49 protein-coding genes and 2 pseudogenes (2 of these 51 running past the window's edge) are annotated in these 56,460 nt (G+C 68.9%); 31 read left to right on the forward strand and 20 right to left on the reverse strand.

The features are described 5' to 3' along the window. The 6 genes from HV826_RS09105 to HV826_RS38040 all read left to right on the forward strand — a co-directional run. Positions 1-1,988, forward strand: partial view of a DUF6079 family protein gene (locus HV826_RS09105; protein WP_176416606.1) — the 3' portion only. It extends 1,633 nt beyond the left edge of the window; only the last 1,988 of its 3,621 coding nucleotides appear in the window; its start codon lies beyond the left edge, outside the window; it ends in the stop codon at positions 1,986-1,988. Further along, positions 1,985-4,570: a BREX-2 system phosphatase PglZ gene (gene pglZ / locus HV826_RS09110; protein WP_176416607.1), complete on the forward strand. Its 2,586-nt coding sequence runs from the start codon at positions 1,985-1,987 to the stop codon at positions 4,568-4,570. Before HV826_RS09105 ends, pglZ begins: the two co-directional genes overlap by 4 nt. Continuing rightward, positions 4,570-5,946 carry a BREX system ATP-binding protein BrxD gene (gene brxD / locus HV826_RS09115; protein WP_176416608.1) on the forward strand — a complete coding sequence of 459 codons (1,377 nt, stop codon included), beginning with the start codon at positions 4,570-4,572 and terminating at the stop codon, positions 5,944-5,946. Before pglZ ends, brxD begins: the two co-directional genes overlap by 1 nt. Before the next feature lie 2 nt (positions 5,947-5,948). Next, a complete protein-coding gene (locus HV826_RS09120) occupies positions 5,949-8,711 on the forward strand; it encodes a DEAD/DEAH box helicase (protein ID WP_176416609.1) in 2,763 nt (920 codons plus the stop codon). A gap of 497 nt (positions 8,712-9,208) precedes the next feature. Then, the gene (locus tag HV826_RS09125; RefSeq protein WP_176416610.1) at positions 9,209-10,564 is read left to right on the forward strand and encodes an IS1182 family transposase; all 1,356 of its coding nucleotides are present in this window, start codon (positions 9,209-9,211) and stop codon (positions 10,562-10,564) included. A 136-nt stretch (positions 10,565-10,700) separates the two neighbouring features. Next, a complete protein-coding gene (locus HV826_RS38040) occupies positions 10,701-10,946 on the forward strand; it encodes an IS3 family transposase (RefSeq protein WP_368670882.1) in 246 nt (81 codons plus the stop codon). Positions 10,947-10,952: 6 nt separating this feature from the next. Here HV826_RS38040 and HV826_RS09130 read toward each other — a convergent pair. Beyond that, positions 10,953-12,539: pseudogene (locus HV826_RS09130) on the reverse strand (IS3 family transposase). Positions 12,540-12,740: 201 nt separating this feature from the next. Here HV826_RS09130 and HV826_RS09140 point away from each other — a divergent pair. Beyond that, complete coding sequence (locus HV826_RS09140; RefSeq protein WP_176416613.1) at positions 12,741-12,920, forward strand: hypothetical protein; 180 nt, start codon at positions 12,741-12,743, stop codon at positions 12,918-12,920. 250 nt (positions 12,921-13,170) lie between these two features. Here the strand turns inward: HV826_RS09140 and HV826_RS09145 are convergent, their stop codons facing one another. From HV826_RS09145 to HV826_RS09155, 3 genes are read right to left on the reverse strand one after another with little or no spacing between them, the layout of a single operon-like run. Then, positions 13,171-14,244, reverse strand: coding sequence for a hypothetical protein (locus HV826_RS09145; protein ID WP_176416614.1), 1,074 nt, complete (start codon positions 14,242-14,244; stop codon positions 13,171-13,173). Beyond that, positions 14,244-18,653: a hypothetical protein gene (locus HV826_RS09150; protein WP_176416615.1), complete on the reverse strand. Its 4,410-nt coding sequence runs from the start codon at positions 18,651-18,653 to the stop codon at positions 14,244-14,246. The genes HV826_RS09145 and HV826_RS09150 overlap by 1 nt, the downstream gene beginning before the upstream one ends. Then, on the reverse strand, positions 18,653-19,033 hold the full coding sequence (locus tag HV826_RS09155) for a hypothetical protein (RefSeq protein ID WP_176416616.1): 381 nt from the start codon (positions 19,031-19,033) through the stop codon (positions 18,653-18,655). The genes HV826_RS09150 and HV826_RS09155 overlap by 1 nt, the downstream gene beginning before the upstream one ends. 137 nt (positions 19,034-19,170) lie before the next feature. Between HV826_RS09155 and HV826_RS38245 the strand changes: the two are divergent. After that, positions 19,171-20,759, forward strand: a pseudogene (locus tag HV826_RS38245) (IS3 family transposase). A 6-nt stretch (positions 20,760-20,765) separates the two neighbouring features. On the opposite strand, the gene HV826_RS09170 reads toward HV826_RS38245, so the two are convergent. The 3 genes from HV826_RS09170 to HV826_RS09180 all read right to left on the reverse strand — a co-directional run bounded on the left by HV826_RS09170 (position 20,766) and on the right by HV826_RS09180 (position 23,452). Next, positions 20,766-21,239, reverse strand: coding sequence for an AAA family ATPase (locus HV826_RS09170; RefSeq protein ID WP_255207919.1), 474 nt, complete (start codon positions 21,237-21,239; stop codon positions 20,766-20,768). A 351-nt stretch (positions 21,240-21,590) separates the two neighbouring features. Then, positions 21,591-22,400 (reverse strand): metallophosphoesterase, encoded by an 810-nt coding sequence (locus HV826_RS09175; protein ID WP_176416619.1) that lies wholly within the window; start codon positions 22,398-22,400, stop codon positions 21,591-21,593. Positions 22,401-22,501: 101 nt separating this feature from the next. After that, the gene (locus HV826_RS09180) at positions 22,502-23,452 is read right to left on the reverse strand and encodes an alpha/beta hydrolase (RefSeq protein ID WP_176416620.1); all 951 of its coding nucleotides are present in this window, start codon (positions 23,450-23,452) and stop codon (positions 22,502-22,504) included. A 167-nt stretch (positions 23,453-23,619) separates the two neighbouring features. Here HV826_RS09180 and HV826_RS09185 point away from each other — a divergent pair, with 167 nt between their 5' ends. The 3 genes from HV826_RS09185 to HV826_RS09195 all read left to right on the forward strand — a co-directional run bounded on the left by HV826_RS09185 (position 23,620) and on the right by HV826_RS09195 (position 25,553). After that, complete coding sequence (locus HV826_RS09185) at positions 23,620-24,513, forward strand: oxygenase MpaB family protein (protein WP_176416621.1); 894 nt, start codon at positions 23,620-23,622, stop codon at positions 24,511-24,513. A 138-nt stretch (positions 24,514-24,651) separates the two neighbouring features. Then, positions 24,652-25,041 (forward strand): hypothetical protein, encoded by a 390-nt coding sequence (locus HV826_RS09190; protein WP_176416622.1) that lies wholly within the window; start codon positions 24,652-24,654, stop codon positions 25,039-25,041. Positions 25,042-25,229: 188 nt separating this feature from the next. After that, positions 25,230-25,553, forward strand: coding sequence for a hypothetical protein (locus HV826_RS09195; protein ID WP_176416623.1), 324 nt, complete (start codon positions 25,230-25,232; stop codon positions 25,551-25,553). Between the two features lie 31 nt (positions 25,554-25,584). Here the strand turns inward: HV826_RS09195 and HV826_RS09200 are convergent, their stop codons facing one another. Further along, positions 25,585-25,836: a S9 family peptidase gene (locus tag HV826_RS09200; protein WP_255207917.1), complete on the reverse strand. Its 252-nt coding sequence runs from the start codon at positions 25,834-25,836 to the stop codon at positions 25,585-25,587. Between the two features lie 368 nt (positions 25,837-26,204). Here HV826_RS09200 and HV826_RS09205 point away from each other — a divergent pair, with 368 nt between their 5' ends. The 7 genes from HV826_RS09205 (at position 26,205) to HV826_RS09230 (ending at position 32,154) form a co-directional block, all read left to right on the forward strand. Then, positions 26,205-27,191, forward strand: a complete 987-nt coding sequence (locus tag HV826_RS09205) for a siderophore ABC transporter substrate-binding protein (RefSeq protein ID WP_176416624.1) — start codon at positions 26,205-26,207, stop codon at positions 27,189-27,191. A gap of 9 nt (positions 27,192-27,200) precedes the next feature. Next, positions 27,201-28,163 carry an iron chelate uptake ABC transporter family permease subunit gene (locus HV826_RS09210; protein ID WP_176416625.1) on the forward strand — a complete coding sequence of 321 codons (963 nt, stop codon included), beginning with the start codon at positions 27,201-27,203 and terminating at the stop codon, positions 28,161-28,163. After that, complete coding sequence (locus HV826_RS09215) at positions 28,153-29,121, forward strand: iron chelate uptake ABC transporter family permease subunit (protein WP_176416626.1); 969 nt, start codon at positions 28,153-28,155, stop codon at positions 29,119-29,121. The genes HV826_RS09210 and HV826_RS09215 overlap by 11 nt, the downstream gene beginning before the upstream one ends. Beyond that, the gene (locus HV826_RS09220) at positions 29,118-29,876 is read left to right on the forward strand and encodes an ABC transporter ATP-binding protein (RefSeq protein ID WP_176416627.1); all 759 of its coding nucleotides are present in this window, start codon (positions 29,118-29,120) and stop codon (positions 29,874-29,876) included. Before HV826_RS09215 ends, HV826_RS09220 begins: the two co-directional genes overlap by 4 nt. A 143-nt stretch (positions 29,877-30,019) precedes the next feature. Next, positions 30,020-30,103 carry a cittilin family RiPP precursor gene (locus HV826_RS38045; RefSeq protein ID WP_225888965.1) on the forward strand — a complete coding sequence of 28 codons (84 nt, stop codon included), beginning with the start codon at positions 30,020-30,022 and terminating at the stop codon, positions 30,101-30,103. Between the two features lie 118 nt (positions 30,104-30,221). Beyond that, positions 30,222-31,574, forward strand: coding sequence for a cytochrome P450 (locus HV826_RS09225; RefSeq protein WP_176416628.1), 1,353 nt, complete (start codon positions 30,222-30,224; stop codon positions 31,572-31,574). Beyond that, positions 31,558-32,154, forward strand: coding sequence for a class I SAM-dependent methyltransferase (locus HV826_RS09230; protein WP_176416629.1), 597 nt, complete (start codon positions 31,558-31,560; stop codon positions 32,152-32,154). The genes HV826_RS09225 and HV826_RS09230 overlap by 17 nt, the downstream gene beginning before the upstream one ends. Positions 32,155-32,269: 115 nt before the next feature. Here HV826_RS09230 and HV826_RS09235 read toward each other — a convergent pair whose 3' ends face one another. Then, positions 32,270-33,157, reverse strand: a complete 888-nt coding sequence (locus HV826_RS09235) for a LysR substrate-binding domain-containing protein (RefSeq protein ID WP_255217120.1) — start codon at positions 33,155-33,157, stop codon at positions 32,270-32,272. 130 nt (positions 33,158-33,287) lie between these two features. Between HV826_RS09235 and HV826_RS09240 the strand changes: the two genes are divergently transcribed. Next, on the forward strand, positions 33,288-33,995 hold the full coding sequence (locus tag HV826_RS09240) for a glutathione S-transferase family protein (RefSeq protein WP_176416630.1): 708 nt from the start codon (positions 33,288-33,290) through the stop codon (positions 33,993-33,995). Positions 33,996-34,035: 40 nt separating this feature from the next. Here HV826_RS09240 and HV826_RS09245 read toward each other — a convergent pair whose 3' ends face one another. Further along, positions 34,036-35,271: an RNA polymerase sigma factor gene (locus tag HV826_RS09245; protein ID WP_176416631.1), complete on the reverse strand. Its 1,236-nt coding sequence runs from the start codon at positions 35,269-35,271 to the stop codon at positions 34,036-34,038. Between the two features lie 18 nt (positions 35,272-35,289). After that, on the reverse strand, positions 35,290-35,652 hold the full coding sequence (locus tag HV826_RS09250) for a YciI family protein (RefSeq protein WP_176416632.1): 363 nt from the start codon (positions 35,650-35,652) through the stop codon (positions 35,290-35,292). A gap of 142 nt (positions 35,653-35,794) precedes the next feature. Between HV826_RS09250 and HV826_RS09255 the strand changes: the two genes are divergently transcribed. From HV826_RS09255 to HV826_RS09275, 5 genes are all read left to right on the forward strand, one after another. Beyond that, positions 35,795-36,667 carry an ABC transporter ATP-binding protein gene (locus tag HV826_RS09255; RefSeq protein WP_176416633.1) on the forward strand — a complete coding sequence of 291 codons (873 nt, stop codon included), beginning with the start codon at positions 35,795-35,797 and terminating at the stop codon, positions 36,665-36,667. After that, positions 36,657-40,241, forward strand: coding sequence for a M1 family metallopeptidase (locus HV826_RS09260; protein WP_176416634.1), 3,585 nt, complete (start codon positions 36,657-36,659; stop codon positions 40,239-40,241). Before HV826_RS09255 ends, HV826_RS09260 begins: the two co-directional genes overlap by 11 nt. A gap of 157 nt (positions 40,242-40,398) precedes the next feature. Next, positions 40,399-41,208, forward strand: coding sequence for a M57 family metalloprotease (locus tag HV826_RS09265; protein ID WP_217917281.1), 810 nt, complete (start codon positions 40,399-40,401; stop codon positions 41,206-41,208). A 244-nt stretch (positions 41,209-41,452) separates the two neighbouring features. Next, positions 41,453-42,424 (forward strand): aldo/keto reductase, encoded by a 972-nt coding sequence (locus tag HV826_RS09270; protein WP_176416636.1) that lies wholly within the window; start codon positions 41,453-41,455, stop codon positions 42,422-42,424. 143 nt (positions 42,425-42,567) lie between these two features. Then, positions 42,568-42,945, forward strand: a complete 378-nt coding sequence (locus HV826_RS09275) for a hypothetical protein (RefSeq protein ID WP_176416637.1) — start codon at positions 42,568-42,570, stop codon at positions 42,943-42,945. Positions 42,946-43,023: 78 nt separating this feature from the next. Here the strand turns inward: HV826_RS09275 and HV826_RS09280 are convergent, their stop codons facing one another. From HV826_RS09280 to HV826_RS09290, 3 genes are all read right to left on the reverse strand, one after another. Then, complete coding sequence (locus HV826_RS09280) at positions 43,024-43,566, reverse strand: SRPBCC family protein (protein WP_255207915.1); 543 nt, start codon at positions 43,564-43,566, stop codon at positions 43,024-43,026. A 40-nt stretch (positions 43,567-43,606) separates the two neighbouring features. Continuing rightward, positions 43,607-44,095 carry an SRPBCC family protein gene (locus HV826_RS09285; protein WP_176416639.1) on the reverse strand — a complete coding sequence of 163 codons (489 nt, stop codon included), beginning with the start codon at positions 44,093-44,095 and terminating at the stop codon, positions 43,607-43,609. Positions 44,096-44,301: 206 nt separating this feature from the next. Further along, on the reverse strand, positions 44,302-44,859 hold the full coding sequence (locus HV826_RS09290) for a hypothetical protein (RefSeq protein WP_255207914.1): 558 nt from the start codon (positions 44,857-44,859) through the stop codon (positions 44,302-44,304). A 267-nt stretch (positions 44,860-45,126) separates the two neighbouring features. On the opposite strand from HV826_RS09290, the gene HV826_RS09295 reads away from it, so the two are divergent. From HV826_RS09295 to HV826_RS09305, 3 genes are all read left to right on the forward strand, one after another. Next, positions 45,127-45,330, forward strand: coding sequence for a cold-shock protein (locus tag HV826_RS09295; protein WP_002635980.1), 204 nt, complete (start codon positions 45,127-45,129; stop codon positions 45,328-45,330). Between the two features lie 94 nt (positions 45,331-45,424). After that, complete coding sequence (locus HV826_RS09300; RefSeq protein WP_176416640.1) at positions 45,425-45,991, forward strand: DUF99 family protein; 567 nt, start codon at positions 45,425-45,427, stop codon at positions 45,989-45,991. 199 nt (positions 45,992-46,190) lie between these two features. Then, on the forward strand, positions 46,191-46,619 hold the full coding sequence (locus HV826_RS09305) for a hypothetical protein (RefSeq protein WP_176416641.1): 429 nt from the start codon (positions 46,191-46,193) through the stop codon (positions 46,617-46,619). A 54-nt stretch (positions 46,620-46,673) separates the two neighbouring features. Here the strand turns inward: HV826_RS09305 and HV826_RS09310 are convergent, their stop codons facing one another. After that, the gene (locus HV826_RS09310; RefSeq protein ID WP_176416642.1) at positions 46,674-47,231 is read right to left on the reverse strand and encodes a DUF2378 family protein; all 558 of its coding nucleotides are present in this window, start codon (positions 47,229-47,231) and stop codon (positions 46,674-46,676) included. 55 nt (positions 47,232-47,286) lie between these two features. Here HV826_RS09310 and HV826_RS09315 point away from each other — a divergent pair, with 55 nt between their 5' ends. Continuing rightward, positions 47,287-48,039 (forward strand): hypothetical protein, encoded by a 753-nt coding sequence (locus HV826_RS09315; RefSeq protein ID WP_176416643.1) that lies wholly within the window; start codon positions 47,287-47,289, stop codon positions 48,037-48,039. 22 nt (positions 48,040-48,061) lie between these two features. On the opposite strand, the gene HV826_RS09320 is transcribed toward HV826_RS09315, so the two are convergent. From HV826_RS09320 to HV826_RS09335, 4 genes are all read right to left on the reverse strand, one after another. After that, on the reverse strand, positions 48,062-51,181 hold the full coding sequence (locus tag HV826_RS09320) for an efflux RND transporter permease subunit (protein WP_176416644.1): 3,120 nt from the start codon (positions 51,179-51,181) through the stop codon (positions 48,062-48,064). Between the two features lie 12 nt (positions 51,182-51,193). Further along, a complete protein-coding gene (locus HV826_RS09325) occupies positions 51,194-52,303 on the reverse strand; it encodes an efflux RND transporter periplasmic adaptor subunit (protein ID WP_176416645.1) in 1,110 nt (369 codons plus the stop codon). Beyond that, positions 52,300-53,073 carry a TetR/AcrR family transcriptional regulator gene (locus tag HV826_RS09330; protein WP_176416646.1) on the reverse strand — a complete coding sequence of 258 codons (774 nt, stop codon included), beginning with the start codon at positions 53,071-53,073 and terminating at the stop codon, positions 52,300-52,302. The genes HV826_RS09325 and HV826_RS09330 overlap by 4 nt, the downstream gene beginning before the upstream one ends. 101 nt (positions 53,074-53,174) lie before the next feature. Continuing rightward, positions 53,175-53,852, reverse strand: coding sequence for a DUF2293 domain-containing protein (locus tag HV826_RS09335; RefSeq protein ID WP_176416647.1), 678 nt, complete (start codon positions 53,850-53,852; stop codon positions 53,175-53,177). Between the two features lie 119 nt (positions 53,853-53,971). Between HV826_RS09335 and rnz the strand changes: the two genes are divergently transcribed. After that, positions 53,972-54,895: a ribonuclease Z gene (gene rnz / locus HV826_RS09340; RefSeq protein ID WP_176416648.1), complete on the forward strand. Its 924-nt coding sequence runs from the start codon at positions 53,972-53,974 to the stop codon at positions 54,893-54,895. 2 nt (positions 54,896-54,897) lie between these two features. On the opposite strand, the gene HV826_RS09345 is transcribed toward rnz, so the two are convergent. After that, the gene (locus tag HV826_RS09345; protein WP_176411131.1) at positions 54,898-55,422 is read right to left on the reverse strand and encodes a hypothetical protein; all 525 of its coding nucleotides are present in this window, start codon (positions 55,420-55,422) and stop codon (positions 54,898-54,900) included. A gap of 201 nt (positions 55,423-55,623) precedes the next feature. Between HV826_RS09345 and HV826_RS09350 the strand changes: the two genes are divergently transcribed. Together HV826_RS09350 and HV826_RS09355 are read left to right on the forward strand one after the other, a co-directional pair. Then, positions 55,624-56,397: a rhomboid family intramembrane serine protease gene (locus tag HV826_RS09350; RefSeq protein ID WP_176416649.1), complete on the forward strand. Its 774-nt coding sequence runs from the start codon at positions 55,624-55,626 to the stop codon at positions 56,395-56,397. A 29-nt stretch (positions 56,398-56,426) separates the two neighbouring features. Next, a protein-coding gene (locus tag HV826_RS09355) for an amidohydrolase (RefSeq protein WP_176416650.1) crosses the window boundary here: on the forward strand, positions 56,427-56,460 show its beginning. The gene runs 1,769 nt beyond the window's last position; only the first 34 of its 1,803 coding nucleotides appear in the window; its start codon is at positions 56,427-56,429; the stop codon falls past the right edge of the window.

Genomic DNA, 56,460 nt, shown 5'->3' on the forward strand with positions numbered 1-56,460 from the left:
CCGACTTGCTCGCGCTCTCGCAGCGCGTGCCGGACCTCCAGGTGGCGGGAAACGGCAAGACCGCGCTTGTTCGCTACGTGCTCGGGCGCGTGAGCCTCGGTGAGATCCTCGGGCGCGCGCGCTCGAAGGTCGACAACCCGGCCCAGCGCTTCAAGGTGTTCTGGGGCGCGCTCCGCAACGTGCTCGGCGTCGCCAACACCAAGGGCTTCGAGGACGGCGGCAAGAACGAAGGCGACTGGGATCTGTCGTGGCGGCGCACCAAGCGGCGCGGGCAGATCAAGCTCGGTAACGTGCGCGAGATGTCCTACGACGACTTCGCGCCGCCCGACAGGGCGTTCAAGATCCTCGTCGACTACCCGTGGGATGAGCCCGGACACACGGTCGATGAGGACCGTCTGCGCGCGACCAACGTGCGCAAGAAGCAGGGCCTCGTCTACACGGTCTGCTGGCTGCCGCGTCACATGAGCCCGACCGAGCTCGGCGTACTGACCGAGCTCGCGGCCGTGCGCTACCTGCTGTCCGACGCCGGGCAGGAAGATCTGCTCGAGATGCTCGGGCCGCAGGACAAGAGCAAGGTGCTCGACCAGGCGGGCATCCGACAGAAGACGCTCGAAGGCCAGCTCAATGACCTCTTAAAAGAGGTCTACATCCGCCACGGCGAGTTCTTCGCGCTCATCTCGGACGTCGATTCGAACCGCCCGCGCGAGACGCTCGCGGAGAACCTCGAACACATTGCGGCGCTGCTGATGGACCGCCGCTACCCGCAGCACCCGACCTTCCTCGCCGAGCCAAAGAAGCAGGACCTCGAGCTGCTCCTCGACTGGATGGTGAAGGCGGGCGAAGACGGCACCTCGGTCGCCTACGACGAGAACGTCGGCAAGGTGCTCAAGACGCTGGGCCAGCCGCTGGAGCTGACCAACCTCGGGCAGACCAAGGCGTCGCTGCGCCTCGACTCCCGCTACATCAAAGACGTCCTCCAGAAGGCCGACCAGGACTCGGTGTCGTGGACACCCATCGCCGACCACCTGCGCGAGACCTACGGCTTCCAGCCGCTGCTCGTCGACCTGTTCCTCGGCTTCCTCTGCCAGCGTGATCACCGCGCGCTCGAGGACGTCAGCGGCGAGCCTATCGACGTGCGCATCGGCATGTCGCAGACGACGCGCATCCGCTTGCAGCGCGGCAAGCTGGTGAGCGCCGCCGACTGGCACCGCCTGCGAGACCTCGGCAACCAGCTCTTCGAGATCCCGCGCCCCGCAGCGACGCGCTCGCTGCAGGCGCAGGACCGCTTCACGACGGAGCTGCGCGCCAAGGGCCAGCAGAAGCGCACCGTGCTTCAGGGGCTGTACTCGCACCTCGTGAAGCTCGGCGTCGACAAGAGCGACCGCCTCACGGAGCTGTCGACCGCGAACACACGGCTCGGCCCACTCGCGCAGAGCACGACCGACACGCACAAGGTGCTGAGCGAGCTGCTCACTGCGTGGCCGGACGATGCGTCGGACGCGCTGCGCACCATCGTGCAGCAGGCCGACGTCATCCGCGACGCGCTCGCCGAGCTGAACGAGCACGGGCGCACGAACCTCACGGCGGGCGTGAACCACCCGGTCGTCGGCACCGAGGTGCGCGGGCACCTGGGCGCGCTCGATGGTCGGCTCGCGGCCGCGCAGGCCGAGCAGCCGCTGACGAAGGACTGGATCGCGACCTGGAACAAGAAGGCGCAGGAGCTGATCAAGCGCCTTATCGAGCAGCCGCAGCTCCTTCAGCCGCCGGTCGGTGGCGGCGGGATTCAGCCGCCGGTCGCCGGTGGCGCTGCGCAGCCGCCCGTAGCTGGCCCCGAGGTCACGCCGCGCACCGTGCTGCTCAAGAGGCGCCTGAACCCCACCGACGCCGACGCCATCTCCGACTTCCTCGCCGAGGTCCGCAAGGCGCTGACCGAGCAGGGGCCGAAGCCGATCAGCGTCGTGCTCGCGCGCACGGAGGAGATCGAGTGAGCGCAGCCCAGCTCCTCCTTCGTCGTCTCCTCGATCAAGCTGGCGGTGCCAGCGAGACGGGCTACGTGCTCGTGATCGACGGCGAGGGACTCGAGAACCTGCCGGACCAGATGCCCACGCCGAAGGGCTCCTACGGCGTGCATCGCATCGGCTCCGAGCTCGGTCTGCGGCACCTCCTGTGGAAGGCCAAGGGCGCGCCGCTCATCGCCGTGATGCCCGAGGACGTGGCGAAGCGAATCCAGAACGCGCCGGACCTCCTGCGCCGCGCGCGCAACCAGCGCGTCCACGCGCTGAGCGTGAACGACGTCCTCGAGGTCGTGCTCGGCGTGCGCGTCGTTGGCGCCGACGCCCCGTACATGCAGCAGCTCGCGCTGGAGAACGTGGACCGCCTCGGCTTCGCGATGAGCCACCGCACGCTGCCCACAGTCGTGGATCGGCGGCTGCTCACGGAGTTGCTCGTCGACGTGAGCGTCGGTGACCAGGTGCGCACCAAGAGCTCGGCGCAGCTCCTCGCCACGTGGGTGCAAGAGCCTCCTCGCTGGTCGCCGAACATCAGCCAGCTCGTGCGCGACGCGATGCCGACGATGCACGGCGACGAAGGCCGCCTGCTCGCGTGGGCGCTCGCCGAGCCCGACACGCGCTTGCGCGACCTCGTCGTCTACGGCGCGGTGCTCACGGTCGAAGCCCCCGAGCTGCCCAAGCCCGCCTGGGGGCCGCTGTGGAAGGCGGCGACCGAGGCGCCCATCGAGATGGACCGCCGCATCCTTCGGCGCACCATCGCGCGCGTCGCCGAAGAGGCGCTCGGGCTGCTCGGAGACGCGGGCGGCGACCTGCTCGCCGGTGCCGATCGCGTGGGGCGCGAGAGCCTCACGCCGTCGCAGCTCCAGACCAGCCGCGTGCTGCCGCTCGCCTTCTCTGACAAGGGCCACGCGCTCGCGCAGAAGGCCGCGAACGGCAAGGCGATCAGCGCCGCCGACATCTCGTGGCTCGCGAGCCACCGCGCCGCGCGCATGAACCGTGGCGACCTCGCGGTACTCGAAGCGATGGCGCGCATCTCGCGCTACCTCGATCAGCCCTTCAGCCCGAAGGCCGACCTGCTCGAACAGGTGCACGACTACCAGCGGGGCGGTGCGTTCGTCGACCTCGCGATCATGCAGCTTCGCCGCGCGTTGGCCTCCAGCGTCCACTTCCACGCCGAGGCGAAGAAGCTGCTCGACGTTTGCCGCGAGCGACGAGACCGCGAGAACCGCCACTTCGCCGAGACGCTGGCGGGCGGCTACGAGGCCGCGCTGCACCGCGAAGGGCTCACGCCACTACATCGCCTGTGGAAGCGCGCCGTCGCGCCCGTCTGGCAGAGCGAGCCCGCCGCGCGGCTCTTCTTCGTGGTGCTCGACGGCTGCAGCTACCCGGTGTTCCTCGAACTGCTGTACGCGCTGTCGCAAGACTCAAGCTTCCCGCTCGGCATCAAGCCCGACACGAGCGGCCTCGTCGCGGGCATGCCGGCGCTCTCGCCGCTGCCCACCGTGACGAGCCACGCGCGCGGAGCCATCTTCCTCGGCGAGCTGCCGAACGATCCGCTCGTCGCCGAGACGGTGTTCCGCGACCAGGACGAGGCGAAGACCGACAAGGCGCGCTTCAACCAGAACGCCGCCCTTGGCGCGCGGACGCGCAAGCTGTTCCTCAAGGGCGACCTGACCGACGGCGGGCAAGCACTGCTCTCGGCGCTGGGCGACGAGAGCGTGTCGGTCGTGGGGGTCGTCTTCAACGCGGTCGACGACCAGATCGGCTCGGCGAACACCGGCGCCACCGTCAAGATCTCGCCGGAGGACATCACGGCCTTCAAGCCCGCGCTGCGCGTGGCGCTCAAGGCGGGCCGCCGCGTGCTCGTCACCGCCGACCACGGCCACAGCCCCTACATCGACAAGTCGCTGCGCGCCGGCAACGGCAAGACGCCGAGGTACACCGCGCTCGGCAAGCACGACGCCGTGCCCGAGGGCTTCATCGAGATCGACATCGCTGGCCTCGGTGGACCGGCCGAGCGGCGCGCGTTCGCGTGGCGTTCGGGCGCGTACCTCGGAGGCCCGCAGGTCGGCTTCCACGGAGGAGCGGGGCTCGAAGAGGTCGTCGTGCCGCTCGCCTGGATCGAGCGCGACGGGCTCTACGCCGACGAGCCCGCGTGGTGGTACGGGCGCGGCGCGCTCGCCGAGGCGGCGCCCGTGACCACGCCGGTGCTGCCTCCCATCGTCACGCCCCTGCCGTCCGACGAGGTGCCGGCCAAGCCGAGGGCGCAGCTCTCGCTGTTCAACCCCGCCGACAAGGCCGACTCCTTGCCGCTGCCCGCCGCGCTCATCGCCAAGCTGAGCGTCGACGAGAAGGCGATCCTCGTGCTGCTGCGCGAGACCGGCTCGGCGCGCGCCAGCGAGCTCGCCGAGAACCTGAAGAAGAACCCCGGCCGCTTGAATGGCCTCATGGTCTCGCTGCGCCGGACGCTTCACGCCGCAGGCCACGTCCTCTTCAGCGATGAGAGGTTGCCCAGTGGAGAGACCATGTACCGCTATCAAGCCAAGAAGGAGGGGCGCTGATGGCCGTCGTCCCTGAGTCCGCAGCCATCGTAAACGCGCTCCGCTCGGGCCTCGTGCCGAACGCCGGGCTCGAACACTTCGCCACGGGGCTCGACGGGCTCGTGGGTGCGGTGAACGAGGACCTCGACTTCGTCGCGCAGGGCAAGGGGCTTTCGAAGTGGATTCGCGGCGAGTACGGCACCGGCAAGACCTTCGCCGCGCGCTACCTGTGTGCGAAGGCGCGCTCGCGCATGTTCGCGTCGAGCGAGGTGCAGATCTCGATCAACGACACGCCGCTGCACCACCTCGAAACGGTCTACCGCCGCCTCATCGAGAAGCTCGAGACGGCCGCCGACGGCCCCAACGCGTTCCAGGCCATCGTCGAGGGCTGGCTGTACCAAGTGGGCGACGAGGTCACGCGGCTGCGCGGCATCAACGAGGACGACCCGGGCTTCGCCGACGCGACGGAGCAGCGGCTCGAAGACAAGCTTGCGGACCTTTCGAAGCGCAACGCGGCCTTCGCGCAGGTGCTCCGCGCCTACCACCGGGTCACGCACGAGGGTGACTTCGCCACCGCGCAGGGGCTCTTGGCGTGGCTCGCGGGCCAGCCGCACACCGACCGCAGCGTGCTCAAGACGGCGGGCACCAAGGGCAAGATCGACGGCCAGGCGTCGCTGACGTTCCTCTCCGGCCTGCTGCAGCTCCTCCGTCAGTCGGGCTACGCGGGGCTCGTCGTCGTGCTCGACGAGGTCGAGACGGTGCAGCGCATGAACGCGCAGACGCGGGAGAAGTCGCTCAACGCCCTCCGGCAACTGATGGACATGCTGGCGAAGGAGGAGCTGCCCGGGCTCTACCTCGTCATCACCGGCACCCGTGATTTCTTCGAGGGCTACAAGGGGCTCAAGGCGCTCGCGCCGCTCTACCAGCGCGTGCAGGTGAACTTCAGCGACGACACGCGCTTCGACAACCTCAAGGCCCCGCAGGTGCGGCTCACGCCCTTCACCGATGACCGGCTGCTCACGGTGGGCACGCGCATCCGAGATCTCTACCCGGCGAAGAACCCCGAGCGCCTCGCTACGCGCGTCGACCATGCGTTCCTGAGCGGACTCGTCGGCCAGGTCACGGCGGGCTTCGGGGGCAAGGTCGCCCTCGCGCCACGCCTCTTCCTGCGCGAGCTGATCGACGTGCTCGACCGCGTCGACATCCACGAGGCGTACGATCCGCGCGAGCACTACAAGCTCGAGCTCGACGACGGCAAGCTCACGCCCGAGGAGCTTGCGGCCAAGCACGGTCGGCCCGTCGAGGAACCCGCCGAAGAGGAAGCAGCGGAGGAGAGCGACACGAACAACGCCTCGGAGGCCGCGCCGGCGCTGAAGCGGAAACGGCTGGACGGATAGCAATGGCCGGTCTCGAGCGCCTTCATCCGCACCTGCAGCACGCGATCATCCACGATCTGGGTTGGCGCTCGCTTCGTCCTGTCCAGGAGCTGTCGATCGACGCGATCCTCGACGGCTGCAACGCGGTGGTGCTCGCCCCGACGGCGGGAGGAAAGACCGAGGCGTCCATCTTCCCGGTGCTGTCGCGCATCCTGACCGAAGAGCTGAAGCCGGTCTCGGTGCTCTACGTGTGTCCCATCCGCGCGCTCCTCAACAACCAGGAGGAGCGGCTCACGTCGTACGCGCGCATGGTGGGGTTCGAAGTATTCAAGTGGCACGGCGACGTCGCCGACTCGCGGAAGAAGAAGTTCCGCGGGTCGCCCGCGCACATCCTGATGACCACGCCCGAGTCGCTGGAGGTCATGATGATCTCCGAGCGCACCGACGCGAAGGCGCTCTTCTCGGGCCTGTCGGCGGTCATCATCGACGAGGTCCATGCGTTCGCTGCCGACGATCGCGGCGCGCACCTCGCGAGCCTTCTCGAACGCCTCGTGACGATGACCGGACGAGACATCCAGCGCATCGGCCTCTCGGCGACCGTCGGCAACCCGCAGGTCATCGGCGAGTGGCTGCAAGGCTCCAGCAAGCGCCCGTTCCGCCTCGTCGATCCGCCGAAAGCCAAGGCGCAGCGTGAGCTGCGCCTCGAGATGTGCGCGGACATCAGCGAGGCCGCGACGGCCATCGGGCAGATCGTGCGCGGCAAGAAGAGCCTCGTCTTCGTCGAGAGCCGTAGCAAGGCCGAGAAGGTCGCCCACGCGCTCGCAGGCACCGGCGTCGAGGTCTTCATCCACCACAGCTCGGTCAGCCGCGCGGACCGCACGCTGGCCGAGGAGCAGTTCGCCAAGGGACAGAACACCGCCATCGTCTGCACCTCGACGATGGAGTTGGGCATAGACGTCGGTGATCTCGATCAGGTCATCCAGGTCGACGCGCCCGCCTCGGTGGCCTCGTTCCTCCAGCGCCTCGGACGCACGGGGCGCCGCGCGAACACGCGCGCCAACTGCACGTTCTTCTGCCTCAGCCCCGAGTCACTTCTCCAGTCGGTGGCGCTCCTGCGCCTCGCAGAGGTGGGCTGGGTCGAAGACGTCACGCCCGCCGCCCACGCGATGCACGTGCTTGCGCACCAGGTGATGGCGCTCATCCTTCAGGAAGGCGGCATCTCGCGGCACAAGCTCATGCCGTGGGTCGAAGCGGCGTATCCGTTCTCGTCGGTGCGCGCCGAGCGCGTCTCCGAGCTGATCGACACGATGCTCGAGCGTGAGATCCTCTACGAGGCCGACGGGCTGCTCTCGCTCGGCACTCGTGGAGAGAAGCTCTACGGCAAGAAGAACTTCTTCGAACTCTACGCGGTTTTCACCGCGCCGCCCGTCATGCGCGTGCAACATGGCAAAGAGGATGTCGGCTACATCCAGGCGCTCTTCGTCACGATGCACGACCTCGCGAAGGGCCCGCTGTGCTTCCGGCTGTCGGGGCGTGCGTGGGAGGTCGGCCAGATCGACTGGGGCAAGGGCGTGCTCCACGTGCGCCCGGCCGACTACGGGCGCGTACCGAGCTGGCTGGGCGTGCCCGGTGTGCTCTCGAACGCGCTCTGTCAGGGCATGCTCGACGTGCTGCTTCACGAGAAGCAGGAGGGCGTGTGGCTCAGCAAGGCCGCCGCCGCCGCGCTCGCCGCGATGCGAGACAGCTACGACGGCCTGCTCGAACCCGGCACCGCGCCGCTCGAGGAGCAGCTCGACGGCGTCCAGTGGCACACGTTCGCGGGCGGTGCGGTGAACCGTCTGCTCGCGGCGGGCCTCGAGCAGAAGTCCGGCAAGAAGTGGGTGGCCGGGAACCTCTCGCTCAAGTGCAAGGACATGGCCTTCACGGCAGCGGGCGACGCCGTGCGCTCGCTCGCTGAGCTGAACTGGGAGCGTGTCGCCGCCGATGCCGCCCGCGACATGGCGCGCGGGATGCTCAGCAAGTTCCAGCCGTGCCTTCCCGAGGAGGCCGAGGACCGGCTCCTCTCCGAGCGGCTGCTCGACCAATCCGGCACGCTCCACTTCCTCGCCACCGTGAAGGTGAACGGCTCGCGCATCGCCGCGCGCCCCATGGGGATGCGTCTCGCCGACATCGAGGCGACCGGCCCGCTGCCGTTGGAGCTCGTGCCGAAGCGCGCCCCAGCAGCGGCCCCGAAGAACGACGTCCAGTGGGTGGACACGCCCGCAGCGCTCCGCGTGGTGAGCGAGGAGCTGCGCGCCGCCGACGTCGTCGGTCTCGACGTCGAGACCGCGCTCGACTTCGGCACGCTCTGCCTCGTCCAGATCGCCACCCGCAAGCGCACCTTCCTCATCGACCCGCTCGCCGTCGGCGACTTGAAGCCCATCATCGACGTGCTGAGTGGCGCGGCGCCTGTGAAGGTCATCCACAACGCCCGCTTCGAGCGCCGCGTCCTCGCGGCCCTTGGAATCGCCCTCGACGGCGTCTTCGACACGCTCGAAGCCTCGCGTCGCGCGCATGGCCCGGACATCCTCGGTGGCCACAGCCTCGCGATGGTGTGCGAGCGCGAGCTGGGCATCTCGATCGACAAGTCCGAGCAGACCTCGAACTGGAGCCGCCGCCCGCTCGACGCCGACCAGTTGAACTACGCCGCCCTCGACGCCGAGATCCTCCTTGCGCTGCATGAGAGGTTCAAGCGTCTGCTTGGGGGGGGCACCGCGCCGGAGCACAGCGGTCAGGTACTCGGATGACTTCGCTTGCAGAGGCCGTTGAGGACGCGAGCCGCACACCACGCGCGAACGTGGGCTGTGACTACCGGATATTTGGGTCCGGCGAGAAGCGTGCGTCGGCGAACGCGTTAGTGCATGCACAGTCCTACGGATGGGGCCAAAGAATGCTGGGCTTGACGGAGCGAAAGTGGGTGAGTGTGCGCAGACGCCTCTGTGATGCCATTCGGTCCGTTACGGGGCGCGGCAGAATTCTGGCGTGCTGGCTACGGCCGGCAAGAATGGCAGGATGAGGGCCTTCGTAAAGACGCTGGCTCAGACGTTGCGCTTGGTCTTGCGGAGCCGTTCGGAACTGGCTCTAGAGAATTTGGCTCTTCGCCAGCAACTCGCGGTCTTTCGCGAGAAGCGCCCATCACCGAGGCTTGCACGGGCGATCGCCTCTTCTGGGTATTTCTCTAGGAGCCTGTCGCGGTAATCACGGGGGCTTGCCCGTAAGAAGGCCCCCGTGGTCAATGCTCGGCATGAGCAAGAAGTACCGCCCCTGGAACGTGCAGCAGGACTACCTGCTGCCGCCGTCGCTGCTGGACTGGCTGCCGGAGCACCACCTCGCGCGCTTCGTGCTGGAGGTGGTGGAGGAGCTGGACTTGGGTGCCATCTACGAGTCGTACGAGAAGGAGCTGCGGGGCTACCCGCCGTACGAGCCGAAGATGATGGTGGGGCTGCTCCTGTACGCGTACTGCACGGGAGTGACGTCCTCCCGGAAGATTGAGAGGAAGACGCAGGAGGACGTGGCCTTCCGCGTGCTGGCGGCAAACCAGTCGCCGGACCACTCGCGGATTTCAGCGTTTCGGCGTCGGCACGGGGTGCACTTCGAGAGCCTCTTCGTGCAGATGCTGAAGCTGTGCGCGAGGGCGGGGCTGGTGAAGCTGGGGCACGTGGCACTGGACGGCACGAAGCTGAAGGCGAACGCCAGCAAGCACAAAGCGATGAGCTACGAGCGGATGCAGCAGGAGGAAGAGAAGCTGCACGAGAAGGTGAAGGCGCTTTTGGCGCAGGCGGAGGCCGTCGACGTGCAGGAGGACGCCCTGCACGGCAAAGGCAAGCGAGGCGACGAGCTTCCCGAGGAGTTGCGGCGCACGCAGACGCGGCTGCAGCGCATTCGAGAGGCCCGGCAGGCGTTGGAGGCCGAAGCCAAGGCTGCCGCCGAAGCAGACAAGGGCAAGGGGGATGATGACGACGACGCGCCCCCTCCCGCCCAGGACTTGCCCGGCCACACCGTGCCCCACACTGCCGAGGGCAAGCCGACGCCGAAGGCGCAGCGCAACTTCACGGACGCCGACAGCCGAATCATGAAGAAGGGCGCAAGCTTCGAGCAGGCATACAACGCGCAGGCGGCAGTGGACGCGGCGCACCAGGTGATTGTCGCCCAGGCCCTCACCAACCAGCCGCCGGACGCCGAGCACCTGCCGGCACTGGTGGACCGGGTGGCCGCTCACCTCGAAGCGGTGCCAGGCAAGCTGAGCGCGGATGCGGGCTACTTCTCGGCGAAGAATGTCCGCTGGCTGGAGTCGGTGGGCGTCGAGCCCTACCTCGCCACCGGTCGCCAGAAGCATGGAGAATCGCCACCGAAAGTCAGGGGCCGTCCGCCCACGGGACTCACCCCGAAGGAGCGGATGGCCCGGAAGTTGGCGACGAAGCGAGGAAAGGAGGTGTACCGGATGCGCAAGGCGATTGTGGAACCCGTCTTCGGCCAAATCAAAGAGGCACGCGGCATCCGAGCGCTGCTGCGACGAGGCCTGAAGGCCGCCCGGGAGGAGTGGGCTCTCATCTGCGCCACCCACAACCTCCTCAAGCTCTTCCGCATGACGGCGGCGTAGCGGCCTGCCGCACCCAGCGGCGGACCGGCGTCTCTCGTCCGGTCTCGCACCCAACCCCATTACCACTACACACTCCTAGCGCTTCTGGCAGGGATGGCGGTTGGTGCAGCCGGCGACGGTGGTGAAGTGGCATCGGATGGGCTTTCGGCTCTTCTGGCGCTGGAAGTCCCGAAGTCGGGTGGGACGTCTGCAGGCAACCCTGGAGCTGAGGGCGTTGATTCGGTGCATGGCCGAAGCCAACCCGACATGGGGAGCCCCGCGCATTCACGGGGAGTTGCTGAAGTTGGGGATTGAGGTAGGCCAGACAACGGTCGCTCGTTACATGCCCAGACCGAGAAGGGGAGCGTCAGAACCGGTGAGCGTCAAGGTAGATGTCGCGTGAAAGGATTCAACCGATGCGCTTCAACTCCTGCACTGCTGGGGTGAGGCTTGGAGACGGGCCAAGGCGGACAGGGCCCGCGGGCGTCCAGTCGCGCGTGTCGCGACTCCATCGCTCGGGGTGACGGGCTTTGGCGCGTTGGTACACTTGGCGACGTCGAGCCAGCAGCGCGCCCTCGCGGCCGAAGTGCCTGTCCTCGGGCGTGACGTAGCGGATGCCGGAATGGCGGTGCTCGGTGTTGTACCAGGCCACGAAGCGCGTCACCCAGCGGCACGCGTCCTCGACGGACGAGAAGGGGCGCAGAGGGAAGCTGGGGCGGTACTTCAGCGTGCGGAAGAGCGCTTCGGAGAACGCATTGTCGTCCGAGACACGGGGCCGACTGAAGGACGGGGTGACGCCCAGCCATTGCAAGGTAGCCAGCAGCGTGGCGCCCTTCATGGGGCCGCCGTTGTCCGAGTGCAGCACCATCCCCTCGGGGCAGCCGGCCTCCTGCCAGGCGCGGCGGATGAGGGCCGCGGCATTCTCGGACGACTCCTCTTCGTGCACCGCGAAGCCCATGATGCGCCGGCTGAAGACGTCCACCACGAGGTACAGGTAGAGGAAGCTGCCCTTCACTGGGCCGCGCAGGTAGGTGATGTCCCAACTCCAGACTTGGTTCGGCCCGGTGGCGGTGTGCTCGGCCCGAGGCCTGGGCGCAGGGGCCTTGGCGCGGCCGCGGTGGGCCAACTGCCCTGCTTCGCGCAGCACCCGGTAGAAGCTCGCCTCGCTGGCGACGTACTCGCCTCTGTCGGCCAGCCTGGGGACAATCTGCTTGGGCGAGGCGTCCCGGAACTCCTCGCTGTTGGCCACCGCCAGGATGCGGCGCCGCTCCACCTCGGACAGCCGGTTGGCTGGCCGGGTATGTGGACCGCAACGCCTGTCTTCGGACGTCGCGGGCTTCCTCCAGCGCTGAATGGTGCGTGGGACGACTCCGAGCCGCTCGCAGACGACTTCCAGACGCACGCCCTTCTCCAGCGCCTCGTCGACGAGCGCGAGCGTCATTTCTCGCTCGTCTCGTCCACTGCGTCGTCCTCGTCGCCCGCGTCCTTCTCGTCCCAACCCATCGCCTGAAGTTTTTTTCGAGCACCAGCAGTGCCGCCGCCTCAGCCAGCGCCTTCTCCTTGCGGCGCAGCTCGCGCTCGAGCTCCTTCACTCGCTTCTCCGAGACGGCCAGCCGCCGACGCTGACCGGCCGTCAGCGCCCCGGACGGCGCCTCCTCGTCCCCTGGGAGAGGGCGCCAGCGGCAGCCGCGCGCCACTCCGCCAATTGCTCCTCATGCAACCCCTCTCGGCGCAGCAGCGCTCCCAACGTCTCGCCCGCCAGCCCATGCGCCTCTGCCAGCACGCGCAGCTTCTCCTCAGGCGTCCACTTCTTGGGGCCGACGGGCTTCTCCTCGGGAGGGGGCGTCATGGCCGCCAACTTATTCGCCTCCCGCAGCCACTGCGACAGCGTCGGCTGCGAGACTCCCACCTGGCGGGCCAAGGCCGCGGCACTCACCGCGCCGGGGCCCACCATCCGCTTCACCATCTGCGACTTGAATGCATCCGTGTACGACACTTCGTCCTGCCTGCTCTCGCCCCCACAAGGCGTCGTCAGCTCGGCACGTCAACCGAGGCGACTTCTTCCCTGACACAGGGGGCAGGCATCAGTCGGCGCTCCTCCTCGACGCTGACTGCGTAGCGGGCGAAGTGCTCCGAGGGCTCCAATACCCAGTCCCCCAGCTCCGACTCACCCGGCACGAGGGTGTCCGAGGCCCCGGTGCCTGCAAGCCTCAAGCGTCAAGAACAGCGCGTTTGCGACGCCGAGCGCGTGGTCGAGCATCGCCTTCATCACGAACACGTCGGCGGGTCGCTTCTTGAGCGGCAGGATCTCTCCGCTGCCGGATTGCTTGGCGCCCTCGAAGTGCTCGCGCGCACCGCCGAACAGCTCGTGTCGTGATGGGCGTCGGTGCCGCAGAGCTGGCGTGCCCTCGGAGGGCGGTTGCGGCAGTGCGCGAGGTACGCGACGCGGGGCACCTTTCCGACCTCAAATTGCACCCAGTAGCAGAGAGATGGGGGTGGGACGTTGATGCGCTCGCAGCCCCGTGCGAGGAGTCTCGATGAGACGTCGTACCGGGCCACGCCCTTCGTCATCGGCTTGGCCCAGGTTTCCTCGAAATGCTTCTCGCGAGCGATTCCTATCCGCAGCGTCACCTGGGAAGAATTGACCAGGCGGCTCGGAACTCCTCCGGCCCAAGCACTTCTTCAGGAATTCGTCGTCCTGCCCGCAATAGGTTGTGGACCTGATTGCGGAGCGACGGGCTGATGATGTCGAGACCCCTTTCCCGAGCGGAATTGGAGAAGCGCTCCTGTGCAGGCCAACCCAGTGAATATCCGAAGGCTTCTGCTGCGAGGAGCATCTGGCGGTGTAGCTCGTCGGCGGCGAGGAGGACGGGGAGCCCAAGCTCCTTCGCAGACTTTCGAGCAGCGAACGCGATGTCGAGACCTGCGTCATCGAGATCGCCTACGTAGTGGATAGACTGGACGGAGCGCTCAATTGTCTTGAGATGGCCGAGCGCGGCGAGAAGACCGCGACCGCCACCATACGCGACGAGGTCATATGGTCTGGCTTCCAACTCGGCGAGAACACGTCTCGCCACAGCAAACGGGCCAGCGTTCTCGAAAATGAGCATACGGCCACCGTCCCCAACCGCCTCCCACGCAAGCGGAAGCGCATCTGGAAGACAGGCCAGTAGCTCCAGGGTCAGGCGCGAGGGGCCGAACAGCGACGTGGTCGCGAGCGACGCGAGCATCTTCTCGTCGCCTGTGAGCTGCAGCGACCGATACTTCAGCGGCGCTGGCTCGCTGAACATCCCGTTCACGAACCCGTCGTGGACGCGGCGCAGGAACTCGACCTGTTGCGTCGAGAGGTTTCGGCACTGGACCACCCAGTGAAGGTTCTGGTGCCAGGGAAACGTCCGCCACGAGAAACCTGACGGCATGGACCGCTCGCGAACGATGTCCACGCTAGTCGGAACAGCCGGATCCATGGACCGATCCCAGCGCTTCCCATGCTCCGGCGGCAGACGGATGCTCCCCCGCGTCTCGATGGACCTGAGCGCGTCGAGCAAGAGCCGACGTTCTGCGGGACCGGGCGTCCTGTGCGGAAAGACGTTCGCCAAGGCGCGCCAGAACTCTTGCGCGCCAACGCGAACGGCACCGCCCGCAAGGAGCCTACGTTCGAACTGTTCGACCTGACGCTCATCGAGCTCCGAAGCTGTCATCACTGCTCCGCGTCATCTGGGCGCGCGTCCGGGCCTTTCTCTCGGCGTCCAATTCTGACCGCTTCGATGACGCGCACCTCGTCGGGAGCGTGCTCGACGAGGCGACGACCTGTGTTGCGGTCGACGCGTTCGTTGCGGAGGCGGATCACGTTCGGGAGGGCGCGGAGCGCCTCGTGATCGTTGACCCCGGTTGTGTAGATGAGCTGCACCCCCATCGCCCGGGCGACGTCTCGCTGTAGCTCCAGGAAGCGGGCGCGTGACGCGCGGCCGATGGGGTTGTCGAGGATCAGCACGCTGGATGCGCGCCTGGAGAGCCCGCGCGAGCGACCGCGCACCCGCGCGAGCGTGCAGTAGAGGAGAATGGCGCCCGTAAGCTGCTCTCCACCGCTTGAGCGGGCCATCTCGGGAATGCTCACGGTTCGCCGGTCGAGCGCCGGATCCGGGTGCAATACGCGAACCTGTACCGGCCGCGCGAGCCGTCGCACCGCAGCCTGAACCAACGCGACGCCTCCGAGATCGTGCTTGCCATCGAGAAGCTCATCGATGAGCTCGGCCAAACGAGCGCGCTTCTCGCTCGGGTCGTCCGGCTCCTGCGTTTGAATCCGTAGGAAGTGCACGCCACCGACGCCGGGCACATGGTCGGGAAGCTTGGAGAGGTTCGATGCCTGGCGTAGCAGCTTCATCCCCTCTTCGGCGACGGCATGCAACTCGTCGACCAGAACCGTTCGATGGCGATCGACGCCCGATATCTGTTCCTCGAGCACGTTGCGGCGTAGCTTGAGCTGCGCCGCGAGTTGCTCGCTTGCACTTTCGAGCGCAGGCTCGTTGTGCTCCTGGAGCCGCCGCACCCAGGGCGCGTCGAGACGCTCGAACTCGGGTCCCGCCGCGAATGCGCGAAGCGCCGCGATGGTTGTTCCTCGCTCGTTGTCCATTGACTGCCAGTCCGCGCGCGCTCTGCGGAGCCCGTCGCTCGTCTCCTTCAGCCGCGAGGGCAAGAGCGACTCTTCGAACGTCGCGGCCAGGCCCGGACGGGGCGGGCTGCCCCTCTCCGCGAGCAGGTCCGCGTAGTCGTCACGCAAGGACTTCAGCCGCTCCGCGTGCCGCTCAATGTCGGATGCACGCTGTCGAACCTGATCGGCGTTCTGCTTCGTCTCGGTCGCGCGTACCTGCTCCGACTCTGCGCTGTTCTGGTGCAGCTTCGCCTCGCCCTCTAGGGCCGTCGCCTCGGTCTCGGCGAGCTCCGGCGTGCTCGGTGCCCGTTGAAGAGGGGCCAACATGATGAACGACTTGCAGGCATCCTCGGCCTGCTCGAGCGCGACGGCGGCGGGGTCGATGCGGCCCTTGAGATTGCCCATGCGGCCTTGCAGTGAGCTCGCCTTCGCCTCGGCATCCTGTCGGAGTTGCTCAACCGTGTCCGGCTCCGAGAGGCCAGCGAGGTGCTCTCGCACGAGCTCTTCGGTGATCTCCGCGGAGAGGAGCTTCGCGAGTCGACCGCGCTCTTCTTTTGCGTTGTCGTCGTTCTGCTTCGCAAGCGCCAAGAGAGCGTCCGTGCCGACCTTCTCTTCGTACTGGCTCTTGAGGAGTCGGTACCGGTCCCGAAGCTCGTCGAGCGGTCCCGGCTCGCCGGCAACCTCGCCCTCGACGTACTCGAGCGCGCCCCGCTCGGTCTCGATGACGCGCGCTTCTTCGCCTTGCTTCTGCGCCGCTTCGGACGAGTCCGTCGCACGCTCGTCGGCGGCGTCTGCGAGGTTCTGCCTCTGCTTGATCTCCTCGGCGGCCTTCTTCGCCCGGGTCTTCGCCGTTTCCAGCTCCGTTCGCCACTTCGCGGACGGATGGACATGTTCTTCGAGGAAGGCGCTGAGGCGACGGACCGCGTTCCGGGCAGTCTCCAGATTGCGGTCTTGGTCGCGCCGTTCGGTCTCGACCCGCTTGCGGTCGGCGGTCCTCTGCTTGCGCTCGTCCTGTACGGCGGCCAGCCGCGTGCGAGCTTCCTCCTCCTTCAGCGACGCCCCCAAAACGTCGCGCGACGTCTTCTCGTACCAGCCCACTGGGTACCGTGCGCGAAACGAACGCAACGACTCGGCAGCTCGGGTGAGATCCCGTTGCTGAAGATCCGCCGACTGGATCCGCTGACGATGCTCGTCGAGACGGACTCGGAACTCGCTCAAGCGGGTCCGCGCCACGTCGCGGTCGAACCATGCTGACTCTCTTGGTCCCACGACGACGCCAGGCAGTTCCGGAGCTCGGGTCAGGGCATCGGTGCCACCGATCAGCACAGGGCCTTCCGGCTCCAGTCCAGCCTCGCGCATGAGCTCAGCGGCTCGTTCGAGATCGGCGGGCCGAACGACAACGCCTTGAGCAAGCGAGGGCGCTTTGCGAACCGCGGCTCGCGCCTCTTGCTTGGGCACGTTCGCCTGAATCCACGACCATCCCGACCAGGCCTGCCCGCCAAGCCGCTCGCTGAGGAACTCGACCACGCGCTGGGCATCGGGCGACGGTGGCAGGAGGCCGTGCTCTTCGAGATGAAGGGCGGCACGCTCGTCATCCGCGGCCGCCAGCCGCGTGTCCACGACGATCCGTTGTGCGGCACGAGCCGTCTGCTCGAGCGTGCTCACCGCGTCGGTGCCGATGCGATCGGCATCAAGCGTCTCGAGTTCGAGCGCCGCCTTGAGCACGGCATCGCCCTCGAGGAACTCGCGCTCCTGCATGGCGCGAACGAAGCGGTCCTTGAGCTTCTGATGCGCTGACTGGCACTGCGAGAGCACGTCCGCCGCCCTCGCGATGGCGCCGTCGAATGCCTCGAGAGCCTCGTCGAGCCGTACGATCTCGCCGTCGAGCCGCTCAACCGCAGCCTCATGGTCGGTGGCCTTGCCCGTCCAACGGCTGACGCCCGCGTCGGCCGACTCATCGGAGCCGAGGAGCCCTTCGCGGACCAACTGCTTGCGCTTGGACTCGACGGCCTCGAGGCGCTGCTCGAGCCCCTTCGCCTCGGTTTCTGCCTGGCTCTGGACTTTGCCGGCCTCCAGCGCCTGGCGTCGACATTCGCGCGCCTCCTCGCGGGCAGTTTTCTCGTCGCCGCGCGCCTCCTCGGCCTTCTTCCGATGGTCTTGGGCCCGCCAGGTCAACGCAGACGCGAACCTGCGCGCCGCACTCTCGAACTCCGCGCGCAACGGAGCGTGCTCACGCTCACGTTGCTGAAGCGACCTGCGCTGGTCCTTCGCCTTCTCTTCGAACTGGATCGCCCGCCGAAGGGGGACCGCAGCGCTCCAGATTCTGGCGAGACGCTGGGCGGTGCGCCAGTCGTCCTGCACTTGATCATGTTCTTCTTTCAGCCGCGCGAGCCGTAGCTCTGCGGCATGTCTCTTGAGCTGAGCGGCGCGCCCATGCTTCGCCGTCGCGTGTCGTGCCTGCTCTTCAGCGGACTCGGCATGGCGTGCACGGGCCTCTTTGAGCCGCTCAGCGTCTTCGCCGAGCTCCTTAATGCGCACTGTGGCGAGCGCGTCCAGGGCTTCGAGGTCGGCTCGGGCTTCACCCAGCTCCGTGCGCAGACGTTCGCGATGGTCGCGAATGGCGCGTATGGCACCCATGCGTGTGAGCAGGCCTGCGACGAGGTCGCGCTCGGGCACGAGCTGCTCCTTGCGTTGCAGGAGCTCACGGCGGAACGCGGTGATGTTCTTGCCAACGCGGTCGCCAAGTGCAGGATCGAGAGCGAGGGTCAGCAGGAAATCGATGAAGTCTTCGGCCTCGGCGAACCGGAACAACTCGTCGGCGCCGCCCTCGCGCTGATTCATTCTCACTTGGTACGAGAACAGCTCCGGGTCGATGCGGGCGGCCTCCAGCACTTCCTGCCACTCGCGCTGGTTCTCCGTGTCGCCGACATTGAGGTGCGGTGCGCGATCCCGAAGCGAACGCCAGGCCTCGCGGAATGCGCCGAGCGTGCGGCGCGAACGCGCGCCGTTGTTGGCGGTGTACAGCGGCAGATGCTCGAGCGTCGATTCGGAATGCTCGGGCGTGACGCGGCACGAGAAGAAGAGGCGACGCAGGTCGCCCGAGCCGTCGCGACGCTCGTAGAAGACGCCCGTGAGGAAGCGTTCAGACTCCAGGCCCAGGGAGTCAGCGGCGGGGTCGAGCTGCCATTCGGCGGCCGTCACGGCGCGGTCACTCGAAAGGATGTAGTCGTTCAGCGAACGCTGCTTGGCCTCTGCTTTGCCTCCGAGGAACTCGCTCTTGTGCGGGCGAATGATGGCGAAGAAGAGGTTCAGGATGGAGGACTTGCCCCCGCCGTTTCTGAGCCAGAGCGTCGAGTCCGTAGCGCGTCCGTCGGGTGCTTGGAAGGTGAGCAGGAGGTCATCCATCCGCGCTTGCGGATGCCCGAGAGACACGAACCGAAGTTTCAGGAGCTGGGGCATCAGACTCCGTCCCCGCCCGACGGCGAAGTCGGGGCGTCAAGCGCGTCGCGCACGAGCTGAAAAAGGGCCGTGCCTGCGAGCTGCTGGACCATGACCTGATATCGCCGCGTAGGCTGCCACGTGGTCTCGGACCCCTGACGAACCTGGGTGAAGCAACCGAACTCGCGCAAGCGTTCGAGCGCGTACTCGATGAGCCGTCGCGTCGCCCTCATCGCTTTGCGCGAATCGCGCGTCTCCACGGTGTCAAGTCGCTGCATGTAGACGCGCCAGGCTTCGATGAGCCCACGGCGCTCGTCGTCGGCGCTCGGGTCGGGCGCACTGCGAGCTTCTTCGGAAAGGCGCTCGCATAGCTGCCGGAGCTGCGTCTCGACCTCGTCCACGGTGACTGGGGACCGGACGATGTCTGGATCCTCGTCCAGATCTCGGGCGCGCGGAAACCCCCTGTGTCAGGGAAGTTGTCGCCTCGGCTGACCGGCCGGGATGACCACGCCATGGGGGCGAGAGCAGGCAGGACGCAGTGTCGTACACGGATGCATTCAAGTCGCAGATGGTGAAGCGGATGGTGGGACCCGGCGCAGTGAGTGCTGCGGCGTTGGCCCGCCAGGTGGGAGTCTCCCAGCCGACGCTGTCGCAGTGGTTGCGGGAGGCGAATAAGTTAGCGGCCATGACGCCCCCGTCCGAGGAGAAGCCCGTCAGCCCCAAGAAGTGGACGCCCGAGGAGAAGTTGCGCGTGCTGGCGGAGGCACATGGGCTGGCGGGCGAAGCCTTGGGAGCGCTGCTGCGCCGAGAGGGGCTGCACGAGGGGCAACTGGCGGAGTGGCGCGCGGCTGCCGCTGGGGCCCTCGCCCAAGGCACGAAGGAGGCGCCGTCCGGGGCCCTGACGGCCGGTCAGCGTCGGCGGCTGGCCGTCTCGGAGAAGCGAGTGAAGGAGCTCGAGCGCGAGCTGCGCCGCAAGGAGAAGGCGCTGGCTGAGGCGGCCGCACTGCTGGTGCTCGAAAAAAAACTTCAGGCGATGGGTTGGGACGAGAAGGACTCGGGAGACGAGGACGACGCAGCGGACGAGACGTGCGAGAAATGACGCTCGCGCTCGTCGACGAGGCGCTGGAGAAGGGCGTGCGTCTGGAGGCCATCTGCTCTCGGCTCGGAGTCGTCCCGCGCACCATTCAGCGCTGGAGGAAGCCAGCCACGGCGGAGGACAGGCGGTGCGGTCCGCATACCCGGCCGGCCAACCGACTGTCCGAGGTGGAGCGCCGCCGCATCCTGGCGGTGGCCAACAGCGAGGAGTTCCGGGACGCCTCGCCCAAGCAGATTGTCCCCCGGCTGGCGGACAGGGGCGAGTACGTGGCCAGCGAGGCGAGCTTCTACCGAGTGCTGCGTGAAGCAGGGCAGTTGGCCCACCGTGGCCGCGCCAAGGCTCCTGTGCCCAGGCCTCGGGCCGAGCACCTCGCCACCGGGCCCCGCCAGGTATGGAGCTGGGACATCACCTACCTGAAGGGCCCGGTGAAGGGCAGCTTCCTCTACCTGTACCTCGTGGTGGACGTCTTCAGCCGACGAATCATGGGCTTCGCGGTGCACGAAGAGGAGTCGTCCGAGCATGCAGCGGCCCTCATCCGTCGCTCTTGGCAGGAGTCTGGCTGTCCCGAGGGGCTGGTGCTGCACTCGGACAACGGCGGCCCCATGAAGGGCGCCACGTTGCTGGCCACCTTGCAGTGGCTGGGCGTCACCCCGTCCTTCAGCCGGCCCCGCGTCTCGGACGACAATGCCTTTTCCGAGGCCCTCTTCCGCACGCTGAAGTACCGCCCCAGCTTCCCTCTGCGCCCCTTCGCCTCCGTCGAGGACGCGTGTCGCTGGGTGACGCGCTTCGTGGCCTGGTACAACACTGAGCACCGCCACTCCGCCATCCGCTACGTCACGCCCGAGGACAGGCACTTCGGCCGCGAGGGCGCGCTGCTGGCCCGACGCCACCAGGTGTACCAACGCGCCAAAGCCCGCCACCCCGAGCGTTGGAGCCGCGACACGCGCGACTGGACGCCCGCGGGCCCCGTCCGCCTCGGCCCCTCTCCGCACCTCACCCCGGCAGTGCAGGAGTTGAAGCGCATCGGTTGAATCCTTTCACGCGACATCTACCTTGACGCTCACCGCCCAGACCTCCTGCGGATTGAAGAGGTAGGCGGGAGGCCGATCCGGCGCATCGATGCCCAGCGACGGCGCGTTCCTCCAGTAGTTACGCGCTGGGTCCCACACCGAGAAGGAGCCATCAACCCGAGCATAGAGCACCATGCCCGGATTGGGAGGCCGCCCTCCCTTCAAGGTCCAGCTCTGCGATTGAAAATCGTATTCGCTCGAGTAACTGACGGGCTTTTTTCTGCCCTCGAACTGGAAGGCAATGCGGGGCTTGAGGCCGGCGCCACGGTGCGGTGCCGCGGGATGCCCCGCCCAGGTCCGGGTCAGCGCCCACCAGGCCACATCCAGGATGAAGGTCTTCCCCACCCCGTTGTCACCAGTGATGAGATTCATCCTTCGGGCGAAGTCGAAAACGAGTTCTGGGGCTGGCCCGACATGGTGAAGTTCCAGCCGCTCAAACATCGCTTCCTCCTATTGAACCCAGCATGCTCTTCGGGTGCTCTATAGGTCAGGTCGGAGGATGAACCAAGCCTACAGGCGTCCTCAACCACGGTATGGCGTGACCACCTCGCCGACATGACACTTGCTGTACCACCCGGCTCCGCGGCGCTGTTCACTCGGAGAGTATCCTCCTCCATGCAAGTGAGTACGAAGGGTGGGGACTCGACGGACACCTGCCCAAGCGCGTGCATCATCCGCACCGAGCGCATCTCTCTTCAGGCGAGACGTGAAATGAGCACCGCGACCGTGGTCCCCGCACCTTCGAGTCCTTCGCCCGGGAGCACGCCGCGCACTGGCGCTGAGGCAGCCACTTCAGTACGTGAGATGCACGGCCCTGCTGTCCACGTTGAGAACCTGGGGCCCCGCGGGCAGCGACACCAGCGGCGTGTCCCAGTGCGCGTGGCCACAAATCACCAACAGGTCGTCACGGGCAGGCAGGCCCTCCCGGATGGCCGCGCTTCCACGCATGCGCGTTCCAGGCACATCGGGGCCCTGGTGGAGCACCAGCAGCGCCGGGTCCTGCCGCAAGACATGACGAAGGCTCCGAAGAAACGCCTCTTCATCGCGACGGCCCGGCTTGTCTGGACGGCCGATGATGCCGCTCACGCCGCCCACTCGAAGCCCATCCACCTCCACCACATCTCCATCGAGCATCCGCTGCTCCGGGCGCTGGCGGAAGAACCGGGCCTGCTCACGCGCGGAGCCAAAGGTGTCGTGATTTCCCGCCACGCCCACCACCCAGCGGAACTGCTGTCCAAAGGCCTCCCATACGGACCGCACGTCCCCAGATGCCCCCCGTACCAGCGCGCTGTCGTCTGAGAACAGGTCCCCCGCCAGCACCACGCCCGTGTGCTCGAGCGGGGGCAACATGCCCTCCGCGCTCAAGGACGCGAGCCCATCCGCCAGGACTTCTCCCAGGAGGGCCACCGCGCCTCCCAGCAGCGCGCGAGGCGCCACTCCCTGCAGGTCCGACGTCACCACCAGGGCATCCAGCCCCGCAGGCAATGCATCGACCTTCCCCTGCAGGAGGGGCAGGTTCTGGATTTCGGCTCCACCTCCGGGGGCCGCGGAGAGGTAGGTCCACAGAGCCAACGGTTCCGCTTCGAGCTTCAGGATTCGCATGGCGCCCAGGGTCGCCCCGCGCAGCGTCATCCTGACAGCCACGGCTCGCCCCGGCTGGGGCCACGACCTCTGGCCCCAGCGAATCGGGTGCCGCGGCCGGCTCAGCTCCCGTGCAGCCACTCCCGCAGCTTGGTGGTGGTCAGCTCGATGGCGCCCCGCGCCGCCGGCGTCTGCGCCAGCGCGTTGAGCATGACGAAGTCATGGTGTGTCCCCAGGAAGCGGACCTGGGTGACGTTGACGCCCGCCTCGGAGAGCTTCGCCGCGTAGGCCTCGCCCTCGTCACGCAGCACGTCGTTCTCGTCGGTGATGACCAGCGCGGGAGGCAGCCCCTTGAGCTGGTCCAACGACGCCCGCAGCGGGGACACGTGCGGGTCCACGCGCTTGCCGGCCTCCGGCAGGTAGGCATCCCAGAACCACTTCATCGCCTTGCGCGTCAGCCACGGCCCCTCCGCGAACTCCTGGTAGGAGCCGCTGTCGAAGTTGGCGTCGGTGACGGGATAGAAGAGCACCTGGAAGCGGATGGACGGCCCCCCGCGCTCCTTCGCGAGCATGCCGACGACAGTCGCCATGTTCCCCCCGACGCTGTCCCCCACCAGCGCCATGCGGCGGGCATCCACGTTGAACTCGTCCGGGTGCTCCGCCACGTACTTCGTCGCGGCGTAGGCCTCTTCGATGGCCACGGGGAACTTGTTCTCCGGCGAGCGGCCATAGTCCACGAACACCGCGGCGACGTTCGCCCCCTTGACCAGCTCCCGCACCAGCCGCTCGTGCGTCCTGGAGTCGCCCATCACCCAGCCCGCGCCGTGGACGAACATCAGCACTGGCAGGCGCTCCTTGCTCCCCTTCGGCCGGAAGAGCAGCGTCCGGACGGAGCCCCTGGGCCCCACGGGCAGCTTGCGCTCCTCCACGTCCGCGTCCGGCATGGACACCGGAATCGACTGCGCCTTGAGGAGGACTTCCCGAGCCTGCTCTGGCGTCAGGGTGTACAGCGGTGGGCTGTTCGAGGCCGCCAGGTCCGAGACGAACTTCTGTGTGGAAGGGTCCAGGTTCATGCGCGCTGCTCCTTGGTGCGGCGCCCGAGGACGGACGCCGCCGGAAAGGTGCCAACCCAGGCGCGGGCGTCAGCAACCGTGCGGGCAAGGACCCAGCGCGACGCCAGCGGGCACGGCAGGCCTTGTCCGGGCTAGACTCCGCGTTGGTATTCACAGAGGAGCGATGGATGAACCGCTTCGCGCTGCGCGACCTCACCGACCGCCTGGACGCCCAGACCCAACACGAGGACATCGTCCGCATCCTCGCCACCCAGGAGTTCCCCTGGGACGTCGAACAGGCGCTCAGCTTCGCGCTGTTCCGCACCTACGCGGTGCCCAGCATCGGCGTCCTCCTGCATGACACGGGCGAGTTCACCCAGCGCACCCAGAAGCGCTACGACGACACCGTGCTCATCCTGGACACCCTCCTGGAGCACGGCATGTCCAGTCAGGAAGGCCGGAGCGCCTTCCGGCGCATGAACCAGATGCACGGCGCCTATGACATCTCCAACGATGACATGCGCTACGTGCTCTCCACCTTCGTGGTGATGCCCGTGCGCTGGATCGCGGACTTCGGCTGGCGGCCGCTCACGCCGCATGAAGTGACGGCGTGGACGAACTACTACCGCGCCGTCGGCCGCCACATGGGCATCCAGGACATCCCGGAGACCTACGAGGCCTTCAGCTCGCTCATGGACGGCTACGAAGCCGCGCACTTCGCCTTCGACGCGCGCAGCAAGGCCGTCGCGGACGCCACCCTGGAGCTGCTCACCACCTTCCCGCCGTCGAACCTTGCCCCCAAGCGGCTGGTCACCCTGTTCGCGCGCACGCTGATGGAGGGCGCCCTGCTGGACGCCTTCAAATACCCCCACCCGTCCAGCCTCAGCCGCAAGGTGTTCCGCCTGGCCCTCAAGGCACGCGGCAGGTTCGTGCGCTACGCGCTGTCTCCCAAGAAGGCGCCCGCCTACGCCCGGACGCGCGCCAACATCCGCAGCTACCCGCAAGGCTTCGCCGTCGAAGCCCTGGGCACCTTCCCCAAGACGTGCCCCATGAAGTCCAGGCCCTCACCCGAGCCTCGGTGAACGCGCGCCCCCTGCGCGAACCGCGAACCAGCGCCTTTGTGGGAGAAAAAGCGCAGACAGGAAACCTTTGCCCACATACCCCGACAATCATTTCAAGAATCACAGCGCGGGGCCGCGAAGGCCCACGGGGGAAACGCCATGTTCAAGGTCAAGCAGAACCACACGTTCCAGAATCCGATGCGGCAGCAGATTGACGCGACCACGCAGGGCAAGCAGAGCGACTACGCCCACGCGGTCGGCGGCGTGAACCAGGTGCTGGACCGGGGCAACATCGGCATCTCCGCACGCTCCCAGGCGAGCGTCCTGGACAACGTGAAGAAGGTGGAGACGGGGGCGCGCAGCGAGGTCAACGCCCACCAGCGCGAGGCCTTGAACTTCGGCCGGGACGCCTTCGACAGCGCCAAGAAGGGCAACTACAAGCAGGCCAGCGTGGAGGCCTTCGGCTCCGGCGTCAACGCGCTCGCCTCGGCGTTCAAGTCCACCTACTCGGAGACGCCCAACGAGAAGCAGGGCATCGGTCCCTGGTAGTGCGCACCGTGAGGCCCCCACACCTCGTGCTCGGGACTGGGGGCTTCACGCCCAGGTGAGGCATGCCGCGTCGGCCGGTGGAACGTGTTGGCCTGGTTGTCTTTCGCGGACGCACGTAGTGCGTGCTTCCAGTGGACGACGTGGCTGAGGCAGCATCCCTGGCCCCTACACCTGGAAGGAGCCGTGCCATGAATGCCTACCGCATCGTCGCCTCGCTGACCGCCTGTCTCTCCTTGTCGCTCATCGCCTGCGGTGGCGCGGAGGTCCCCATGGACATGCCCGAGGGTGAGGCCCCCGTCAGCGTCGAGCAGGGCCTTGGCTACCCGCCGCACTGCCCGAACGGAGACCTCATCTACTGGCTCGAGAACGTGCAGGCCTGTACGGCGAAGTGCGGAAACACGCGTCAGAGCGGCCAACCCGCGACCCAGTACGCGGCGTGTCAGTCCAATGTCGCGGGCACGCGCACGCTCATCAACGTGCGCTACTGCATCCCCGGCTGCGACCTGCTGTGAGGAGACGCCCAGCCGGGGTACAGCGTGCGCGCTAATGCACGCGGCGGCCAAGCCGCTCCGCGAAGAAGTCGAACATGCGCACCTCCGTGAGCGTGCGCCCCAACGGCTGGCAGTGGAAGTTCGCGCCGTCCTGGCGGGTGAAGCGGGCCAAGGCCTTCTCACCCGCCAGCGCCTGATAGAGGGCCTGGGATTGTCCGGGCCAGCACTGCTCATCCTCCGGTTCAGTGATGAGCAAGGGCGTGGTGATGCGGCCCACGACGTCGCGCAGGTGATGGCGCCCCACCTCCGTGAAGGTGTCAAAGGGCGTCCGCGTGCCATACGGCCTGCTGCGAAAGGCCTCCCAGCACCCTCCCCGAGCGCCAGTCGCGCCTCGAAGTCGAAGTCCGGGTCCCCGAAGAAGCACGCGGGAATGCCCGGCTCGGGGTGGGTGCTGGTCGTGGGTGCCTCGCCCATGGCGTCCTCCTCCTGCGTCCCCCAGCGGCAACGTCCTCCCGGCGCGCCCGGATTCAAACAGCCGGCCCGGCGGCCCGAAGCCCGGCCCGAGGGACCGCCCCGGACAGAAGAAACACCCAGGCTTTGACGGTGCGGACGTAAGCACCTATGATACGAGACTGATTCGCAGAATCAAAATCACCCTTTCCAGTGACCACCGTGAGTCCATCCAACAGGCGTTCCTTCCCGCTCTTCGCCCTGCTTTCCGTCGTCGTCGTGCTGGCCGTCCTGTGGGTGGGCGTGAGGTTCCAGCGCCCGGACGCCGCCGCGTCCCCCCCCGCCGCCCAGGCCGCGGCGCCGGAGGGCCGCACGGTGACGCACGGACAAGGCACCACCGTCGTCCCGCTGAAGCCGCGGCGGGTGGTGGTGTTCGACCTGGTGGCGCTGGACATCCTCCAGGCCCTGGAGGTGGACGTCCACGGCGTGGCGGGTGACATGTTCCCCCGGCACCTGGCGCAGTTCCGTGACGCGAAGTACCCGCGCATGGGCACCCTGTTCGAGCCCGACTACGAGGCGCTCCAGGCCGCGAAGCCGGACCTCATCATCACCGGGGGCCGCTCCAGCGCGAAGTACGCGAACCTGTCCCGCATCGCGCCCACCATCGACGTGCCGATGAGCGGCAAGGACTACGTCGCCTCGGTGATTGCCAACACGGAGCTGCTGGCCAGCGTCTTCGGCAAGGAGGAGCAGGCGCGCGGCCTGATTGAGGCGCTGCGCAAGTCTGTGGCGGAGCTCCAGCAGGTGACGGCGGCGCGCGGCAAGGGCCTGGTCGTGCTCGTCACCGGCGGGCGCATGAGCGCCTACGGTCCGGGCTCGCGCTTTGGCGTCATCCATGGTGACTTCGGCGTGCCCGAGGCCGCCGAGGGCCTGCGCACCTCGCTGCACGGCGAGTCCATCAGCGCGGAGTTCATCCGGGAGAGGAATCCCGACTGGCTGTTCGTCATCGACCGGGACGCCGCCACCGGTCGGAAGGAAGGCAATGCCCGGCAGGTGCTGGACAACGAATTGGTGCGGCAGACGACGGCCTGGCAGAAGAACCAGGTCGTCTACCTGGACCCCGGCATCACCTACCTGGCTGGCGGCGGCATCCAGTCCGTCAAGCAGCTGCGCGACCAGGTCGCGTACGCCTACGCGCAGGCCCAGTAGTCCGCCGCCGTGAAGCGCGCGTTCGCCGCGGCCGCCGTCCTCGTCACGTTGGCGGTGGTCAGCCTCCTGATTGGCGCCAGTGACGTGTCCTGGCGCGCCCTCTTCGCGCCCGAGCCGGATGAGCGCGCCCTCCAGGTGCTGGTCATCAGCCGGCTGCCGCGCCTGTTCGCCGTCATGCTGGCGGGCACGTCCCTGGGCGTCGCGGGCCTCATCATGCAGATGATTGCCCGCAACCGCTTCGTGGAGCCCACGACGGCGGGCACCGCGGAGTCCGCCAGCCTGGGCCTGCTGACCGCCACCCTGCTGGCGCCCGGCCTCCCCGTGCTGGGGAAGATGCTGGTGGCCACCGGCTTCGCCCTGGCGGGGACGGCGCTGTTCCTGCTGGTGCTGCGGCGCCTCCCCCTGCGCTCGGCGCTCATCGTCCCGGTGGTGGGCCTGATTCTGGGCGGCATCATCGATTCGGCGACGACCTTCTTCGCCTACCGGTACGACCTGCTGCAGACGGTCAACGCGTGGACCACGGGTGACTTCTCCACCGTGCTTCGCGGCCGCTACGAGCTGCTGTGGGTGACGCTGGGCCTCACCTGCGCCGCCTACACCGCCGCGGACCGCTTCACCGTGGCCGGCATGGGCGAGACGTTCACCACCAACCTGGGGCTGAACTACCCGCGCATCGTCGCGCTGGGGCTCATCATCGTCTCCCTGGTGACCGCGATGGTGGTCGTCACCGTGGGCATGATTCCGTTCCTGGGCCTGATTGTCCCCAACCTGGTCAGCATGGTCATGGGCGACAACGCGCGCAGGTCCATTCCCTGGGTCGCGGTGAGCGGCGCGGGCTTCGTGCTGCTCTGTGACATCGTGGGCCGCGTGGTGCGCCACCCGTATGAGATTCCCGGAGGCACCATCGCCGGCGTCATCGGCAGCGTGCTCTTCCTGTACCTCCTGCTGAAGCGAGGCGCCCGTGTCGGCTAGCGCCTCGTCCGTCAGCCCCCTGCGGCCCCTGCTCGTGCTGGGCGGCGTGGCCGTGGCCTTCATGGCCCTGTTCATGCTCGTCGACGTGAGCGGCCCGTGGGACTTCGTGCTGCCCTTCCGCGGGAAGAAGGTCGCCACCGCGCTGCTGGTGGGCTACGCCGTCGCCGTCTCCACGGTGCTCTTCCAGACGGTGACGGGCAACCGCGTGCTGACGCCCGCCATCATGGGGTTCGACTACCTGTACGTGCTCATCCAGACGTGCCTGGTGTTCTTCCTGGGCTCCACCACCGTGGCGGGGCTGGACCCCCGGCTCCTCTTTGGCGCGGAGGTCATCATCATGGTGGCCTTCTCCGCCATGCTGCACGGCTGGCTCTTCGGCGTGGCGCGGGGCAACGTCCACCTGCTGCTGCTCACCGGCGTGGTGATGGGCGTGCTGTTCCGGAGCCTGTCGTCGTTCGTCCAGCGCGTCATCGAACCCAACGAGTTCATCTTCCTGCAGGACCGCTTCTTCGCCAGCTTCAACGACCCGGAGCACGAGCTGCTGCTGCTCTCCGCGGCGCTGACGCTGGGGGTCTCCGTGCTGGGCCTGCGGCTGCTGCGCGCCTGTGACGTCCTGGTGCTGGGCCGGGAGGCCGCCATCAACCTGGGCGTGGACTACCCGCGGACGGTGTCCTGGGTGCTGGCGTTGGTGGCCATCCTGGTCGCCGTGTCCACGGCCCTGGTGGGGCCGGTGACGTTCCTGGGGCTGCTGGTGGCCAACCTCGCCTACGCGGTGATGCGGACGTACAAGCACGCGTTCGTCATCCCCGCCGCCGCGCTCATCGCCGCCATCGCCCTGGTCGCCGGGCAGTTCATCCTGGAGCGCGTCTTCCGCCTGGACACCAACCCCCGGGTCATCATCGAGTTCGTCGGCGGGGCGGTGTTCATCGCGATGCTCATGAGAAAGGCCACGAGATGATCGAGGCGAAGAACGTCAGCAAGCGCTACGGCGAAGCGCTGGTGGTGGATGGCGTCACCCTGCGCCTGCCCGTGGGCGGCATCACCTCCATCATCGGTCCCAACGGCGCGGGCAAGTCCACCCTGCTGTCCATGATGAGCCGGGTGATGCCCATGTCGTCGGGCAACGTGCTGGTGGACGGGCTGGACGTCACCACCACGCCCGGAGACACTCTCGCGAAGCGGCTGGCCATCCTCCGGCAGGACAACCACCTCACCGCCCGCCTGACGGTCCGCGAGCTGGTGACCTTCGGCCGCTACCCGCACACCAAGGGCCGCCCCACCGCGCAGGACCGCGAACACGTGGAGCGGGCCATTGAACACATGGGGCTGAGCGCGCTCGCCGACCGCTTCCTGGATGAGATGTCCGGCGGCCAGCGTCAGCGCGCCTTCGTGGCCATGGTGCTCTGCCAGGACACGGACCACGTGCTGCTGGACGAGCCGCTCAACGGCCTGGACCTGAAGCACGCGGTGTCCATGATGAAGCGGCTCCGGCACGCCGCGGACACGCTGGGCAAGAGCTTCGTGCTGGTGCTGCACGACATCAACTTCGCCTCCTGCTACTCCGACCACATCGTCGCCATGCGCGACGGCAAGGTCGCGTTCCAGGGCCGCCCGGAGGACATCATGCGCTCCGACGTCCTGCGCGCCATCTACGAGCTGGACATCTCCGTGCAGCAGCTTGAAGGCGATTGGATTGCCACGCACTACCGGTGAAGGCGCGGCGCGCCAGCCGGGGATGCAAGGGGTTTCCACTAATCACAGACACTTGCACTGCCTTATCGGGCTGTGCCACATTTCACCGCGCTGGCCATGACGTCAGCAGACAGCAAGACGCCACCTCAAACCAGGAGTTCGCCATGAAGAAGGCCCTGTACTCTTTGGCTGTGCTGATGCGGTTTGCTCGCGCGGACAAGCTCTCCGCCCCGTATATCTATTACTAGTCAAAAGCCGTCAGGCATTGTGCCCTGACGGTTGGGTCGCAAGAGCTGGTCGACGCGGGTGGAGCGCACGGTTCGCTCCGCCTGCGCCAGCGGCAGTTCCCCCCTCCAGGACCCTTTCATGCCACAGGTGCGCCTTCCGCCGGGGCCCAAGGGCCACTTCATTGCTGGCAACCTGGTGGCGTTCTCCGAGGACCCGCTGGGGTTCCTCACCCGCTGCGCCAGGGAGTACGGCGACGTGGTGCGCCTGGGGAAGCGCAACTTCCTCCTCAACCACCCGGACCTGATTGAACGCGTCCTCGTCAACGGCGACGGCAACTTCGTGAAGCTCGCCGGAGTGGGCCAGGGCAAGCGTCACAAAGGCGGCTTCCCCGAAGCGATGATGAACAGCGAGGGCGAGGACTGGCTGCGCAAGCGGCGCTTCGTCCAGCCCGCGTTCCATCGCAAGCACGTGGCCGCGTGTGGCGACACCGTGGTGGCCCTCACCGAGACGATGCTCCAGACGTGGCGCCCCGGCGACGCGCGGGACGTGCACGCGGACGTGTCCGCGCTGGCGCTCGACATCGTCAGCCGCTTCCTCTTCCACACGCCCATCGACGACGAGGCCCGCCACGTGGCCGCCGCCGTGGACGCCGTCATGCGGCACACCGACAGTCCCCTGCGCCCGCCCATCTGGGTGCCCACGCCCACCAACCTGCGCCTGCGCCGGGCGCTGGGCCGGCTCAACACGCTGCTCGCGACGCTCGTGCGCCGCTACCGGGAGCAGCCGGAGTCGCGCACGGACCTGCTCGCCCTGCTGCTGTCCTCGCCGGAGCCCCTCTCCGAGGCCCAGCTGCGCGACGAGCTGGCGACGATGATCATGTCCGGACACGAGACGACGGCGGACGCGCTCGTGTGGGCCTGGTACCTGCTGGCCCAGCACCCGGAGGCGGAAGGCCGGCTGGTGGCGGAGCTGGAGACGGTGCTCGGGGGCCGGCTCCCTGGCGCCGAGGACCTTCCGCGCCTGCGCTACACGGAGGCCGTGATGAAGGAGGCCATGCGCCTCTACTCCCCCGCGTGGATGACCAGCCGGGAGGCGCTGCGCGACTGTGAGCTCGGTGGGTTCCACGTCCCGGCGGGCACCCTGCTGGCGGTGAGCCAGTGGGTCACCCACCGCGACGCGCGCTACTTCGACGCCCCCGAGTCCTTCCGTCCGGAGCGCTGGCTGTCCGAGGACGCCCAGCGCATGCACCGGTACGTCTACTTCCCGTTCGGCGGCGGCCCCCGGTTCTGCATCGGCTCGGCGCTGGCCATGATGGAGACGGTGCTCATCACCGCGTGCGTGGCGCGGCGGTTCCGGCTGGAGCTGGCACCCGGCTGCGTGGTGCGGCCCCGGCCGGCGCTCGCGCTCCAGCCGCTCGGGGTCCGGCTGACTCCGCGGCATCGCGCTCACAAGTCACAGGAAGGCGAGGTGCGGCATGCGGCGGGTGCCTGAAGGGGCAGCGGTCCGGCGCGAGTTCTTCCGCTCGGCATACCTGCTGGGCGCGCCCTGGGACATCGGGCGGCCCCAGCGGGCCTTCGTCGACCTGTGGGAGGCCGGCGAGATTTCCGGCGAGGTGCTCGACGTGGGCTGCGGCTTCGCGGAGAACGCGCTCTTCCTGGCGGCCAAGGGCCTGACGGTGTGCGGCGTGGACATGATGGAGCCAGCCATCCAGCGGGCGCGCGAAACGGCCCGCCTGCGCGGGCTCGACGCGGACCTGCGCGTGGGCAACGCCCTGGAGCTGGGCACGCTGGGCCGGCGCTTCGACACCCTCCTCGATTCGGCCCTGCTCCACGTCTTCGAGCCTGGGGACCGGCCCGCGTTCGCCGCCAGCCTCGCGAGCGTGCTCCGGCCCGGCGGGCACTACCATGCGCTGTACTTCCGCGACGGGCCGCGCGCCGTTCCACCGGAGGCCCTGCACGCGAGCTTCGCGGAAGGCTGGCGCGTGAAGTCCCTCCGGGAGGCGCACTACGAGCAGACCGACCCGGAGGGCGCGCTGGCCTGGCTCGCCACCATCGAGCGGGTGGCGACGTAGGCCAGGCGGCGCGGGGGCGCGCGGCAAGTGCGTCTGGCACCAGGAGCGACCGGGCGGTCCGCATACCGGCTCGCCGCGCCCAGCGGTGGCCGCTGCGCGCTCCCGGTGCTGAAGCTCACGCCTCGTCGGCCTTCGCCATCAGGAAGTCGATGACGGCGCGCACGGCGGGCAACTGGCCTCTGCGGTGTGGCGTCAGAATCGTCGTCGTCACCGCGCCAGCGGTCCACGCCGGCAGCACGCGCGTCAGCCGTTGCGCCTCCACGTCCGCGCGCGTGAAGGACTCCGGCAGGCAGACGATGCCCAGCCCGGCAGTGGCCGCCTTCAGCAGCACCAGCGACTCGTCGGCGCTCATGCGCACCCGAGGCACCACCGTGACGGCCTCACCGACGCGTCCGCGCAGCCGCCACTGGGTGGCCATGGCGCTGGTCAGGAGGCCATCGTGTTCGCCCAGGTCCTCCGGCCGGCGAGGCTTGCCGCGTCCGGACAGGTAGCCGGGCGAAGCCACCAGGATGATGGGCTCCCCTGACAGCCGGCGCTGTACCAACCCCGAGGCGGGCAATGGCGCGAAGTGGCTGCGCACCGCGATGTCGAAGCCCTCCTGCACCATGTCCACGAAGCGGTCCGTCGCGTGAAGCTCGACGCGCACCTTGGGATGGGCGAGCGCCAGCAGCGGCAGCCGGTCCGCGAGCTGGAACTGCGCCGTTGGCACCGACGTGGTGATTTTCACCACGCCCCGGGGCTCCACTTGCCGGCGGCGCACCACGCTCTCCGCGGCCTCCGCCTCAATCACGACAGCGCGGGCATGGTCCAGGAAGTCCCGCCCCACGTCCGTCAACGTGAAGCTCCGCGACGTGCGCTGAATCAACCGGGCGCCCAGCCCGTCCTCCAGCTCCGCCACCCGCTTGCTCACCGTGGACTTGGGAATGCCCAGCCGCCGCGCCGCCGCGGCGAAGCCACCGCTCTCCACGGCCTGGACGAAGAGCTGGAGGTCGTTGAGATTCAAGGGCCGCGCCTCATCGTCCACGGATGTGGACCTTGCGTTCGCGTTCCGCTGTCTACACGGCGCGCGTTTCCACGGCCATCTTGTCCTCATCGAAGGCATCGCGCCTTCCCCTTCGGACAGGAGCTTCACCATGGAATCACCCACCCTCTTCTACGGCATCCCCTCTGGCTGCTCGTTCGGCTCCATCGTCGCGCTGGAGTGGCTGGGCCGGCCCTACCAGCTGTGCCGCATCGCCATGCCGGAGGACGTCACCACCGCGGACTACCGCCGCATCAACCCCGTCGCGGAGACGCCTACCCTGATGACGGAGACAGGCGCGCGCATCAGCGAGAGCATGGCCATCCTCAACCACCTGGGCGCGCGCGGCGTGGACACGGGCCTCTCATTCGCGCAGGGCACCGAGGGCTTCGACCGCCTGAACCAGATGCTCGCGTACCTGAACACGACCTTCTTCGGTGCCTTCTCGCCGCTCTGGTACGCGCTGGAGCACGCCGACCTTCCGGAGCCCGACAAGCAGGCCCTGCGCACCTACGGAGCCCGCAGCGTGGTCACCGCGCACGCGAAGCTGGAGGCGATGCTGGGCGACCAGCCGTGGCTGCTGGGCGACCAGCGCACGCTGGCGGACGCCTACTTCATCGGCATCGCCCGGTGGATCCGGTACCACGAGGTGCTGGACCGCCGCGACAATCCGAAGCTCCAGGCCCTCTTCGAGCGGCTGGAGGCCGACGAAGGTGTGCGCTTCGCCCACGCGATTGAAAAGGGCGAGACGCCTCGGGGCAGTGGCGCCTTCCAGGGGCACCTCCGCCTCGCGGAGGCCCTGCGACGCCTGCCCAACTGAGCCGCGACGGTGGCCGCGACACCTTCAGGTGCCAGGCCCTTCACTCCACCAGCAGCTCGCGCAGCCGCGCCTCCAGGAAGTGCCGCTCGGGCGCGGTGCGGACCAACGCGAGCGCCCGCCGGTAGGCACTCACGGCCTCGTCCTCGCGCCCCAGGCGCCGGAGCAGGTCCGCGCGCGCGGCCGGCAGCAGGTGGTAGTCCGCCAGCCGTCCAGAGGCCTCCAGGTCGTCCACCAGGGCCAGCCCGTGCTCGGGGCCGCGAGCCATCGCCACGGCGGCGGCGTGGTTGAGCGCCACCACGGGCCCCGGCGTCAGCACCACCAGCCGCGCATACAGCGCGGCAATCTGCGCCCAGTCGGTGTCCTCGGCGCGCGGCGCCTGGGCATGCAGCGCCGCGATGGCCGCCTGCACCGTGTACGCCCCCCGGGCGCCCATGGCGAGCGCGGCTCCCAGCTCCGCCAGCCCTTCGTCCCGCTGCGCGCCGTCCCAGCGCGAGCGGTCCTGCCGGTCCAGCAGCACCAGCCCGCCATCCTCCGCCACGCGCGCCCGGCGGCGGGAATGGTGGAGCAGCATCAGCGCCCGCAGGGACGCCACCTCCGCGTCGTCCGGGAGCAGCGCGCGCGCCAGCCGGGCCAGGCGCAGGGCCTCCTCGCAGAGGTCCACCCGCAGCAGCGCCGGCCCGTCCGTGGCCGCGTAGCCCTCCGAGAAGACGAGGTAGAGCGTGTGCAGCACGCCCGCGGTGCGCTCCGCCAGCGCCTCGGGCTCCGGGATGACGTAGGGGATGCGCGCGGTGCGTATCTTCCGCTGCGCGCGCACCAGCCGCTGGGCCAGCGTGGCGGGTGACACGAGGAAGGCGCGAGCAATCTGCTCCGTCGTCAGCCCGCCCAGGCAACGCAGCGCGAGCGCCACCTGGGCCTCGGGCGACAAGGCGGGATGACAGCAGGTGAAGAGCAGCCGCAGCGAGTCGTCCGGCAGCGCCTGCCAGTCGGCGCCGTCCACGGGTGACGCCTCCTCCTCCAGCTCGCCCACGCGCGCCTCCAGGCGAGCGGACCGCCGCATGCGGTCCACTGCCTTGTTGCGCGCGACGCGCATCAGCCAGCCGGCCGGCTCGCGCGGCACGCCCTCGCGCGGCCACTGCGTCAGGGCGGAGGCGAACGCGTCCTGCACCACCTCCTCCGCCGCGCCGAAGTCCCCGCCCAGCACGCGGATGAGCGTGGCCACGATGCGCCCGTAATCCTCACGGTGCGCCCGTTCAAGAATAGAGGTGGTGTCCATCATGCCGCGCGGAGCCCGGTGTCAATCCTGGGGCATGGTGAATTCACGCACCGGCCGCACCTCGATGGAGCCGCTGCGCGCGCTGGGAATGCGGGACGCGATGCCAATGGCCTCGTCGAGGTCCCTGGCCTCCACGAGAAAGAAGCCGCCCAGTTGCTCCCGCGTCTCCGCGAAGGGGCCGTCGGTCGTCAGGCGCTTGCCGTCGCGGATGCGCACCGTGGTGGCCGCCGCCGTGGGCTCCAGCTCCTCGCCCGAGAGGAAGTGCCCGCTCTGCTGGATGGCCTCCGTGAAGGTGCCGTACTCACCCAGCAAGCGCTGGACCTCCGCCTCCGACAGCGTCTCGGCGGCCTTCTCGTTCTCGTAAATCATCAGCAGGTACTTCATGGGTCCGTGCCTCCTTTCTTCCATGGTCGAACGGAACCCCCGTGAATCGACCGCCTTTTTCCGGCCGCACCCAAATTACCGCACGGCGCAATCGCGCTTCGGACGGACCGTAGCTGGTGGACCTCTCGACACTCCGGGCCCCATGCTCCGCATCTCCGCCGTCTCGAAGACCTACCCCCATGGCGTCCGAGCGCTCCAGGACATCGACCTCACCATCGGCAAGGGGCTCTTCGGACTGCTGGGCCCCAACGGCGCGGGGAAGTCCACGCTCATGCGCATCCTGGCCACGCTCCAGGCGCCAGACACGGGACAGCTCCGCTTCGACGGTGTCGACGTGCTCGCGGACCCACAAGCGCACCGGCGGCACCTGGGCTACCTGCCCCAGGAGTTCGGCGTGTACCCCGGCGTGTCCGCCGTGGAGCTGCTGGACCACCTGGGCGTGCTCAAGGGCCTGACGAACGCGCGCCAGCGCCGCGAGCAGGTGGACGCGCTGCTCCAACAGACCAACCTCCACGCGCACCGGAAGAAGGCCGTCAGCGGCTTCTCCGGAGGCATGCGGCAGCGCTTCGGCATCGCGCAGGCGCTGCTGGGCCAGCCCCGGATGCTCATCGTCGACGAGCCCACCGCGGGGCTGGACCCGGAGGAGCGCAACCGGTTCCACAACCTCCTCAGCGAGGTGGCGGAGGACGTCGTGGTGCTGCTGTCCACCCACATCGTCGAGGACGTCCGCCAGCTCTGTCCCCGCATGGCCATCCTGTCCGGAGGCCGGGTGCTGCGCGAAGGCATTCCCGACCAGCTCGTCGGCGAGCTGTCGGGCCGCGTGTGGCGCAAGACGGTGGAGAAGCACGAGGTGGCCGCCCTCCGCGCTTCCCGAACGGTGCTCTCCACGCAACTGTCGGGTGGCAGGACGGTGCTCCGGGTGCTGGCGGACGAAGCGCCCGCGCCGGGCTTCGAGTCCGTGCCGCCGGACCTGGAAGACGTCTACTTCGCCGCCCTGGTCGGACATGGCTGGTGAGCTGCTTCGCTTCGAGTGGCGCTTCCAGACGCGCCAGGCCGCCTTCCTCGTGGCCGTCGCCGCCTTCCTGGGAATGGCGTTCGTGTTCGTCGGCACGGGCTACGGCCCGGACAACGCCCACATCAACTCCCCGGCGTCCGTCATGCAGTCGCTGGGGTTCCTGTCGCTGTTCTCCAGCTTCGTGCTCAGCGCCTCCTGCGCGAACGCCGCCCTGCGCGACAGCGAGCACCGGATGGAGGCGCTCGTCTACGCGACGCCCATCTCCAAGCTCACGTACCTGTCCGTCCGGCTCGCGGGCGCGCTGCTGGCGGCGCTCGCCGTGTTCACCGTCGCCGCGCTGGGGCTGATGCTGGCGCCATGGGTCCTCGACGTGGACCCGGAGCGGCGCGCGAGCTGGGAGGTCCTCCGCTACGCCTGGGCGCTCGCCGTCATGGTGCTGCCCAACCTGCTCTTCGCCGCGTCGCTGCTGTTCGCCGTCGCCACGCTGACGCGCAGCGCGCTGGCCACCTACGTCGGCGCCGTCTTCCTCTACGCGCTCTACTTCGTGGGCGCGCTGCTGGGGGACTCCCCCTTGATGGCGGGCGCCGCGCCGCAGACGCCGGAGGCCGTGGCGCGCGCCGCCCTGCTGGACCCGTTCGGCCTGTCCGCCTTCTTCGCCCAGACGCGCTACTGGACCGAACACGAGCGCAACACCCGCCTGCTCGGACTGGAAGGTGCCTTCCTGCACAACCGGCTCCTGTGGCTGGGCGTCTCCGCCGGGGTGCTGGCCTTCGTCTACCAACGCTTCGCCTTCCGCGCGGCGTCCGGCGCGAAGCCCCGGCGCATCGAGCCCGAGGCGGCGGCCCCAGGCCGCGTCCCCTACCGCCCGGTGGAGGGCGACCGCGACGAGGGCACCCGGTTCCGGGCCGCCCTGGTGTCCACGCTGAAGGTGGAAGCAGGCGCCATCCTCAAGGGCCGGGCCTTCCTGGCGTTGATGGCGCTCTGGGTGTTCGTGCTCGGCATGGAGGTCGCCGCCAGCGCCACGCAGGCGGAATACGGCACACGGCTGCTGCCCACCACGGGGCTGCTGCTGCAGGCCATCCATCCGCCCCTGTTCCTCTTTGGCGCGCTGTGCCTGGTCTACTTCGGCGCCGAGCTCGTCTGGCGGGAGCGCGTCGTCCGCCTGAGCGACCTCCTGGACGCGACGCCCGCCTCCAGCGCCGTGTTCTACCTGTCGAAGCTGGCGGTGCTGGGCCTGCAGGTGCTCGCGCTGACCGGCTCCGCGGTGGGCATCGCGGTGCTGTTCCAGCTCTCGCGAGGCTACCGGCACCTGGAGCCGGAGCTGTACCTGTCGCTGCTGTACTTCGCCGGGCTGCCGCTGCTGCTGTTCGCGGTGGCGGTGCTGTGGCTCCAGACGCTGAGCCCCCACCGCTATGTGGGGATGTTCCTGGGCCTGCTCCTGGCATTGGCCATGCGGCAGGGCGGCCTGGTGGGGCTGGAGCACGGGCTGCTGCGCTATGCCAGCGGGCCGCCGCTCCGCTACTCGGACATGAATGGCCTTGGGGCCGGGGTCCACGGCTTCAACGCGTACATGGTGTATTGGAGCGCCCTGGCGGGGGTGCTGGGGCTGCTCACCTGTGGCCTGTGGCGGCGCGGCGTCAGCCCTCCGCTGCGTGCGCGCTTCGCGGCCCTCCCTCGGGTGTGGGGACGGCGAGGCGTGACGGCGGTGGCGGCGTGCCTGGGCCTCTTCGTCCTGGCGGGGGGCTTCATCTTCCACGGCACGAACGTGCTCAACCGCTACGAGACGCGCGCCCAGCTCGCGGATTGGAAGGCCGACTATGAGAAGGCCTATCAGCGCCACGAATCCCTCCCCCAACCCAGCATCGTCGCCGTGAAGGCCCGCGTCGACCTGTACCCCGAGGAAGCGCGCTACCGCACGACCGGCAGCTACGTGCTGGAGAACCGGACGCGAGCGCCCATCCAACGGGTGTGGCTCTCCGTGCGCCGCGACGTACACCACGCCACACTGGCGTTGCCGGGGGCCCGGCAGGTCCATCACGACAGCCGCTTCGGCATGGCCGCGTTCGAGCTGGACACGCCCCTGCCGCCCGGCGCGAAAACCGAGCTCACCTTCGCGCTCGAGCTGGCGCGGCGAGGCATTCGCGACGGGGCACGCGACACCTCCATCGCCGCGAACGGCTCGTTCATCTCCAACCTGGAGGCCTTTCCCGCCATTGGATACCGCAAGGGCTACGAGCTCGTCGACGCTCGGGAGCGGCGCCAGCGAGGGCTTCCGGAGACGCCTCGGGTGGAAGCGGAAGCCGAAGGCGACCTGGGGCTCGCGGAGGGCGGCGGGGGACAGCGCACCTGGACCACCCTGGACCTGACGGTGTCGACCTCGGACACCCAGCTCGCGGTGGCCCCAGGCGCGCTGCGGCAGACGTGGCACGAGGGGGACCGGCGCGTCTTCCGCTACGTCATGGAGCGCCCCATGCTCAACTGGTTCGCCATCGTCTCCGCGCGCTACGCGGTGAGGAAGGCGCGGCACCTGGGCGTGGACGTGGAGGTGTACTACCACCCCGGGCACGCCCACAACGTGGAGCGGATGCTGCGCGCGGCGACGCGCTCCCTGGACCTGCTCGGGGCGCAGCTCGGCCCCTATCCACACCCCCAGCTTCGCATCGTGGAGGTGCCCGCCACCTGGGGCTTCGGCGCGCTCGCGCTGTCGAACACCATCTACTACCCCGAGCACCGGGGCTTCCTCACGGCCCCTGGCGAGCAGGGCACCGTGGACCTCATCACCCGGCGCATCGCGCACGAAGTGGCGCACCAGTGGTGGGGACATCAGGTGGACCCGGTGAGCGGCCCCGGCGGACTGCTCATCACCGAGTCCCTGGCGAAGTACGCGGAGCAGCGCGTGCTGAAAGCCCTCCACGGCGAGGCGCAGGTGCGTCAGGTGCTGGCCTTCGACCTGGACCGCTACCTGCGAGGCCGCGCGGAGGAGGACGGCGAGGAACCTCCACTCCTCCAGACAAGGGATGAGCCCTACCTCTATTACGGCAAGGGCGCGGTGGTGATGCGTGCGCTGGAGGACCTTCTCGGTGAGGCCGCGCTCGACCGGGCCCTGCGCGAGCTCGTCCAGCGGCATGCCCACCCGCGGCCCCAACCCACCGCGCGCGACCTGCTCGCCTTGCTGCATGACGAGACCACCGAGGCGACACGCCCGCTCGTCGACCAGTGGCTGACGGAGGTCGTGCTGTATGACCTGAAGGTGGAGTCCGCGACCTGCGAGCCCCTGGCGGATGGCCGCTACCGCGTCACCGCGCGGATGTCCGCGTCGAAGCACGCGCGCCGGAACGGGCAGGGCGTCCCCCTGCCCCTGGACGAGTCCCTGGACGTGGCGGTGTTCGCCGGCCCCCCAGACGCGTCGTCCGACGATGCGCCGCTGTACGCGGCGAAACACCGCTTCACAGACGGTATCACCGAAGTCTCTCTCACCGTGGACGAACGCCCCGCGTACATCAGCGTCGACCCATTCCTCCGGCGCATCTCACGGGAGCGGGCCGGCACCCGCTGGAAGCTGAAACAGCCCTGAACACCTCCCCATGAGTCAAAGCAGACCGCGCCAGCCTCGGTGGGGCTCGAAGCTCTAGGTTCAAAATTCGTATAGCACTGTGTGTCCGATGCTTCGGTGTCGGGGTCTTCTTCTCGCTTTTCGCTGCAATTCAGAGAATCCACCCCGAGGGTCCACCATGATCAAGTTTCACTCCGTTGCGCTACTGGCTGGCATCTCCGTCCTGGGCTCCGCGTGCGGCGCCCCCGAGTCCGAGGCGCAGGACACGCAGCAGGTCTCCTTCGAGGAGTTCCGCGCCAGCGCCTACCAGGAGCCGGAGTCGGGCGGCTTCGTCGTCGACGGTGACATCTTCCTGCCGACGGAGTCGGAGCTGCGTGAGTTCTACGAGCAGTCCGTCAGCGGCCTCGGCACCCAGCGGGGCGCGCTGGCCGTGTATTACAGCGGCGGCCAGGACATCAAGTGGAGCGCCAGCCAGGCGCTGAACCTCACGTACTGCGTGAGCACCAAGTTCGGCGGCAACTACACGCGCGTGGTCAACGCGATGAAGAGCGCCGCGGCGGAGTGGGAGGCAGCCTCCAACGTCAAGTTCGTCCACGTCAGCGCGCAGGATTCGAACTGCACCAACCGCAACAACAACGTCGTGTTCGACGTGAACCAGACCAAGACGTCCCAGTACCTGGCGCGCGCCTTCTTCCCCAACAGCGCCCGCCGCAGCGCCAACGTCCTCATCTCGACGACGTCGTTCCAGAACATCTCCCCCTGGACGCTGGAGGGCGTGATTCGCCACGAACTGGGTCACGTGCTGGGCTTCCGCCACGAGCACACCCGCCTCACCACCACGGGCTGCTACGAGGACAGCGCCTGGCGCGCGCTGACGCCGTATGACGCCAGCTCCGTCATGCACTACCCCCAGTGCAATGGCACCCAGACGGGTGACCTGGTGCTGACCAGCAACGACCGCAGCGGCGCCCGCGCGCTGTACCCGTAAGCGCCACGTTCGTCCGCCGTACCGGTGGGCCACTGCCTTCATGGCGGTGGCCCATTTTTCGTTTCGAGCGCCCTGCCTCATCGCGGCGTCCCGGTTGGCTGCCCGACACCCGGCGCGGAGCCCACCGCAAATCCCTGGCCAGCCTCCGCCGCGGATGCCCTGAATGCACCGCATCCGGGGGGGCGGCGAACGGCCGGGCCGTCCTCGGCGGAAGGAGCCTGCCTCCGGCCATTGAGGAGTCGCCATGAAGTACACGCAACTGGGCCGCTCGGGGCTCTCCGTCAGCCGGCTGTGCCTGGGCACCATGAACTTCGGCTGGACGGCCGAGGAGCCGGAGTCCCACGCCATCATGGATTCCGCGCACGAGCACGGCATCAACTTCTTCGACACCGCCAACGTCTACGGCTTCGGGGAGAACAAGGGCCGCACCGAGGAGGTCATCGGCAACTGGTTCTCCAAGGGCGGCAAGCGGCGCGAGCGCACCGTGCTCGCGACCAAGCTCTACGCCCCCATGGGGGACTGGCCCAACGAGGGCAAGCTGTCCGCGCTCAACATCCGCCGCGCGCTGGATGCCAGCTTGAAGCGGCTGCGCACGGACTACGTGGACCTCTACCAGTTCCACCACGTCGACCGCGCCACGCCGTGGGAGGAAATCTGGCAGGCCATGGAGGTGGCCGTGGCCCAGGGCAAGGTGCTCTACACGGGCAGCAGCAACTTCGCGGGCTGGCACATCGCCCAGGCGCAGGCCGTGGCGGCCCGCCGCGACTTCACCGGGCTGATCAGCGAGCAGTCCCTCTACAACCTGATGGCGCGCACCGTGGAGCTGGAGGTGATTCCCTCCGCGCAGTACCACGGCGTGGGCATCCTCCCCTGGTCTCCCCTCCAGGGCGGCCTGCTGGGCGGCGTGCTCCGCAAGGAGCGCGAGGGCAAGCGCCGTCTGGAAGGACGCGCCAAGGAGTCCCTCCAGAAGCACCGTGAGCGCATCGAGCGGTACGAGGCGCTCGCGGAGGAGCTCGGGCATGAACCCGGCGACGTCGCGCTGGCATGGCTCCTCCACCAGCCCGCCGTCACCGCGCCCATCATCGGACCGCGGACGTCCGCGCAGCTCGACGCCGCCCTCCGCGCGGTCGACGTCACGCTGGATGCGAAAGCATTGTCACGCCTGGATGACCTCTTCCCCGGCCACAAGCCCGCACCGGAGGACTATGCCTGGTGACGCGCCGGGTGAGACATAAAAGGCTACAAATCCTCTCAATCGGCTGGAAAAGACACCCATCCATCGTGGAGCGCCTCTCTTGACGACAGGAAATTCCTTTCATATTCCCTGTCATGGAGTCCCCCAATCGAAGAGAGGTTCACATGAAGTCGATGGCCGGAATTGTCGTCATGACGCTGGTGATGCTGACGTCCTGCGGGCCCATGCCCTCCGAGGAGCAGGCCCAGGTCGGTGCCGAGGAGCACTTCGTCTCTCAGGAGGCCGCGCTGGCGGGTGACTGTTCCGTGCAGATTGAGTGCGCGAACGGCACGATGAAGACGTGCACCGGAACGGGGTTCGCGTGTTCCGCCAGCGGCGCCAACAACGGCACGGTGACGTGCAACGGCGTCTCCTCGTCCTGCTCGCCCATCATTCAGCCCGTCTGCAGCTGCCGCGCGGACGGCTGCTGCAACTCGCGGTGCCTCACCATGGACCCTGACTGCCTCATCCTTCCCGACGACCCGGCGCCGCACCTGCCGTAGGCGCTGAACGCCTGGTGCGGCGCGGCTGCCGCACCAGGCCTCCCGCGAGGCACGCGTCTTCTTGCCCCGGGGTGTGGCTCAGTCAAAGCCCGGGCGAGTGACGTACGCGGCATGAGCGCGCTTGTAGGCCTCCCAGAAGTCGGGCGAGCGCTGTCCATTCAGGCGGTCGACCAGGAGGTCCAGGTGCGTATGCCAGCCGCCCGCCACGCTGCGCAGGGAGTCCCGGCCGTTGAGGCGCTCGTGGGTGACGGTCAGCAGGACCCCGTCCTCGCGCTCGGTCAGCTCGAAGCGGACCTCCGACGGGTCGCCGTGGTTCTCCGCCCACGTATAGGCGAACAGGTGGGGCGGCTCACACGCCGTCACGCGCCCCGCGTTGACGTGGCCCTGCCCCGTGTCCGCATGCGGCGGCGGGGCGCCGCCTTCATCTGACAGTTCAGCGTGGCGGAACAGCAGCTCCACCTTGCCACCGACCTTCGTCTCCGTGGGGCCGCCCGCGAGCCACAGCCGGCGCTTCTCCGGCTCGGTGAGGAAGGCCCAGACGCGCTCGATGGGGCCGGGCAGCAGGCGCTCGATACGGACGGTGTCGGAGGACAACAGGTGGGCGTGCGAGTCTCGTTTCATGGCGCCTTCAGACATTCGTGGGGGTGGGGGATACCGGGCGTCAGGCGAGGTGCCGCGCGTCCTCGGGGACATGGTCCGGAACGAGCGCGAGCTCGATGCCGTGCTCCAGCCAGGCCTTGGCCCCGGCGAGGAGCAGGTTGAAGCCTCCGGTGCTGTCCAACGCTCGCGCCACGACGGCCGCGTCGTCCCCCCGGAAGCCGGACTCGACGACGCGGACATACGTGCGGTCCGGCGAAAGCGCCGTGAAGGTCCACTCGACGAAGGTCATCTCACCCGGGTCGCCCCACTCGATGCGCAGGCGGGCGCCGGGCTTGAAGTCCAACACGTTCACGGTGGCCGACGCACCGTAGGTGTCCCAGAACCACTGCGCCGTGCCACCGGGCTGGAGCCGCGCGCTGCCCCGGCTGAACCAGAACTTCGTCGTGATTGCGGGGTCCACGAGCGCCGCGAAGACGTCTTCCACGGGACGGCGAATCATCATCATCGCCGTGGCGACCGGCGCGCTCCTGTCATTCCCTGTCGAGGCCATTGCCTGCTCCCATGGGCGCACCGAGGCGCGCGGCCGAGGCGACCAACATTCATCCAGTTGGTTTAATATCTCGGCCATCACCGCTCGATTGTCAACCGAATGGTGAAATCACCCCGCGCCCGGGACCGTCCCAGGCGCCATCACCCGATGACGCGGAAGGCCGGTGGGTCGATGCGCGTGGCGCGGCACTGGAGGAACAGGGGCGCTCACGCGCCAATCGCCCCCGGGTCCGTCGCCAGCTCGCCGCCCAGGTGCATGCCCGTCTGGCACCGGTAGTCCGTCACCAGCGACGCGAGCACGGTCGTCACGCCCACCGCCACGTGGATGGCCGCCGCCAGCGGGCTGCGCTTCGCATAGCCCAACACGAAGGGCGCGAGGATGGACGCGGCGCCAAAGGCATAGTCAGCGATTTCATGCGCCTCAATGGGGATGAGCTTGGTCAAGCTGAGGCGGTAATCCGTCAACAATGACACACCGATGACGGTGGACCCCAGGGCAATGCCCGCGGACTTCGCCACGGCGTCTGCGGACAATACGCCCGCCACCACCGCGGCCGCCCCGCCCTTGTAGTCCATGAGCGAGTGCAGGTCCTGGGGCACCCACCGGCGCAACGGCAGGCGTCCCAGGAGCGGACGGGAGATGATTCCAGCGGCGGCGCTCCGGTCCATGGCGCGGCGCACGCCCCGCCGGAAGCGCCCTTCCGGGAGCACCGGGGGTGGGACGAAGCTGGGGGTGGACGGATGCAGGGTCTGCGGTTCAGCCATGTGGCGCTCCTTCCAGTCTTGCCGTCATGAAGCCGTCACTAGGGTAGGCACGCGGCCCATGACGCACGGCGATGCGCCCCTCGCCTGCCCGGGCACCGGGGGTAGGAAGCCTGTCCACCCGCGACTTCCTGGCTGCCGGGCAACCAGGGGGGCTTCCACTCGGAGGCCCGCCCCGGGCAGACTATGTCTCGCAGTACGGCCCTTCAGTTTCTGAGAGGGCGATATCCGCGGCCACCCCAGCCGCCTTGGAACGAAAGAACGCGATTCATGGCAACCGGTACCGTCAAGTGGTTCAACGATGCGAAGGGTTTTGGGTTCATCGTGCAGGACGGCGGCGGTGAGGACGTGTTCGTCCATCACAGCGCCATCAACATGGATGGCTTCCGCACCCTGCAGGAAGGCCAGAAGGTGGAGTTCGAGGTAGGCCGGGGCCCCAAGGGCCTGCAGGCGCAGAACGTTCGCGCGGCCTGAACGGCGGTCCGGCGAAGCCATGAAAGCCCGGTCTCGCGAATGGCGAGTCCGGGCTTTCTCTTTGCGGGCGCCACTTGAGAGGCTGCACGTCACCATGCGCCTGCCCCGCTTCCCGCGTGTCATCGGCTTCGACGACGGCCCCTTCGCGCGCCGCCCGGGCGCCGCCGTGCCCCTGGCGGGCGTTGTCTGCGGAGGCACGCGCTTCGAAGGGCTCGTCTGGGGACGGGTGCGCCGCGACGGCTGGAACGCCACACAGGAGGTCTGCCGGCTGCTGGAAGGTGGGAAGTTCCTCCCACAGCTCCACCTGGTGCTGCTGGATGGCATTGCCTTCGGCGGCTTCAACGTCGTGGACCTGCCCCTGCTGGCAAGCCGGCTGAAGCGGCCGTGCGTGGCGGTGATGCGGCGGCCTCCGGACCTGGACGCGGTGGAGCGCGCGCTGCGGCGCCTGCCTCGCGCGGAGGCGCGCTGGACGAAGCTGAAGCGCGCGGGGGCCATCCACCAGTTGGGAGGCTTCACCTTCCAGGTGCAGGGCGCGGAGCCCTCATGGGTGGCCGAGGCGCTGGCGCGCGTGACGGACCGCGGCCTCGTCCCCGAGGCCCTGCGGCTGGCGCACCTCATCGGCTCCGCCGTCGTCACGGGCCAGAGCAGTCAGCGCGCCTGAGCCGCGCCCAGACGGCTTCGCCTCCTGGCAGAGGATTGCGCCGCCACCACATGCGTGCGCCGGCGCGCGGAAACTTCCACCGACGCCAGACAATCCAGACACGCTCGCACACCCTTCCAGCCATGAACCTGCCATGGCGGGCCGCATGGAACTCCGTTTGTCTTCATGTTAATCTTTGCCTCGCGAGGAGGGCGCACACATGTTCGAAGTCATCAATGACAAGAATCGCCGTACCGTCACCGTGCGGTTGAGTGGGTTCGTCAGGCCGAACGAGATGCGGGACTTCGCCAGCCGGTACCGCAACGAGACAGACTCCTACGGAGGGGGACGTCACCTGGTGCTCGCGGACATGCGTGGGCTCAGGACCCTGGAGCCGGAGTCCGCCAACATCTTCGGAGAGGTGGTGGCCTACGGCCGGCAGATGGGCTGCGTCATGTGCGCGCACGTCTCGGACTCCACCATCGCCCGGCTGCAGACGGCGCGGGTGGCCTCGGCGGCGGCGGCGGACAACGACATCACGGTGGACTGCGTGTCGCTGGAGGAAGCGCACTCGCAGCTCGCCAAGGCGCGCTCGCGCTACTTCCTGGGCGCGGCTCCGGAAGGCGCGGTGGAGCAGGCGGCGCGCTGAGACACCCCTCCGGGTTGGAGCAGGATGGCTCCAGCCCGTGGACCCCCAGGAGGCTCAGGCCTCGTGGCCGTTGCGCCACATGAGCCGGTAGGTGACGCCTTCGTCGGTGAAGGCGCGCACCTGCACGTCGGCATGCGGCGCTCCCACCGCGCGCAGGCCCGCGCGCAGCGCGCCTTGCGTGAAGTAGCGGATGGCGCCGGCCTCGTTCATCCACAGGTCCACTTCGGTGAGGGACACGTCGTCCAGGCGTGTCTCCGTGTAGTTGTTCCCGGAGCGGAACATCTGCCGGGCCCGGCTCACGCACCGGCGGGGGCCCAGGAGCTGAATCACGCCGAAGGCGGCGCGGCCCAGCACCGTCTCCCGGTAGCCGTCCACCATGCGCTCACCCAGCAGCGCGTAGCCCACGTCGTCGGGCACGTCCGGGTGCAGCTCGCGCGCGGCCACGCGCACGGCGGAGCACCATGTTTCAAATGAGTAGGCGGGCTGCAGCTTGCGCTCCAGGTCCACGCCCACCTCCCGCAGCCGCTCGCGGAGCACGGGGGTGACGCGGGCGCCCAGCCCTCGCACGAAGAGCCCCTCCAAGGTGTGCTCGAAGACGAGCTTCTCCGGCATGTTCAGCAGTGTACCCTGCCTCCGCTAGGATGTGCGGCGAGGGGGTAGGAATTCCATGGGTCTGCAACGAGAGCTCGCCATCCTGGCCATGAAGGCCACGCCGCTGCCGGGGAAGAAGAACTTCCTGGCGGAGGCCGGTATCGCCACACCGGTGCCCGCCATCCGCGGGTCGATTGGCGCGGTGGCGCATGAGCCCTTCATGGCCTTCGACACCAAGCGGTTGATGGACCTGCTGGTGGCCTTCACCATTGGAGACTTCCCGGAGCGGACCGGGTGCTCCAACTACTTCAACCCGCACAGCCCCTGGTACAACGTCTTCTACGGTGCCTACGGCATCCGCTCGTACAAGCGGGATGGCGGCCCGTGGGGCTTCACCCGCGACGGCCGGCCGGACCTGGAGGAGATGCTGGAGATTCCGCGGCTCGACTACAACTTCCTCACGGCCGGCGAGCTGGGCTGCCCCGCGTCGAAGATGTGCTTCGAGGTGCTGGACGTGCGCCAGGGCCGTGAAGGCCCGTGGCACCTGGCGGAGGTGAGCTGCATCATCCCCAGCGGGCTGCACCGGGTGCAGGACGCGCAGGCGCCGGACCTCACGTATTACGCCGTTTTCGGCGTGCCGGAGGAGGACTACCTCGTCGGCGGCCGGGAGAGCTACGAGCCGGTCCGTATGCGCGGGCGCATGTACTTCCGCCCAGTCGCCGAACGCCTCACGCTCGTCTGGGGCGGCCTCTGCCCGGACACGCCTGACGGTCAGCGGCTGATGGGCGCCATCGTGGATGCGATGGCGCCGCTGTACGCGGGGCGCTGAGCGCCCCCAAGGCCCGCGGACCTCAGGCCGCCTGGCCGGGCTTGGGCTCCACCTGGCGCGGAGCGGAGGCGGCGTCGTCACTCCGCGGGCGGCGGCGCTTGAAGCCCAGGCGCTCCATGCCGGCGAACACCACCGGCACCACCAGCAGCGTGAGGAAGGTGGAGGTGATGACGCCACCAATCACGGAGATGGCCATGGGCGCGCGGAACTCCGAGCCCGTGCCCGTGCCCACCGCCGTGGGCACCATGGCGATGGCCATGGCCGCGCTCGTCATCAGGATGGGCCGCAGCCGGCGCGGGCCCGCCTTCAGCAGCGCCTCATCCACCGTGTCGCCGTCCCGCAGGTTCTGGAGCGCGCCGTCGATGAGCAGAATCGCGTTCTTCGTCACCAGCCCCATCAGCAGGATGATGCCAATCATGGCGCCCATGGACAGGTGGAAGCCCGTCACCACCAGGCCCAGCAGCGCGCCCACCAGGGCCAGCGGCAGCGACGCCATGATGGTGAGCGGGTGCTTGTAGGATTCGAACTGGCTGGCGAGCACCATGTAGATGAACACGAAGGCCAGCCCGAACGCCGCGCCGAAGGCGTCGTTCTGCTCGTCCAGGCTCTTCATCTGCCCGTCATAGATGAGCGCGTAGCCCGGGGGCAGCGGCTGGGCCGCCACCCGCGCCTTCAGCTCCTGGGCGATGTCGCCCAGCGCCGCGCCCGGGCCCAGCTGCGAGTACACGGCGATCTGCCGCTCGCGGTTCTCATGCTCGATGAGGCTGGGGCCGTTCTTCAGCTCCACCCGGGCCACGTCCGTCAGCGGGCGCAGGCCGCCAGGCGTGTACACCTCCAGCTGACGCACGCGCTCCGGCGTGGCGCGGTCCTTCTCCGACAGGCGCACGCGGATGTCCGTCTCGGTGATGCCCTCACGCAGCTTCGCCACCACGTCACCACCAATGGCCAGCCGGAGCTGCGTGGCCAGCGCGCCCGCGTGCAGGTCCACGTCGCTGGCGCGCGCCCGGTCGATGAGCACCTGCATCTCCGGCTTGGGCGGGTTGGACTCCACGCGCACGTCCGCGGTGCCCGGCAGCTCACGGAGGATGTCCGCGACGCGCTCGGCCTCCTCGTTGACGCGCACCAGGTCCGGCCCGGTGATGCGCACCATGATGGGGTAGAAGTCGCCCATGCCCTCCAGGATGGGCGGGTCGCTCAGGTTCACCCGCGTGCCCACCAGCCCCGGCTCCAGCAGCGCGCGCGCGTCCTCCTTCAGCAGTTGGATGCCCTTGGTGCGCGCGTCCTTGCCCACGGTCAGCACGCGCATGCGGGACTTGTTCACGTCGCCGTCCTTGCCGACGATGGAGTAGACGTCCGTCACCTCCGGGAGCTGGCGCAGCAGCGCCTCCGCGCTGGCGGTGCGGGCCTCCGTCTCCCGGATGCTGGCCGAGTCCGGCAGCGTCAGGTCCACGAAGAACTGCGAGCGGTCCTCCGCGGGCATGAACTCCATGCCCAGGCGGCTGGCGCCTCCGAAGGACACCACCAGCAGCACCAGCGTGAGCCCCATCGTCGTCCACTTGTGCGCCAGCACCCAGCGGAGGATGGACTCGTAGACGCGCTCGGTGCCGTCCAGGAAGCGGCGCAGCGCCGCGGCCACCGCGTTCTCCTGGCGGATTTCGCCCGGCACGCGCCGCTTCGCCAGCCGCGCCGACATCATCGGGTCCAGCGTGAAGGAGATGAACAGGGAAATCAGCACCGCCACGGAGATGGTGATGCCGAACTGCCGGAAGAACTGGCCGACGATGCCGGGCATGAAGGCCACCGGCACGAACACCGCCACCAGCGACAGCGTGGTGGCGAGCACCGCCAGGCCCACGTCCCGGGTGCCGTTGGACGCGGCGCTCACCGGGTCCTCACCCTTCTCCAGCCGGTGGGTAATCGCCTCGCGCACCACCACCGCGTCGTCGATGAGCAGACCGATGGCCAGCGACAGGCCCAGCAGCGTCATCTGGTTGAGCGTGTAGTCCAGCACGTACATCACGAAGAAGGTGCCCAGCACGGAGGTGGGCAGCGCCAGCGCCGAGATGAAGGTGCCGCGCACGTCCAGCAGGAAGATGAGGATGATGAGCACCGCCATCGCGCCACCGAAGACGAGCGCCACCCAGACCTCGTGCGCGTTCTCCTGGATGAGGTCCGACTGGTTGATGAGCAGCGTGGCCTGGAAGCCATGCCCCACCACCGAGTCCATCTGCGACATCACCCGCCGCACCGCCTCGCTCACCGCGACGGTGTTGGAGCCCGGCTGCTTGACGATTTCCAGGATGACGGCGTCCTGCCCGTTGAGGCGCGCCAGGGTGCGCCGCTCGGCCACGCCGTCCGTCACGCTGGCGATTTCACCCAACCGCACCTGCGCGCCCGTCGCGCTGCGCGCCACCGGCAGGTCGCGGATTTCCTCCACGTTCTGGAACTGCCCCAGCGAGCGCACCGTCATCTCGGAGGCGCCCAGTTGGAGCCGGCCCGCGGGCAGGTCCAGGTTCTCCGCCGCCACGCGCTGGGCGATGCTCAGCGGGGACACGCCCGCCGCGCGCGCCTTGTCCAGGTCGATGTCGATTTGCACCTCGCGCGTGTCACCGCCCGTGACGCGCACCTCGGCGGCGCCCTCCAACTGCGCGAGCGCGGGCTTCACGCGGTCGTCGATGAGCCGGCGCAGCTCCTGCGAGGGCAGCTCCGCGGAGACGGCGTAGGTGAGGATGGGCGTGGCCCCCAGGTCCACGCGGCCGATGACGGGCGCGTCCGCGTCCTGGGGCAGGCGGCTGGCGATGCCGGCGACCTTGTCGCGCACGTCCTGCACCGCCCGGTCCAGCGGGGCGGTCATCTTGAACTGCACCACCACGATGCCCACGTTCTCCCGGCTGAAGGAGTGAATCTTGTCCACGCCGCTGATGCCGGCGACGGCGTCTTCAAGGGGCTTGATGACCTGCGTTTCGATTTCGCCCGGACCCGCGCCCTTGTAGACGGTGTTGATGATGACCACCGGGAACGACACATCCGGATAGAGGTCGGTGCCCAGGCGGCCCAGGCCCATGAGGCCGAGCACGACGAGGCACAGCGACAACATCGCGGTGAAGACAGGCCTGCGGATGGAGACGTCGCTGAGCAGCATGGGGAGGGCTCCCTACTTCACGGAGACGCGGGCGCCCTGCGACAGGCCCGGAGTGGGGTGGTCAACGACAGCGTCGAGCGGCGAGGACGCCAGCACCACCACCTCGCCCTGCTCGCGCCGCTCCAGCACCCGCACGTCCACGCGGCGTACCTGGCCGGACGCCACCACCCAGACATGGTCCCCGTCCAGGGCCGACAGCGCGCTGCCCGGCAGCACCTGGGCGTCCCGCGCCTGCCCCAGTGAAAGCTCGGCCCGCGCCAGCGTGTGCGCCACGAAGCGGCCGTCCGCGTTGGGGACGGACAGCTCCACGGGGACGCGGCGCGTTGCGGGGTCCGCGGAGGGGAGGATGGTGCGCACCACCGCCTCGTCCGAGGACACGCGCGCGCCCACCGACTCCACGCGCACCTTGGCGCCGGGCTCCAGCTGCGAGCGCAGGGCCTCCGACACCGTCGTCTTCAAGAGCAGCGTGTCCAGGCGCTCCAGGTTGAACAGCGGCGTGCCCGGCGCCACCGTCGCGCCCGTCTGCTCCGGCGCGTCGATGATGGTGCCGTCGAAGGGCGCACGAAGTTCGTGCCGGCGGCGGGACGCGCGCGCCTGGGCCAGCTGCGCCTTGGCGGCCATCCACTGCGCCTGCGCCTGCGCGGCATTGGCGCTGGCGGTGCGGTGCGCCACCTCGCTCACCCCGCCCTGCTGCTGGAGCTTCTCGTTGCGGGCGGCCACGTCGGCGGCCATGGTGGAGGCGGCCTCGGCGGCGGCCACCGCGGCCTCCGCCTGGGCCACCTGCGCGTCGGAAATCTCCGGGTCCAGTTGCGCCAGCACGTCGCCCTTCTTCACCCCCTGCCCCTTCTTCACCCGGACGGCCGACAGGCGGCCGCCCACCTCGAAGCCCACCCTCAAGGCCTGCGCGGGAAACAGCGTGCCCGTCACCGACTCGCTCGGCGCGGCCCGCACCGTCCGCGCGGAGACGACCTTCACCGTGGGCACCACCTCCTTCGCCGGGGCCTTGGCGGGCGGCGCCGACGAGGCATCCGCCTTCTCACATGCGGTCAGCGACAGCACGGCGGTGGCCAGGCCCGCCGCGGCGAGCACGCGGACGGCGGACGGCTTCAGGTTGGGTTTCACGAGCGTTTCCTCGGGGTCTTTCGGGGTTTCTGGGCGGCGGCCCGGGGCCGGCGCGCGACACGCGTGGAAGGGGCGCGCGGCGTACGCGCGGGGGATGGAGGCGCCTCCACCGAGGACGGCTGCGCCGGACGGGTGCCCTCCTGACACAGCCGCTGGAGCGTGTTCGCCCACGCGTTCAGGTCCGGCTTCTCATCCAGCCGCGCCATCTGCGTGGAGAGCAGCAGGAAGGACCCGACGATGATGGAGGCGAAGATGTGCGCGTCCAGCTCCGGGTCCATGGCGCCAGCCTCCTGCAGCCGCCGGAAGTCGTGGGAGACGCGCTCCACCTGGGCGTCCGTCATGCGCCACAGCAGGGACTCGAACGCCGTGCCCTGGCTGCCGCTGGTGAGCACCAGGGACACGTCCCGGAACTCCCACACCCAGTCCAGGGCCTCCAGGTCATGCTCCTTCTCCAGTTGGAGAAAGCGCAGGTAGCGCTCGCTGCGCTCGATGCGGTCCCGCGCGCCCGGGATGCCGTGCGTCTGGAAGAAGCGCTCCATGTGGGCCATGCGCCGCCCGTTCATCTCCATCAGCCCGGACTCGAACGCGCCCACCACCTCCCCGAACAGCGCCTCCTTGGATGGGAAGTGCAGGTAGAAGGCGCCCTTGGACAGCCCGCACGCGGCGGTGATGTCTTCGATGCGCGCGCCCTTCAGCCCCCGGCGAACGAACTCTCGCCGGGCCGCGGATACCAGCGAACTGCGCGCGTGAGGGTCGGCGGGGCGGGCCATGCTCGCCGGATTCCTAACCCGCCGGTCATTAACCGTGCAAGGTTTCTGAACACCGGGTCAGTCATCCAAGGTCCGCGGCTGTGGGTGCGCGCCGCCGCCGCTCAGGTCCGCGTCAGCGCGGTGCACAGCGGGCACGCGGCGGGCCCGTGGGGGACATCGCGGCGGTGCAGGTCCAGCACGGCGCGGGAGATGTCCGCCAGCTCCCGGCGCACCTCCCTGCGGGCGCCCTTCACCCGGGCGATGCGCATGTCGTCGTAGCTCGTGGTCTGGTGTCGCATCCACGCGATGACGGCGGCCTCGGCGCGGCGCTCCAGGGGGATGCGCTCGGTGCGGGCCACGGTGCCGCTGCCCACGGGGGTGGCATGGGTGGCGACGAGCACCGCCATGCGCTTGGCGTGCGGCAGCCACGCCGGGGAGAAGGCGAGGAAGCGCAGCACCGCGTTGGCGAAGTCGACCTCGTAGGCCTCCTGCTCGCGGGCGCGGCGCTCGCGTCCCGCGGCCAGCTTCTTCTCGTAGGCGGGGGTGGCGCGCTCGGCCTCGAGGGCGGCGCGGGCGTGGAGGATGTGCGCTTCCGGCGCCCACACGCCCCGGGAGAAGAGCTTGCGGCCCACCTTCTCCGCCACGGTCCAGGAGGGCCCCGCCGCCTTCACGCGGCGGGTGAGCCCGGCGTCACCGGGGGGGAGCAGGGCCCAGCCGTCCGGCACGGTGAGCACGCGGCCATCTGGCGCGCGCACACGGCGAGGGTCCGAAGTCGGCGCGAAGGTCAGGGATTCAGGCATGGTGAAGTCCGAGGTCGGGGGCGGCCACATAGCATGGGTGCCTCCAACCCTGGTAAATGGCCCCCTCGCGTCGGCGGTTGACTGGCGCGGGAGGCCCTCAACGCGTGGGAAGTGCCGGCATGTCCCTCCTCAGGCTCACGTTCCTCGGTACCTCCGCCGCGCAGCCCACGCTGCACCGGAACCTGTCCGGACTCGCGGTGAAGGCGCACGCGGACCTGCTGCTCTTCGACTGTGGAGAGGGCAGCCAGCGGCAGATGGTGCGCTATGGCACCGGCTTCACCGTGGACGCGGTGTTCTTCACGCACTTCCACGCGGACCACTACCTGGGCATCATCGGCTTCTTGCGCACGCTGGGCATGACGGGGCGCTCCGAGCCCATGCACCTGTACGGCCCGACCTCCGCGAAGCGCCTGCTCCACCAGGCCGTCCACCTGGGCGTGGAGTCCATGTCCTTCCCGGTGGAGATTCACGAGCTGAAGGACGGTGACGTGGTGCCGCGCAAGGGCTACGCGGTCCACGCGGTGGGCGTGGACCACCGCATCAACGCCCTGGGCTACGCGTTGGTGGAGGACGGCCGCCCCGGGCGCTTCAACCTGGACACGGCGCGCGCGCTGGGCGTGCCGGAGGGCCCCAGCTTCGGACAGCTCCAGCGGGGCGAGCCGGTGACGCTGGAGGACGGGCGGACGGTGAAGCCGGAGGACGTGCTCGGCGCGCCGCGCCCCGGGCGCCGGCTGGTCATCTCCGGGGACACGCGCCCGTGCCCGTCGCTGGTGAAGGCCGCGAAGGACGCGGACCTGCTGGTCCACGAGTCCACCTTCTCCGACGACGAACAGGAGCGGGCCGTGGAGACCCGGCACTCCACCGCGCGGGAAGCGGCGCGCGTGGCGCGGGAGGCGGGCGCACGGCGGCTGGTGCTCACCCACCTCTCCAGCCGGCACGACACCGACCCCTCGAAGCTGCTCACGCAGGCGCGTGAGGAGTACCAGGGGCCGGTGGAGGTGGCCTTCGACGGGTTCACCGTCGAGCTGCCCCTCCGGGACTGAGGCTACTGAATCTTCTCGGACTCGGCGCGCAGGGAGGAAGCGGACTCGGCGTCCACGCGCTGGACCAGCTCCCACTCCAGCGCCTCGTCCCGGGTGATGTTGCCGCCGTCGGCCCGGACGGCGGGCTCGGAGATGTCGCTGGCGCGGCCGGACGTGTTGGAAGCACCCGCGGACTCCGTGACGAGCTGCCGGGTGAGCTCCACCGAGCACTGGCCCGGGCCCTTCTCGATGCCGCGCACCAGGTAGCGCACCTGGGTGGTGCCCAGCGACGACGGGGCGCCCTGCATCAACCACTCGGTGGTGGCCTCGAAGCCGCTCTGGCCCGCCTTGAAGGAGTAGCCCTTCTCCTTCAGCAGGGCGAGCGCCTGCGGATACACCTCCGCCACGGGCTTGCGGTAGACGTGGTTGCGCGCCTTCTCCAGCAAGAAGGCTTCACGGCGGCGGCCGGCGCAACCCGCGGTGGTGAGGGACAGCGCGGCGACCACGAGGAGCGCGGCGGCGCCGCGCGACAGCATCGACAGGTTCATTTCTCAGGACTCCACGGGAGTGTGAGGCGGCTCAACATCCCTCAACCCGCTTCCCGCAGCCAAGTCTCCCCGGGGATGGTTTCCCAGGGCAAGCATTCCACCCGCTCCGTCCGTATGGGTGCCCATGCGTCCAGCGCCGCACATCCAGGCACCTTCCGCCGCCGCGCCCGGCCAGGGAGATGCACATGATGGGCCTCCCACATGATTCCCATCAGCGACGACAACCCCACCCTCCGCACTCCCGTCGTGACGTACCTGCTGCTCGGCACCATCGGCTTCGTCTGGGTCTTCATCCAGGGCGCGGGCCTGGACGCCTACCGGCTGGCGGCCAGCGTCTGCAACCTGGGCATGGTGCCCGGCGAGCTGACGGGCGAGGCGGCGCTGGGCCAGTACGTTCCCCTGGGAGACGGGCTGGCGTGCGTGGTGGACAACGAGTCCATCAACCTCCTCACCCCCATCACCTCCATGTTCCTGCACGGCGGCTGGGGACACCTGCTGGGCAACTGCCTCTTCTTCTGGGTCTTCGGCAACAACGTCGAGGACAGCATGGGCCGCCTGCGCTTCGTGGTGTTCTACCTGCTGTGCGGACTGGCGGCGGCGGCGGCGCATCTCCTGGTGGACCCGGGCTCGCCGGTACCCACGGTGGGCGCGTCCGGCGCCATCTCCGGCGTCATGGGCGCGTACCTGCTGCTCTATCCGCGGGTGCGGGTGAACATGCTGTTCATCATCGTCATCTTCATCCGTGTCTTCCCCGTGCCCGCGTGGGCGGTGCTGCTGTGGTGGTTCGGCGTGCAGCTCTTCAGCGGCCTGCCCCAGCTCAACACGGTGAGCGCGGAGGCGTCCGGCGGCGTCGCCTTCTGGGCGCACATCGGCGGCTTCGTGGCGGGCATGGCGCTCATCAAATTGTTCCAGAACCCGCGCTACACGAACCAGCGCACGTCGATGCGCCACCGGCTCCATCCCAACCATCCGTGACCCACGCGACCGGCAGGCGCGGCCCCTGCTTGGCCTCTCCTTCCAGGTGCGCCAGAGTGTCGC

The sequence above is a fragment of the Myxococcus sp. AM010 genome, assembly GCF_013372585.1.
Lineage (GTDB): Bacteria > Myxococcota > Myxococcia > Myxococcales > Myxococcaceae > Myxococcus > Myxococcus vastator.

What these genes read in the sequence shown, in the direction of transcription:
- HV826_RS09185 (WP_176416621.1), top strand. Translation starts at nt 23,620, where the DNA reads ATGAACCGCTTCGCGCTGCGCGACCTCACCGACCGCCTGGACGCCCAG.
- HV826_RS09195 (WP_176416623.1), top strand. Translation starts at nt 25,230, where the DNA reads ATGAATGCCTACCGCATCGTCGCCTCGCTGACCGCCTGTCTCTCCTTG.
- HV826_RS09170 (WP_255207919.1), bottom strand. Translation starts at nt 21,239, where the DNA reads ATGTTTGAGCGGCTGGAACTTCACCATGTCGGGCCAGCCCCAGAACTC.
- HV826_RS09280 (WP_255207915.1), bottom strand. Translation starts at nt 43,566, where the DNA reads ATGAAACGAGACTCGCACGCCCACCTGTTGTCCTCCGACACCGTCCGT.
- HV826_RS09240 (WP_176416630.1), top strand. Translation starts at nt 33,288, where the DNA reads ATGGAATCACCCACCCTCTTCTACGGCATCCCCTCTGGCTGCTCGTTC.
- HV826_RS09150 (WP_176416615.1), bottom strand. Translation starts at nt 18,653, where the DNA reads ATGCCCCAGCTCCTGAAACTTCGGTTCGTGTCTCTCGGGCATCCGCAA.
- HV826_RS09260 (WP_176416634.1), top strand. Translation starts at nt 36,657, where the DNA reads ATGGCTGGTGAGCTGCTTCGCTTCGAGTGGCGCTTCCAGACGCGCCAG.
- HV826_RS38040 (WP_368670882.1), top strand. Translation starts at nt 10,701, where the DNA reads ATGGGCTTTCGGCTCTTCTGGCGCTGGAAGTCCCGAAGTCGGGTGGGA.
- brxD (WP_176416608.1), top strand. Translation starts at nt 4,570, where the DNA reads ATGGCCGTCGTCCCTGAGTCCGCAGCCATCGTAAACGCGCTCCGCTCG.
- HV826_RS09315 (WP_176416643.1), top strand. Translation starts at nt 47,287, where the DNA reads ATGGGTCTGCAACGAGAGCTCGCCATCCTGGCCATGAAGGCCACGCCG.
- HV826_RS09190 (WP_176416622.1), top strand. Translation starts at nt 24,652, where the DNA reads ATGTTCAAGGTCAAGCAGAACCACACGTTCCAGAATCCGATGCGGCAG.
- HV826_RS09225 (WP_176416628.1), top strand. Translation starts at nt 30,222, where the DNA reads ATGCCACAGGTGCGCCTTCCGCCGGGGCCCAAGGGCCACTTCATTGCT.
- HV826_RS09300 (WP_176416640.1), top strand. Translation starts at nt 45,425, where the DNA reads ATGCGCCTGCCCCGCTTCCCGCGTGTCATCGGCTTCGACGACGGCCCC.
- HV826_RS09245 (WP_176416631.1), bottom strand. Translation starts at nt 35,271, where the DNA reads ATGATGGACACCACCTCTATTCTTGAACGGGCGCACCGTGAGGATTAC.
- HV826_RS09220 (WP_176416627.1), top strand. Translation starts at nt 29,118, where the DNA reads ATGATCGAGGCGAAGAACGTCAGCAAGCGCTACGGCGAAGCGCTGGTG.
- HV826_RS09250 (WP_176416632.1), bottom strand. Translation starts at nt 35,652, where the DNA reads ATGAAGTACCTGCTGATGATTTACGAGAACGAGAAGGCCGCCGAGACG.
- HV826_RS09335 (WP_176416647.1), bottom strand. Translation starts at nt 53,852, where the DNA reads ATGCCTGAATCCCTGACCTTCGCGCCGACTTCGGACCCTCGCCGTGTG.
- HV826_RS09230 (WP_176416629.1), top strand. Translation starts at nt 31,558, where the DNA reads ATGCGGCGGGTGCCTGAAGGGGCAGCGGTCCGGCGCGAGTTCTTCCGC.
- HV826_RS09175 (WP_176416619.1), bottom strand. Translation starts at nt 22,400, where the DNA reads ATGCGAATCCTGAAGCTCGAAGCGGAACCGTTGGCTCTGTGGACCTAC.
- HV826_RS09345 (WP_176411131.1), bottom strand. Translation starts at nt 55,422, where the DNA reads ATGAACCTGTCGATGCTGTCGCGCGGCGCCGCCGCGCTCCTCGTGGTC.
- HV826_RS09305 (WP_176416641.1), top strand. Translation starts at nt 46,191, where the DNA reads ATGTTCGAAGTCATCAATGACAAGAATCGCCGTACCGTCACCGTGCGG.
- HV826_RS09125 (WP_176416610.1), top strand. Translation starts at nt 9,209, where the DNA reads ATGAGCAAGAAGTACCGCCCCTGGAACGTGCAGCAGGACTACCTGCTG.
- HV826_RS09295 (WP_002635980.1), top strand. Translation starts at nt 45,127, where the DNA reads ATGGCAACCGGTACCGTCAAGTGGTTCAACGATGCGAAGGGTTTTGGG.
- HV826_RS09270 (WP_176416636.1), top strand. Translation starts at nt 41,453, where the DNA reads ATGAAGTACACGCAACTGGGCCGCTCGGGGCTCTCCGTCAGCCGGCTG.
- HV826_RS09120 (WP_176416609.1), top strand. Translation starts at nt 5,949, where the DNA reads ATGGCCGGTCTCGAGCGCCTTCATCCGCACCTGCAGCACGCGATCATC.
- HV826_RS09145 (WP_176416614.1), bottom strand. Translation starts at nt 14,244, where the DNA reads ATGACAGCTTCGGAGCTCGATGAGCGTCAGGTCGAACAGTTCGAACGT.
- HV826_RS09320 (WP_176416644.1), bottom strand. Translation starts at nt 51,181, where the DNA reads ATGCTGCTCAGCGACGTCTCCATCCGCAGGCCTGTCTTCACCGCGATG.
- HV826_RS09290 (WP_255207914.1), bottom strand. Translation starts at nt 44,859, where the DNA reads ATGGCTGAACCGCAGACCCTGCATCCGTCCACCCCCAGCTTCGTCCCA.
- HV826_RS09265 (WP_217917281.1), top strand. Translation starts at nt 40,399, where the DNA reads ATGATCAAGTTTCACTCCGTTGCGCTACTGGCTGGCATCTCCGTCCTG.
- rnz (WP_176416648.1), top strand. Translation starts at nt 53,972, where the DNA reads ATGTCCCTCCTCAGGCTCACGTTCCTCGGTACCTCCGCCGCGCAGCCC.
- HV826_RS09275 (WP_176416637.1), top strand. Translation starts at nt 42,568, where the DNA reads ATGAAGTCGATGGCCGGAATTGTCGTCATGACGCTGGTGATGCTGACG.
- HV826_RS09310 (WP_176416642.1), bottom strand. Translation starts at nt 47,231, where the DNA reads ATGCCGGAGAAGCTCGTCTTCGAGCACACCTTGGAGGGGCTCTTCGTG.
- HV826_RS09255 (WP_176416633.1), top strand. Translation starts at nt 35,795, where the DNA reads ATGCTCCGCATCTCCGCCGTCTCGAAGACCTACCCCCATGGCGTCCGA.
- HV826_RS09350 (WP_176416649.1), top strand. Translation starts at nt 55,624, where the DNA reads ATGATTCCCATCAGCGACGACAACCCCACCCTCCGCACTCCCGTCGTG.
- HV826_RS09330 (WP_176416646.1), bottom strand. Translation starts at nt 53,073, where the DNA reads ATGGCCCGCCCCGCCGACCCTCACGCGCGCAGTTCGCTGGTATCCGCG.
- HV826_RS09180 (WP_176416620.1), bottom strand. Translation starts at nt 23,452, where the DNA reads ATGAACCTGGACCCTTCCACACAGAAGTTCGTCTCGGACCTGGCGGCC.
- HV826_RS09285 (WP_176416639.1), bottom strand. Translation starts at nt 44,095, where the DNA reads ATGGCCTCGACAGGGAATGACAGGAGCGCGCCGGTCGCCACGGCGATG.
- HV826_RS38045 (WP_225888965.1), top strand. Translation starts at nt 30,020, where the DNA reads ATGAAGAAGGCCCTGTACTCTTTGGCTGTGCTGATGCGGTTTGCTCGC.